Origin of the sequence: Halomonas sp. AOP25-F1-15 (genome assembly GCF_052378675.1) — a bacterium.
Classification (GTDB): Bacteria; Pseudomonadota; Gammaproteobacteria; order Pseudomonadales; family Halomonadaceae; genus Vreelandella; species Vreelandella casei.
The window spans coordinates 684,815-736,062 of record NZ_JBQSXV010000001.1; the positions used below are offsets into that span (position 1 = coordinate 684,815).

Consider the following 51,248-nt stretch of genomic DNA (forward strand, 5'->3'; position numbering starts at 1 on the left):
TGAAGAAGTGGCTTACCTGCTGCTAAAGGGAAAACTGCCCAAGCAAGCCGAGCTGAGTGAGTACATTAGCAAGCTGAAAAGCCTGCGTGGGCTACCCGATGCGCTTAAGACCGTGCTCGAGCAGATTCCCAAAGATGCGCATCCTATGGATGTGATGCGCACAGGTACCTCAATGCTGGGCAATCTGGAAACCGAGGAGAGCTTCGATCAGCAGCAGGATGTCTCAGACCGCCTGTTAGCGGTGCTGCCCTCTATCATTTGCTACTGGTATCGTTTCTCCCACGACGGCGTGCGCATCGATACTGAAACCGACGATAACTCCGTAGGCGGTCATTTTCTCAATATGCTGCGCGGTAAACCGGCCTCTGAGCTGCATGCGCGAGTAATGAACGTATCGCTGATTCTATATGCCGAGCATGAATTTAATGCCTCTACCTTTACGGCTCGTGTGTGTGCCTCAACGCTTTCTGATATGCATTCCTGCGTAACCGGGGCGATTGGTTCGCTGCGTGGCCCGCTGCATGGCGGTGCGAATGAAGCCGCCATGGCGATGATTGAGGATTGGCAGTCGCCGGAAGAGGCGGAAACTAAGATCCTGGGCATGCTTGAGCGCAAAGACAAGATCATGGGCTTTGGGCATGCGATTTATCGTGAGTCTGACCCTCGCAACGCGATTATCAAGCACTGGTCGAAAAAGCTCTCTGACGATGTGGGCGATGATGTCCTGTACGCCGTTTCCGAGCGTGTTGAAGCGGTGATGTGGCGCGAGAAGAAGCTGTTCTGTAATGCTGATTTTTTCCACGCTAGCGCTTATCACTTTATGGATATTCCCACCAAACTGTTCACGCCGATTTTTGTCATGTCGCGCGTCACCGGCTGGGCGGCCCACGTGTTTGAACAGCGCGCTAACAATCGCATAATCCGTCCGAGCGCTGATTATACGGGCCCTGAGAAGAGTGAGTGGGTGCCGATTGAAGCACGTCGCTAGTCGACTAAGCTCAGCTTACTGTTCATTCACCTAGCGACATTAACTAGCTATATCAGGCTAGCTGTCCGGCAGCTTTGGCTGCCGGCGTTGTTTTTTTCTCCCCTCGCTTGCTATGAGTGCGTCTGCTATGAATACCGATTACCGAAAACCGCTGCCTGGCACCGAGCTTGAGTTCTTTGATGCTCGCGAGGCGGTTGAAGATATCCAGCCCGGTGCCTATGCACAGCTGCCTTATACCTCCCGCGTGCTGGCTGAGCAGCTGGTACGCCGCTGCAATCCTGAACTACTGACCGATGCACTCAAGCAGTTGATTGAGCGCAAGAGTGACCTGGATTTTCCTTGGTACCCAGCCCGCGTGGTTTGCCATGACATCCTCGGCCAGACTGCCTTGGTCGATTTAGCCGGGCTGCGCGATGCCATTGCCGAGAGGGGCGGTGATCCCGCCAAGGTGAACCCCGTTGTACCGACACAGCTAATTGTTGACCACTCGTTGGCAGTGGAGCACGCAGGATCAGAAGAAGGCGCCTTTGAAAAAAATAGAGCGATTGAAGATCGTCGTAACGACGATCGCTTCCACTTTATTAACTGGACTAAGACAGCCTTTGAAAATGTCGATGTCATCCCGCCGGGTAATGGCATCATGCATCAGATTAATTTGGAAAAAATGTCGCCGGTGGTGCAGAACCGCGATGGCATTGCCTATCCAGATACCTGTGTGGGCACCGACAGCCACACGCCGATGGTGGATGCGCTGGGCGTGATCTCAGTGGGTGTAGGTGGGTTGGAGGCCGAAAGCGTCATGCTGGGTCGAGCATCCATGATGCGCCTACCGGATATTGTGGGCGTAGAGTTAACCGGTAAGCTGCAGCCGGGTATAACCGGCACGGATATGGTGCTGGCGATTACCGAATTTCTGCGCAAACAGCGGGTAGTGGGGGCCTACTTAGAATTTTATGGCGAAGGGGCTGATGCGCTGACCGTGGGCGATCGCGCCACAATTTCGAATATGACGCCTGAGTACGGTGCCACGGCGGCGATGTTCTATATCGACGGCCAAACCATCGATTATTTGAAGCTTACCGGGCGTGAAGATGATCAGGTGGCGCTGGTAGAAACCTATGCCAAACACACCGGCTTATGGGCAGACAGTCTAGCTGGCGTTACCTACGAGCGAGTGCTGACCTTTGATCTTTCTTCTGTACATCGCACCCTAGCGGGGCCGTCTAATCCTCACGCTCACCTACCCACCTCAGAGCTTGTTGAACGTGGTATTGCCGTAGGGCTTGATGCCGCACGTGAAGAAGAGAAAGCCGGCAAGATGCCTGATGGCGCGGTTATTATCGCCGCTATCACCAGCTGCACCAATACGTCTAACCCGCGTAACATGGTGGCGGCAGGGCTGATTGCTCGCAACGCCAATCGACTGGGCTTATTGCGCAAGCCGTGGGTAAAGTCATCGCTGGCGCCGGGCTCGAAAACCGTCAAGATGTACCTGGAAGAAGCTGGCTTAATGAGTGAGCTGGAAACTCTCGGCTTCGGCGTCGTTGCCTACGCTTGTACCACCTGCAACGGGATGTCCGGGGCGCTTGATCCGACTATTCAGCAGGAAATTATTGATCGCGACCTCTATGCGACTGCCGTTCTTTCCGGCAACCGCAATTTCGATGGTCGCATTCATCCTCATGCCCAGCAGGCTTTTTTAGCATCACCGCCGCTGGTCGTCGCCTACGCTATTGCGGGCACAATACGCTTTGATATCGAAAAGGATGTGCTGGGTATCGACCAAGCAGGTAATCCCGTTACCTTGAAAGACATATGGCCGGCCGATGAAGAGATCGACGCCATTGTCAAGGCCGCGGTGAAGCCCGAACAGTTCCGGCAGACCTATATTCCCATGTTTGACCTGGACAAAAGCGCCCGTACCCTGGTGAGCCCGCTTTACGACTGGCGCCCTGAGAGCACCTATATCCGCCGCCCGCCGTATTGGGAGGGCAACATGGCCAAAGAGCGCACGCTTAAGGGCATGCGCCCATTGGCAATCTTGCCTGACAATATCACCACCGATCACCTGTCGCCCTCTAACGCTATTCAGTTGAACAGCGCTGCGGGCGAGTATCTGGCCAAAATGGGCCTGCCTGAGGAAGACTTCAATTCCTACGCCACTCACCGCGGTGATCATCTAACCGCCCAGCGCGCCACTTTCGCTAATCCTAAGCTGTTTAATGAGATGGTGCGCGCGGCTGATGGCAGCGTAAAGCAGGGTTCGCTGGCGCGAGTTGAGCCCGAAGGTGAGGTGACCCGCATGTGGGAAGCCATCGAAACCTATATGGCGCGCAAACAGCCGTTAATTATTATTGCCGGCGCGGATTACGGGCAGGGGTCTTCGCGGGATTGGGCGGCCAAAGGCGTTGCGCTGGCGGGCGTCGAAGCGATTGCCGCCGAAGGCTTTGAGCGTATTCACCGCACTAATTTAATTGGTATGGGCGTAATGCCTCTGGAGTTTGAAGCGGGCACCACGCGTATGACGCTGGGTTTAGATGGCACTGAAATATTTGATGTCGAAGGAGCGGCAGCGCCCGGTGCGATGCTCACGCTGGTCATTCATCGAAAAAATGGTGAAAGCGAGCGTGTGGCGATGAAGTGTCGCCTAGATACCGCGGAAGAAGTATCGATTTACACCGCCGGCGGCGTCTTACAGCGCTTTGCCCAGGACTTTCTTGAATCAACTGCCGCTTAGCTTTTAGGAGATAGCATTATGGCCAGTACGCCACAAATAAAAATACCGGCGACCTACATGCGTGGAGGCACCAGTAAAGGCGTGTTTTTTAAGCTCAGCGATTTACCTAGCGTGGCGCAGAAAGCCGGGCCCGAGCGGGACCGGCTATTGCTGCGAGTGATTGGCAGTCCCGACCCTTATGAAAAGCAAATTGATGGAATGGGAGGCGCAACGTCGAGTACCAGCAAAACGGTGATTCTATCTAAAAGTGAGTCTTCCGAGCACGATGTGGACTACCTCTTTGGGCAAGTTTCAATCGATAAACCGGTGGTTGACTGGAGCGGCAACTGCGGCAATCTTTCGGCGGCAGTAGGTCCCTTCGCGATTGCCAATGGCCTGGTGGAGGCTGCCCGCATTCCAGAAAACGGTTTGGCTGAGGTGCGAATTTGGCAGGCCAATATTCAGAAAACTATCGTGTCTCAGGTGCCTATTGTGAATGGGCAGGTGCAGGAAACCGGTGACTTTGAACTCGATGGCGTGACTTTCCCTGCTGCTGAAATTGCGGTGGCCTTTATGGACCCCGCTGATGGTGAAGGGGCGATTTTTCCTACGGGCAATCTTATTGATGATCTGGATGTGCCAGGCGTGGGCAAGTTAAAAGCCACGCTGATCAATGCAGGCATTCCTACGGTGTTTATCAATGCGGCAGACGTTGGATATACCGGGGCAGAGCTGCAGGATGTGATTAATAGCGATAGCCGCGCGCTTAAAATGTTTGAAGCCATTCGTGCTTACGGCGCCGTACGTATGGGGCTGATCAACGATGTGAGTGAAGCTGCCCATCGACAGCACACGCCGAAAGTGGCGTTTATTGGGCCCCCTGTAGATTACGTCTCCTCTAGTGGGAAGCCTGTGCAGGCCGCCGATATTGACTTGCTGGTGAGGGCGTTCTCGATGGGTAAGCTGCACCATGCCATGATGGGTACCGCTGCGGTGGCCATTGCGGCGGCTGCCGCCATTGAGGGCACGCTGGTTAATCTGGCCGCTGGAGGTGATAAGCGTCAGGCGGTTACCTTTGGCCATCCTTCGGGCAGTTTGCGTGTTGGCGCTGAAGCCAATCTGGTTGACGGACGCTGGCAGATTGATCAGGCCATCATGAGCCGTAGCGCGCGGGTACTGATGGAGGGCGTCGTGAGAATTCCCGGTGACAGCTTTTAGGCCATACTGAATAGGCGGTTATCCATTAGGAGAGCACTATGTCCACTAGAGCACCCGCAACATCCGAAGCCAATGAGCGCCCGGACTATGATCCTGAGCTACAGGCTATTGCCGACTACGTATTGAATTATCAGGTAGCCTCTTCTGAGGCCCTGGAAACAGCGCGTTACTGCCTGATGGACACGCTAGGTTGTGGGCTGCTAGCGCTACGCTTTCCTGAATGCACGAAGCATCTGGGGTCCATTGTTGAAGGCACTATGGTGCCATTTGGATCTCGAGTGCCGGGCACCTCGCTACGCTTAGACCCGGTTAAGGCAGCGTGGGATATCGGCTGTATTATCCGCTGGTTGGACTACAACGACACTTGGCTAGCCGCCGAGTGGGGTCACCCTTCCGATAACCTTGGCGCAATACTCGCCGTTGCCGATCACCTTTCCCAGCGGCGGGTTGCTCAAGGCGAAGCGGCCCTGGTGATGCGCGATGTGCTCAATGCCATGGTCATGGCCCATGAGATACAGGGCGTGTTGGCGTTGGATAATAGCTTTAATCGCGTGGGGTTAGATCACGTGGTGTTAGTGAAGGTGGCGTCTACCGCGGTGGCCGCCAAGCTTTCCGGAGCCAATCGAGAGCAGATGCTTTCAGCGCTTTCTCATGCCTGGGCCGATGGCCAAAGTCTGCGAACGTATCGTCATGCGCCGAACGCGGGTTCACGTAAAAGCTGGGCGGCCGGCGATGCTACCTCGCGAGGCGTACGCTTGGCTGATATCGCCTTGCGGGGTGAAATGGGCATTCCCAGTGTGCTCTCGGCACCGCAATGGGGCTTCTACGATGTACTGTTTAGCCATGCCAATAAAGATCTAAGCCTGAAGCCAGCGGCTGAGCGGCGTTTTCAGTTTCAGCGCGAATTCGGCAGCTATGTGATGGAAAATATCTTATTCAAGATTTCTTTTCCCGCCGAGTTCCACGCGCAAACGGCTTGCGAGGCTGCCGTGGCGTTACACCCGCAGGTTAAAAATCGCTTGGCCGATATTGATAAAATTGTGCTTACCACGCACGACTCGGCGATTAGAATTATCTCCAAAACCGGCACGCTAGCTAATCCCGCGGATCGTGATCACTGCTTGCAATACATGACCGCAGTCCCGCTTATCTTCGGCGCACTTAGTGCTGAACACTATGAAGATAGTTTCCATGTGGCGAACCCGTTGATTGATGAATTGCGCAGTAAAATGCAGGTAAAAGAGAACCCTGAGTATTCGGCCGATTATTATGATCCGGAAAAACGTTCGATCGCTAACGCCGTGCAGGTTTTTTTCACCGATGGAAGCGCAACTGATAACGTTGCCGTGGAATACCCGGTTGGCCATCGGCGTCGGCGGGAAGAGGGGATGCCGCTACTGATCGATAAGTTTAAACATCACCTGGCGACGCGGTTTGCAAAAGATCGCTGCCATAAAATTGCGCAGTTATGCAGCGATCAGATAGCGCTGGAGCAGCTGCCGGTTCATAAGTTTATGGATGCGTGGATGATATAAGTGCCGCTATCAATAATGCCCGGCGCGTCTCGGCGCTACCGGGCAGCTATTTATCAGGGCTAGTTTATTAGAGCTGATTCATTAGAGTTAGCTCATCAGAACTAGGTTCATCAGGACTATTGTTTCAATCTTCAAAGGTTACTTGGTCGCGCATGCGATCAACGGTGGCTGATCCAATGCCGCTTACGCGAGTAAGGTCGTCCGCGCTATCAAACGCACCGCTGGCTTGACGTTCTTCAATGATGGCCTCTGCTCTGCTTGGGCCAACGCCCGGCAGCTCTGCCAGCAGCTCAGCGTCGGCAGTGTTAACATTGATGGGGGCCAGTTGCTGCGCTAGAACGTTGCTTGAAAGTCCTAAACTGACGCTTAGCAGTAGTGCTACTAACATTCCTTTAAGTGTCATGTTCATCTTGTGATCCTTTTAATAACGGTTGTTAATGAAATTTTTTAATAAATAGTGCCGGCGCCATGTAATAAAGAGCTTTACCGTTGTAAACAATAAATATCATCTCAATAAACGTCGCGCCATAGTTAACTTAGCGCTATATGTTGAGTGATTATGTCAGCGATGTGTGACAGCAGTTGTAAGTTTTTCGCTACGGGAATATGGCAAATGGCTTACAAACTCAGGGCGCGAGAAGAGGGGGGAGGCTGATATAATGGCTGAAAACGTATTTGGAGCAACGTTGTGGCCACTGATTCCCCGATTATTATTGCGCTAGACTATCCCTCGTTAGATGCTGCTTTGTGCATGGCTGACCAGTTAGATCCTGCCCGCTGCCGGGTGAAAGTCGGTAAAGAGCTGTTTACGCGCAGTGGGCCTGCGGTGCTTGATGCTCTACACGGGCGCGGTTTTGAAGTGTTTCTGGATCTTAAGTTTCACGATATCCCTAACACCGTGGCGAGTGCCGTACAGGCGGCTGCGGAGCAGGGCGTGTGGATGGTCAATGTGCACGCCAGCGGTGGCCGGCGGATGATGGAAGCGGCCGTCCAGCGTTTAGAGCAACAGCATTTAACGACTCACCTGATTGCCGTTACTGTATTAACCAGTATGCAGGCCGATGATTTGGCCGATATCGGTATCAATATCTCGGTCAAGGAGCACGTAGAGCGCTTAGCACTGCTGGCGCAACACAGCGGCCTTCAAGGTGTTGTGTGTTCGGCACAGGAGTCTGCTGACATTCAAACGCTGTGCGGCGATGCCTTCTTGAAAGTGACGCCTGGCATTCGACCTACGTTTGCATCGGTTGATGACCAGCAGCGGATCATGACGCCTAGCGCAGCTATTGAAGCAGGCAGCACGCACTTGGTTATCGGCCGTCCTATCACGCAAGCTGATGATCCTATGGCCGCGCTACATATGGTTGAAGAGGAGTTGGGTCAGCGCTAAGTCAAAGCAAGTGCACAGGTGGGTTAGGAGGTGGAAGTGGCTAATGGCGAGATGCTATTCACCTTCTACGCCAATAATGGGCTTTATCGTTCCCCAGTAACGACAGCTGGGGCACTGCCATTGAAGCGCATCACTAGCAAGGCCGCAGCGTTGACAGCGGTGGCGCGTGCGGTTTAGAAGCAGCGCATCAGTATGATGTTTAAGCAATAGCAGGCGCGTATCAGGGGCTTCTTTGCCACTTTGTCGCTGGCTTTCAATGTAAAGATCGATTAAGTAGTCCAGCCCGCCTAGGCTAGGCACGGCGCGCAAGCGCTCGCCGACCAACGTAATGGCTTTGTCGACCCCGTCACGTTGATGAACGAGCTCCCCCAGCGCAATGATAATACTGGTATAAGGTGCTTGCTCAAGCAGTCGAAACAAGTGTGCTTCATAGCCCGCTTCGTCATCTTGGCGTAAGTAGGCGCGTTTAAGCGCCGGCAACATAGTCGGTATGTGTGTGGTTTCTTGATGCACTATGCAATCCAGCCGCTCAATGGCGCGGCCATAATGGCCGTTATCCATCTCTAGGTCAGCCAGTAGCAGGGTAGCGCGAACGCAGTTTTCGTCCAGTTGAAGCGCTTTTTTGAGGTGCCTTTTCGCCAGTGCCCGGCTGGCTTCACTGATTTCTTCGAGCGCTAACTCGCATAGCCAATGGGCTGCGGGGCGTCGCATTGCCGGGCGCTGTTTGAGTATGGGCTGAATTACTTCTAACGCATCTCGCCATGCTTTTTCACGCTCTAATAAATCGATGAGCAGCTGTTTGGCAGCATAGCGGTGATTATCGTCGGTGCTATTTTCCAGCAGAGTATTAAGCAGGCGTTGAGCTCGGTCATGGACGCCGAGTGCCATGAAGTCGCGAGCAAGCTCTAGCTGGATCTGTTCGTTGGTATGCTGAGGGAGCTCTGGGCGGGCTAACAAGTTTTGGTGAATGCTTACCGCTTTATCAGCCTCGCCTCGGGCGCGAAATAATTTGCCCAGGGCAATGTGCGTATCTACGGTGTCGCTGTTCACCGCCAGCACGTTAATGAAGGTATTAATGGCTTCGTCAGGCTGCTCGTTAAGCAGGTAATTGAGCCCGACGAAGTAATCTCGCGATAAGACCTGCGAAGTCGGCGCGGACGATGGATGCTGCTGCCGGCGGCGCGTAGCCTGCCGGTAACCTAGCCCGTAGCCGATAGCAATAGCGGTGAGTAATACGCCTAGCAGCGCAGTATCCAGCATTTATGCCAGTTCCTTGAACTCCTGGGTACGCAGACTATCGAGTTCCTTACGCTGCTGCTTATTATGCCGCTGGCTGCGTGCTAGCGTTGCTTTCAGTCGCACGTAAACACCTAACATCGCGAGCATGCCCAGCAGAACGCCAAAGACTAATGTTGCTAGCAGCCAGACCGAAAGCGATACTGCCGGTAGCTCTAGCCAAATTAGATTCAAGGCAATCGTTTGCTGATTATTGACGGCAAACAGGATGCCTACCAGTACGACTGCCAGCAAAATAACGGCTAAAATCAGCCCTTTTATCCAACGCATGAGAGTTCCCTAGTCTGTGACATTCACGGTAGCTCTATTGTGTACGACTCAAGGCCCGACGTCATCCCAGATTCGGTCGGGTAGTGTAATAACTGATCGCTAGTAGCCAAGAGCGCGGCTAGCGTCGACCTGCTCACGCAGCTCTTTTCCCGGCTTAAAGTGCGGCACATACTTGCCTTCTAAATCAACGGCATCGCCCGTTTTGGGGTTGCGCCCAACCCGCGGCTCTCGGTAGTGCAGCGAAAAGCTGCCGAAGCCGCGGATCTCAACGCGACCGCCACTCGATAGTGCGTCGGTCATATCGTCTAGAATAATGCGCACCGCCGTTTCAACATCTTTGGCGGATAACTCCGGTTGACGCATCGCGATTTGTTCGATTAATTCAGATTTAGTCATCGGTTAGCTCCCTGCGAACATTGAAGGCCGTGACGCGCTCCCGACCTCACTAACATCAAATTCAGCATACTGCGCTATTGAATATAAAACAATTCAGATAAAACAAGGTTCTAGACCCATTAGCAGCATAGGCGAAGTGTGGCGCTGGCGCGACCCTGTAGCTTAGGTATACTGGCTTTTCATTTTTGTGATCTTGAGAGGCTGACGTTGAGCGACGACACATCCCCTGCAGCTGTACGGCGCAAGCGGCTTTATTGGCACTCCCGCCGAGGTATGTGGGAGCTTGATTTGCTGCTAATTCCGTTTCTTGAGCAACGCTTTGATCAGCTTAGTGATGCGGATAAGCTGGCCTATGAGCAATTAATTGAAGGTGAGGACCAGGATCTTTTTGTCTGGCTCATGCATCGGGAGTGGCCTGAAGAAGCCAGCCAGCGTCGCATTGTACAAATGATTGTTGAACATGCTGAAACCACCGATAATTCTGCCTATCGCACCCTCTAACTATTGGCTGTCAGCACAATGCTGCCTTTTTACTGGATTGGCGGCGCTGGGCTATTGGGTCGGCGGTGCGTTAGCGCTGATGCTGGTGAGTACGCTAGGGGCTATCGGCCTCTGGCGTGCTTACACTCAAGCACCTAAAGGCGTGCTTAGCCTTAGTTCAACGGCATCGTCATGCTATGGCCGCTGGCTGCTACCGTTTGATCCAGAGCAGTCGGCGGGTAGCCGCCCATCACTTGGCGATGAATATCAAGTGCGCTGCGACTACTTGGGGCCTTGGTTGATCGGTCTTTACGTGGGAAAGCAGAGGATTTGGCTTTGGCCGGACAGTGCGCCGCCAGAGCGCTTGCGTGAAGTAAGGCGGCTATTTCATCGTCCCGGGCGCTAGATGCATGCTTGAGAGCATTGAAGCGGTGGGTTTAGGCTGCTGATGAGGCCAATCGGTCGTGAAATGCAGGCCGCGTGACTCACGTCGCTGCTGGGCAGCCAGTACTGTCAATATGGCCAGCTGCAGTGCCTGAATTAGGCGACGGCCTTCTGGGGCTGCTTGGATGCCTTCAAGTCCTTCCGCGCTGTTTAACAGCGCCTTTAGCTGCTCCATGGCCGTTTTTAATCCCGCATTGCTGCGCACAATGCACACATGCTGGCTCATCACTTGACGCATGCGCTGGCGAATGTCCTTCAGTGCCGATTGAGAAATAGCGGACGCCGCAGGTTGGGCGGGAGGACGATATTCATCGCGGTGTAAGCCTTTGTCTTGTTTTTGCGCGCAGGCTAATAGTGCTTGTGCGCAGCTCCTAGCAAACACCAAACACTCAAGCAGCGAGTTGCTTGCCATTCGGTTAGCTCCATGCAGGCCTGTGCATGCCGTTTCACCAATGGCATAAAGGTTAATAACGCTGGTAGCGCCTTGCAGGTTGGTGGCGATGCCGCCGCAGCTATAGTGGGCGGCAGGCACCACAGGGATAGCTTGCTGGGTAATATCAATGCCCCGAGTGATGCAATGAGCTTGAATGGTAGGGAAGTGGTGGCGAATGGCCTCGGTGCCTAGATGACGAATATCCAGCCACACGTGGCCGAGCGTGCCGCGCTGTATCTCAGTATCAATAGCGCGGGCGACGATATCGCGAGGCGCCAGCTCGGCGCGTTGATCCAGCGCCAGCATAAAGCGCTGCCCGGTTTCATTTAGCAGGTGTCCACCTTCGCCCCGCACTGCCTCGCTGATCAAAAAGGCGGGGCCTTCAGGGTCAAATAAGCAGGTCGGATGAAACTGCTGAAACTCCAAATTCATTAGCTGGGCGCCCAGCTCGGCGGCCATCATCATGCCTTCGCCGCTGCTTGGGGTTGGCGTTGTGGTGTGTTGATAAAGCCCGCTGGCACCGCCGGTGGCGATAACGGTATGGCGTGCCGTAATCGAGTGCCACTGTTGGTTAAGATCACTGCCATAGGCGCCTCGACACCTACCGCTATCATCTTGTGATAAGCTAACGATTGTTAGGTCGTTGCGCTGCATAATCCGTGGATGCTGTGCGACCTTATCTAATAGCGTCTCTACCACGGCGCGCCCCGTGGCGTCATCTGCGTGGATGATGCGTCGGGCATTGTGGCCACCCTCACGAGTCAGATGATACGGGTAGCGTGCGTCAGGGTCGGTCTCAGGCGTAAAAGGAACGCCTTTATCGATCAGCCACTGAATGGCGGAGGGGCCGTTGGCGACGGTAAACCGAACGGCCTCTGTATCGCACAGGCCATCCCCCGCAACCAGCGTATCGTTAATATGTGCTTCGAGGTTGTCGTCAGGTGAAAGAACCGCGGCAATACCGCCCTGTGCCCAGCGGCTGGCCCCTTGGTCGTCTTGAGCAGGGCGCACGAGCATTACTGACAGGTGGTCAGCAATGTCCAGAGCAAGCGTTAACCCGGCAACGCCGCCGCCAATGATCAGTACGTCGGGTGTTGGCGTGCTCATGATGCCCGCTCCTTATTGTTGGTTCGCGTGCTTGCCGGATGTCAGTTCACGGTCAGTGTCTAGGCGAACGAAAGCCGAGCATCATAGCGTGACAATGACTAAATGACGATATTGCTGAACGCAAAATAGGCCCTGCAAGCGTTCGCCTGGGGCAATAAGAATAGCTAACTCAATAGAAAGGAGGGCAGCCAAAAGCTGAAGAGAAATGAAGAGTCAAACAAAAGAAATGGTGCCCGGAGCCGGACTTGAACCGGCACGGGGTTTCCCCCGAGAGATTTTAAGTCTCTTGCGTCTACCGATTTCGCCATCCGGGCAAATCATTGCAATGTTGTTTCAAATTTTTTTCAAAAAAACTTTGAAAAATGGTGCTTTGAAAAGCCATTGCTACACGAGAAATGTGGAGGCTGGAGTCGGAATCGAACCGGCGTACACGGAGTTGCAGTCCGCTGCATAACCACTCTGCCATCCAGCCTCAAGAGTCATTGGAGCGGGAAAGGAGATTCGAACTCCCGACCCTCGCCTTGGCAAGGCGATGCTCTACCACTGAGCTATTCCCGCTCGACTCGATGGCGAATTATACGGATCACCACCGAGTTGTCAATCAATCAATCTTAGATTGTTACTTATTTATTTATCAGCAGCTTACACGGAGCGACTAGTTACATCGAACGGCTGAGATGCGGCCAGGCGGCTTTTAGATACTGAATCATTGACCAGAGCGTTAGAGCAGCGGCGACATACACTACGACAACGCCTACCAGCGCAAGCGGGTGCGCTGGCGGGAAAGCCAGTAGAATGAGTAAGGAGACCATTTGTAGCGTTGTTTTGAGCTTGCCAACCCATGATACAGCCACCATGCCACGCTTGCCCATTTCCGCCATCCATTCTCGCAGAGCTGAAATAACAATTTCCCGGCCGATAATGACGAGGGCGGGAAGCGTTAGCACTAACGTGTCGTAGCGTTCAATTAATAGTGCCAGGGCCACCACGACCATGAGCTTGTCGGCCACAGGATCTAAAAAAGCGCCAAACGGCGTTGACTGATTCCAGCGGCGTGCTAAATAGCCGTCCAGCCAGTCAGTAATCGAGGCTAGGCCAAATAGCCCCGCTGCCACGGGCATGCTCCAGTTGAACGGGAGATAAAACAGCACCACGAGTAGCGGGATGAAGGCGATTCTCGCCAGGGTCAGTATGTTGGGTATATTCATCGCAGGAAGCGATCCTTGCTGGAAATCATAGGATTCGAAATGTTTGGAGTCATTCTATCCCCCTTAGCCGATAGCATCCATGCTAACAGGATGTTTATCCGTTTAACGCCCGGTAAATACTTTCGGCGAGTGCCGCATTGATACCCGGTACGCGTATAAGTTCATCGCGGCTGGCTTTTTGTACGCCTTGTAGGCCGCCAAAAAAGCGTAATAACTCTCGTCTACGTTTAGGGCCAACGCCAGGAATGTCTTGTAGGGTAGACGTGCGTCTTGCTTTGTCGCGCTGGGCGCGATGTCCGGCAATCGCAAAGCGGTGTGACTCATCCCGAATGTGCTGTATCAGGTGCAGCGCCGGCGAGGAGGGGTCTAGGTTGAGGGGGTTGTCCGCTGTTTCTAAGAATAGGCTTTCAAGCCCCGCCTTACGCGTTGTGCCCTTGGCAACCCCGAGTAGAATGATATTGGTAATATCGAATGCTTTAAACACGCCGCGAGCCATGTTGAGCTGACCTTTACCGCCATCGACAATCAAAATGTCGGGCGCCACCGCTTCGCCACTTTTTACCCGTTTTAGGCGGCGTGTCAACGCTTGCTGCATGGCTGCGTAATCATCGCCTGCGGCTACTCCTTCAATGCGAAAATGCCGATAGTCACTTTTACGCGGCCCCTGGTGATCAAAGACAACGCAGGAGGCAACGGTGGCTTCGCCATGGCTGTGGCTAATATCAAAGCACTCAAGGCGCTGGGGTATTTCGTCTAGCTCCAGTGCTTTCTGTAAGGCGCTAAAACGTTGGGTCAGCTGCGTTTGGTTGGCGAGATGTGACGCCAACTGCTGTTCTGCGTTAGTAATAGCGAGTTGCTGCCACTGGGCACGGTGACCGCGCACCTGGCTAGTCACCCGGATTCGTTTGCCCGCCTGCTGGGTCAGCGCTTCGGCAATCAGATCGCTGTCCTCTAACGGATGGCTGGTGATGACTTCGCTGGGCACGTTATGCGGTTGACCAAAATAATATTGGCTGACGACTTCCGTCAGCAGTATCTCAATCGGCAGGTCTAGATCGTTTTTCGGCGTGTGATGGCGCGCGCCCAGTAGTCGGCCATCGCGAACGCTTAGAACAGAAACACCCAGCGCACCGGGGCGCGTGGCAAGCGCGAAAATATCCGCATCGCCGCCGCCGGTGTCGACAAACTGGCGCTGTTGAAGCTGGCGCAACTGCTGTACTTGATCCCGAAGGCGTGCGGCTTCCTCAAAGTTTAGCGCTTTGCTGGCTGCCTCCATCGCGGCCACCAGCTCTTGGGTCACATTTTCACTTTTACCTTCTAAGCACATCACCGCATGTTCAAGGTCACGGCGGTAATCCTCTGCCGAAATATAGTCAACGCAAGGCGCGCTGCAGCGCTGGATTTGATACTGCAAGCATGGCCGCGAGCGATGCGCGAATACGCTGTCTTCGCAGTTGCGGATATGAAATATTTTTTGCATCAACGATAGGCTTTCGCGCACGGCTCCGCTGCTAGGGTAGGGGCCTAAATAGCGGCCATCGTCGCGCCGTTGACGTGCGCGCTTATACTCTAATGCTGGGTAAGCATGGCGGTCGGTGACAAACACGAAGGGATACGATTTGTCGTCACGCAACAAAATATTGTACGGCGGGCGCAGCTGTTTGATTAGCGTCTGCTCGAGTAGCAGCGCTTCTGTTTCCGTGCGTGTAACAGTGACTTGCACGTCGGCAATGCGGCCAACCATCGCCCGGGTTTTGGTGTTCAACTGGCCGCGGAAATAACTGGATAGGCGTGCTTTAAGGCGCTTGGCCTTACCGACATAAAGCGTATTGCTTTGTTCATCGAGCATGCGATAAACCCCGGGGGAGGTGCTCACGGAGCTCAAGAACTGTTTTGAATCAAAGGTCATATCAGCGTGTCGGTACCCGATTACAGCGGAAGGTGGGGTTATATTTGGGTCGTGTCAAACCCCTCGACCAGCCCATGCCGAAGCGCTAAATGCGTTAGCTCAACGTCAGTGGCAACCTGTAGTTTATCAAAGAGTCGATAGCGATAGGTGTTTACTGTTTTAGGACTTAAATGTAGACGGTCAGAAATATCTTGCACCCGCTGGCAATTAACAATCATGAGCGCGATTTGTAGCTCACGGTGGGAGAGGTGGCTAAAAGGATTGTCTTCATTGGTGAAATGAGAAAGTGCTAAGCGCTGAGCAATTTCCTGGCTGACGTAACGGCCGCCATGAAACACTTGTCGTATGGCCTCGGTCATTTCTAGCGCACCGGCGCCTTTGCTTAAAAAACCTGAAGCACCGGCTTCGAGCATACGTCTCAGTACGCTGTCCTCCATGTGTGCGGTCAAGATGAGGACCTTAATGTCTTCCATCGTGCGGCGAATGCGTCGCGTTGCTTCCAGCCCGCCAATCCCCGGCATACGAATATCCATCAGCACGATATCGGGCTTCAATTGACGGCACTGAGTTACCGCGCTTTCACCGTCGTCGACCTCGCCTACAATTTTAATGTCGGACTCTTCGTTTAGTAGGTGGGCGATACTCGTTCTAACGAGATGGTGGTCATCGGCGATAAGGACACTGATCAATGGACAGGCTCCTGCATGGAAACTTCTTGGGCTCAGGCGTTGGCCTTGTACGCTAATCTATTACATTAACTGCATATAGGGTGCCACAGCTAACAACAAAGGAGAATTAGATAAAAGCAGGTGATTCAAAAACTTGACTGAGATAAATGTTCATCGTAGTATCCGCCTCGCTGCAGGTACGAGCAGTAAGTGGGGCCTTAGCTCAGCTGGGAGAGCGCAACACTGGCAGTGTTGAGGTCAGCGGTTCGATCCCGCTAGGCTCCACCATTATATTCACTGTTATCGATCATCGATAAAAAAGCCTCGCGGTTTAAGCGAGGCTTTTTTTGTCTTAATGTCAGCGGCTACGCTGCAATTTTGCCTAGTAGCAAAAATTCGATAAGCGCTTTTTGTGCGTGTAAACGGTTGCCGGCTTCTTGCCAAACGACCGCACGAGGGTCGTCGAGCAGGGTGAGGCTAATCTCTTCGCCGCGATGAGCCGGCAGGCAGTGCAAGAACAGCGCGTCCTGGCGGGCGCCATCAAGCATCACTTCGGTGACTTGGAAGCCTGCGAAGTCTGCTTCGCGTTTAGCCTGTTCTTCTTCCTGTCCCATTGAAGCCCAAACATCGGTGGTGATTAAGTCAGCGTCTTTGACCGCTGCCTGAGGGTCATGCAGCATGCTAACGTGATCGCCGGCGGCCGCCATTATGTCAGCGCGCGGCTCGTAGCCTTTTGGGCAGCATACGCGCAGATGAAAGCCGAACTGGCGGGCAGCATTGATCCATGAATGGCACATGTTATTGCCATCGCCAATCCATACTGCAGTACGGCCCTTAACGCTGCCGCGTAGCTCGGTCCAGGTCATTACGTCAGCCAGTAGCTGGCAAGGGTGATAGTCATCACTTAACGCGTTAATGACCGGCACACTGCTAGCGCTGGCATAGGTTTCCAGCCCTGCATGTGAAAACGTGCGGATCATCACCGCATCGACCATCTCAGACAGTACGCGAGCAGTGTCTTCAATCGGTTCGCCGCGGCCTAGCTGCGTATCGCGGGGAGAGAGAAATAGTGCGTGGCCACCAAACTGCGCCATTCCTGTTTCAAACGACACCCGCGTGCGCGTTGATGATTTTTCAAAGATCATCGCCAGAGTGCGGTTGGATAATGGTGTATAAACAGGGCCTTGGGCCTTAAGATTGGTCTTAATCGTAATGGCGCGTTGGATTAAATAGTCCAGCTCATCCGGGGACAAATCTAGCAAGGTCAGGAAATGGCGTGTCGCCATAGGGGCTTCTCTCCGCGCAAAAACACTATCCTAGCGATGCGGCAGGGGATGCGCAACGCGTACGGCATGCGTAGAATGATGCCTACACGTTAAGCCTAGCGTTCCACTCGAGCATTAGTGAGTGGGCTCCGGCTATTTTTATGCGAGGAAAATTGTATGAGCACGACTGCCGAAAACATTCAGCGCCAAATTAGCGAAAACCCAATCCTCATCTACATGAAAGGGTCTCCGCAACTGCCACAGTGCGGTTTTTCTGCCCAGACAATTCAAGCGCTGATGAGCTGTGGCGAGCGTTTTGCGTTCGTTAATATCCTCGATAATCCGGATATTCGCGCCGAGCTGCCGAAAATTGCTAACTGGCCGACGTTCCCCCAGCTGTGGGTTGAAGGTGAGCTCGTAGGCGGCTGTGACATCGTGGTAGAAATGCATCAAAGCGGCGAATTGGAAAAGCTAGTAAAAGCCGCTGCTCAGCGCGCTGGTGCGGTAGAAGGCGGCGACAACGCTTAAGCATTACCCTCTCGAAGGAAAAACAGCTTCATGAGCTATCAGGTTCTGGCCCGCAAGTGGCGACCCCGCACATTCCACGAACTCGTGGGCCAGGCCCATGTTCAGCGCGCCTTGGTCAATGCTCTTGATCAGGGCCGCCTGCATCATGCTTATCTGTTTACCGGCACCCGTGGCGTGGGTAAAACCACGCTGGCACGCATTCTTGCCAAATGTTTGAACTGCACCGCCAACGGGCGTGGAGAGGAGGGCGTTACCTCTACTCCCTGCGGTCAGTGTGCGAGCTGCCAGGCTATCGATGAAGGCCGCTTTGTTGACTTGATCGAGGTTGATGCAGCCTCACGCACGAAGGTGGAGGATACCCGCGAGCTGCTAGATAACGTGCAGTATGCGCCCACCCAAGGGCGCTATAAGGTGTACCTGATTGATGAGGTACACATGCTTTCCACTAGCAGCTTTAATGCGCTGCTGAAAACATTAGAAGAGCCACCCCCGCACGTTAAGTTCTTGCTGGCGACCACCGACCCGCAAAAACTGCCGCCGACCGTGCTCTCACGCTGTCTACAGTTTACGCTCAAGCACATGCCGCCTGAGCGAGTGGTTGAGCACCTGACATATGTGTTGGGTGAAGAAGGTGTTGCGTTCGATGAAAGCGCACTGTGGCTGCTGGGTAAGGCCGCCGAAGGCTCAATGCGTGATGCCATGAGCTTAACGGATCAGGCCATCGCATTTGGTCAAGGCTCGGTGCGGCATGCCGATGTAGCCTCAATGCTGGGCACGCTAGATCATCGCCATATTCTGGGGCTGGCAGAAGCGCTAGCCGATGTCGACGTGCAGCGGTTGCTGGCAGAAGTGTCCCAGCTTGCAGAGCAGGGCCCTGATTTTGCCGCTGTATTGGACGAGCTTGCAAGTATGTTGCACCGCTTAGCGGTTGCGCAGATGGTGCCGGACGCCGTTGATAATAGCCACGGCGATCGTGACGTGATCTTACAGTTGGCGAGTCGTTTTACCGCTGAAGATATACAGCTTTATTATCAAATCGGTATTCAAGGCCGTGGCGACATGGTGCACGCGCCGGATTTACGCAGTGCATTAGAGATGACCCTGCTGCGAATGCTGGCCTTTAGACCCCAAGGTGTGCCGAAGCCGCCGCGTACGCCGCTACCGCTGAGAAGTGAGCCTTCCGGAATAACCGCCGGTGATATCAATGCTGCCGCCCAGGTTGCGAGCACATCCGCTGCCTTGCCCGCACCTTCGCCGCCTGTTGAGCCCTCGCCCAGTGAGAGTCACCGAGAGAGTGATCAGCGCGGCGAAGTAGCTCCTCAAACGGCCTTTTCAGCCCAGCCTTCTCAGGCGGAGTCTGAAGGGCCTGTGATTCAAGAGGAGCCGCCACTTCAAGAGCCACCACCTTGGTCAGTTGACACCGAAGTGACGGCCCCCGAGCCCGAGCCTGCGCCTGTTTCTGCCCCCGAACCTGTTGCTGAGCTGGAACCAGAACCAGCATCTTTTCCAGAGCCAGAGCCAGAGCCAGAGCCAGAGCCAGAGCCAGAGCCAGAGCCAGACATCGTGATGCCATCGAATGCTATGGCAGAAAATGGCTCAGATACTTTGGATAACGCGCTCTGGCTGCAGTCTTTTGATTCTCTCGGTCTGGGTGGTTTGACGCGCAACCTTGCTGGCAACTGTTTAGTAGAAAGCGATGATGGCAAGCTGTTAACGCTGCGCTTAGACCCAAGCCAAGCGGCTATGCAGGCGGAAGTTCATCAGACGCGTATCGAGCGTGCGCTTGGCGAGCAGGGAAAGCCGCGCCGAGTGGCATTTTACGTCGCAGAGCTGCCTAGCAATGTTGAAACTCCCCGTAAACGTGAGGAGCGCCTTAATAAAGAGCGGCACGCTCAGGCGGTTGATCTGCTCAACCATGACCCCCATGTACAAAAGTTACAGCAGGCGTTTGGCGCAAAGCTGATAGAATCCAGCGTGAAGCCTGCCGAGCAATTGCGCTAACAGCGCATCCTGTGAGTCACGTCCTTAGACTTTTTTTCAGCCATATTGGAGATCGGATCATGCTTAAAGGTGGAATGGGCAACTTGATGAAGCAGGCCCAAGAAATGCAGGAAAAGATGCAGCACGCCCAGGAAGAAGTCGCCAAGGTTGAGGTTCAGGGCGAAGCGGGCGCTGGTATGGTGAAAGTTACAATGAACGGTCGCCATGACGTTTCCAATGTGACCATCGATCCTAGCGTTATGGAAGAAGATAAGGAGCTGCTGGAAGATTTGCTGGCGGCGGCGGTTAATGATGCGGTACGCAAAGTAGAAGTTAGCTCTAAGGCGAAAATGGAAGAAGCGACGTCCGGGCTGAGTCTTCCTCCCGGCTTTAAGATGCCGTTCTAAGCAATGCGCTTTTCTCCCCTCGTTGAGCAGTTGATGGAGGCTTTTCGCGTTCTGCCCGGCGTTGGACCTAAAACGGCCCAACGCATGGCTATGCACCTCCTCGAGCGCGAGCGCCCAGGCGGGCAACGTCTTGCCGCGGTGATTCAGCAAGCGATTGAGGAAGTGGGTTACTGCCAGCGTTGCCGTACCCTTACAGAGGCTGAAATTTGTGCTCTGTGTGAGAGTGCGCGACGTAACGATGCATTGCTATGTGTCGTAGAGTCGCCTGCTGATCAGTTGGCCATTGAAGAAGCCGGTGGGTTTAAGGGGCGCTACTTTGTCTTGCATGGGCACCTTTCGCCACTGGACGGCATTGGCCCCGAGTCGATTGGTTTAGATTTGCTTGAAGCGCGCGTTGCAGAAGGGCTGGTCGAAGAAGTGGTGCTGGCCACTAACCCAACCATCGAAGGTGAGGCGACGGCTCATTATATTGCCTCGCAGCTTTCTGAATATGGCGTCAAGCTCTCTCGGCTAGCCTACGGAGTGCCAATGGGGGGTGAGCTGGAATACGTCGATGGTGGCACATTGAGTCGCGCGTTTAATGGGCGCCTGCCTTTTACCAGTGAATAAGCCTACTTACTCAGTAGTTCTCTAACCGCAAACGCTCTGGCGATTGTGTGTCAACTTGGAAGAATGCTTTTGTCCTCTCTTACTCCCGCTTTTCAATGGCTTGATACCCCCGATGCGCTCGATGCAGCGTGTGAGCAAGTAGCCGATGCCTCAGTGATTGCACTGGATACCGAATTTTTCCGAGAGAACACGTTTTTCCCTGTTCCTGCGCTATTGCAATTTACAGCGGGAGAGGAGGCTTATTTAATCGATCCAGTGGCGGTGCCATGTACCGAAAAATTCCGCGCTTTGCTGCAAAATAGCGCGATTAAGCTGCTGCATGCCTGCAGCGAGGATTTGGAAGTATTTCAATGCTGGGCAGGCGTTTTGCCTACGCCGTTAGTGGACACGCAGGTAGCGCAGGGTTTTTTAGGCGAAAATCCCAGCATGGGGTATCAAAAGCTGGTCGAATTTTGGTTCGATGAAACGCTTCCTAAAGAGGAAACACGCTCAAACTGGTTAGTGCGCCCATTAACGCCAGCGCAATGCCATTACGCTGCGCTAGACGTTATTTATTTATTGAAAGTATGGGGCCTCCAGGCTGAGAAGCTCGCTGTGTTGGGTCGCCGTGAATGGGTGGATGCTGAGTGCGCCATTTTACTTGAGCAGGCGGGTCGCAGTGTTGAAAACGATCAGCAGTGGTATACCCGGCAACGCCAGCTTTGGCGCTTAGCGCCTCGCCAAATGGAGGCGTATCGTCTAATGACCACGTGGCGCGAGGGTGAGACACGCCGGCGTGATTTACCTCGTAATTGGCTAATTAGTGATAAGTTACTGTTTGCGATCGCAGAAAAAATGCCCGGCAATCGCTTTGAGCTAGCCGAGGTGGAAGGCGTTAAGCCAGTGCTGATTAAAAAAGAGGGTGACACGCTGTTAGCAATGGTAAAGCAGGCACAGCACTGCGACGAGTCGGCCCTGCCAGTGCGCTGGCCTGACCCCATGCATCCTACTTTTAAAACGCGCTTTAAAGTGCTTAAAAAAGTGATCATTGCCAAAGCCGATGACTTAGGCATGGCGCCTGAAATGCTGATGCGTCGTCGAGATATTGAAACGCTCGTGATGCAGGATTTGGCCAGTGAGCCGCATTCATTACCCAGCGGTTGGCGTGGCGAGTGTTTGAATACTGCGCTAGTTCAAGCCCTTGAGGAGCTGCCTTCATGAGCGATAAGTTAATTTGTGATGTCTTCAAAAGCTCGCGTAAAGACGAGATGTATCTATACGTTGATAAGCGTCAGGGGATGACACAGGTGCCAGAATTACTCATGGAGACGTTTGGCAAACCGCTGCCTGTGTTTACCATGCTGCTGACGGCTGACAAAAAGCTTTCACGCGTCAGTGCGGCTGATGTGGTCGAAGGGATTAAGGACAAAGGTTATTATTTGCAGATGCCTCCTCCTAAAGAAGCCTATTTGCTTGATGTGCACCGTGCCCATGTTGCATCACGCTCAGACGCTGAATAGCCGGCATAATGAATTTTCTAGCCCATGCGTGGCTGGCGCGTGCCGGTAGCGATGATTTTCTATACGGCAATCTAATTGCTGACGGCGTTAAAGGTCGCGATTTAAGCGGCTGGTCGGATGCGACTGCCCTGGGTATTCGGCATCACCGCCGCGTGGATGCATGGGTTGATAGCCACCCCTGTGTTGCGGGGGCAAGGCGCCGCGCTCCAACCGCTCAGCGCCGCTATGCAGGAATCGCGTTAGATATGGTCTGGGATCATTTTCTAGCCAGGGATATGGCCGGCCGACAAGATCACGAGCAGTTGATTGAGCGCTGCTATCAGCTGCTTTCGACGCGCCCAGCCCCCAATCGCTTGGCTGGCATGATGCCGCTGCTGGTCAAGCATGACTGGCTAAGAGGCTACGCTGACTTTGAATTCACTTGCCGTGCCGTTGCTGGCATTGGGCGCCGCTTATCCGGCCCGAATCAGCTTGCGGCGCTTGTGCCGTGGCTGCATGACGATTATCCAAGGCTAGAGCAAGATTTTCAGTCGTTATGGCCGGTTTTATTTGAAGCGCTAAGTTTGAAGCATTAAGTTTGAAGCATTAAGTTTGAAACACTCAGTCGCCAAAACACAGCTTTATAGCGTGTGTTGCCGCGTGACAATGAAGGAGGAGGCGATGAAAGCCACCATGCGCGAACGTTTCTGGGAGCGCTTTACGCTTGAAGAACTCACGCCGCCAGAATGGGAGGCACTGTGCGATGGGTGCGGGCAGTGTTGCTTGCTAAAGTTGCACGATGAAGAAACCCAAGAGCTAGCGGTGCTTAACGTTGCCTGCCGTTTGCTGGATATTCAGTCGTGCCAATGCAGTGACTACCCGAATCGTTTTGACAGCGTACCTGACTGTACCCAGCTCACGCCTGCACTGGTCAAAGAGTTCACCTGGTTGCCACAAAGCTGCGGCTATCGGCGAGTCTCGGAAGGGCGCAAGTTGGCCGGCTGGCACCCGCTATTGAGTAACGATGCAGAGCGGGTTCATCGCAAGGGGATCAGTGTGCGCAGTTTTGCCGTATCGCAAGATGATGTGCCAGAAAAACAGCTAGAATCCCACATCATCGCGATTCTGCCGATGTAACCTTCGCTTATTTAAGCGTTGGATTTAGGCGAATCCCAAATAGACAGAAACACGTCCTTAAATGCTGAGCGCTCTTGTTTAGCAGGCGCTGCGTTTGCTGGCTTTTTGCTTGCAGCTTTTTTCTGGCGTGGCGCATCCCAAATAGTGGGAAAATGGTCTTGGTATTTCATAATATCTCCAGATAGCCTTGATTAGACGTTAGTGCATGCGACTAATGTCTAGTATGGCGTATTTTTATTGGTCTGTGAATATTTTATGGAAAGTATTTTCATAAAGGTTGATGCGCGCTGTTGACGAGGGTTACTCAGCAGTGGTGTTTATTGACAGCCAATAAAAAAGCAGCGCTTGAAGCGCTGCTTTTAAGTGACTCTTGCGTAGGCTAGTAATGTGGGGGTTAGCTGGGCGTTGGCTGCTCCGCGAGCCCCATCGCCCACAGAATAAAGGCATCTTGCCTTGCGGTGTCCTGCCACGCTTTAAAACGCCCTGACGCGCCGCCGTGGCCGCTACTCATATCAGTGCGCATTAGAATAGGCGCTGAGCCTTGCTGCTGTTGAGATACCTGGGCATAGAATTTGGCAGGCTCCCAGTAACTCACACGCGTGTCGAACCAGCTGCCTTCAATCCAGAGTGCAGGATATGCCTGAGATTTGATGTTATCGATCGGCGAATAGCCGCTAATTCGCTCGGCCACTTCGACTTCTTCGGGATTGCCCCATTCGCTGTACTCCGCGGTGGTCAGGGGAAGCTCAGGATTCTGCATGGTGCGTAATACGTCAAGGAAGGGCACGTCTAGCAGTGCTGCGCAAAACGCCTCGGGTGCTCGGTTGATGCAGGTGCCGACCAATAATCCACCCGCACTCGCGCCACAGGCCACTATGCGCTGAGGGTCACTGACAGCTTGTTCAACAAGCGCCTCACGCGCGGCCAGAAAGTCATTAAAGCTGTTTTCTTTGTGGGCCATCTTGCCGTTTAAGTACCAGGGTTCGCCGCGTTCGCCGCCTCCTCGCACGTGTGCAACGGCAAAGGCTGCACCGCGTTCAAGTAGCTCTAAACGTGCGATAGAGAACCATGGATCAAGCGCTTCGCCGTAGGCGCCATAGCCGTACAGCAGTGTGGGCAGAGGTTGATCTGCCAGGTCTGCACGCATGACGATTGAGACAGGCACCTGCTCGCCATCCTGGCTTGTCGCCCATAGGCGGCGGCTGACCAGTTGTTCGGGCAAAAGATTGCCGTAAACGGGCACGCGTTTTAGCAGCGTGCGCTGGCCGTTCGTAAGATCGAGCGCGAACCAGCTGGGCGGCTGGATAAAGGACTCTTCGCGCAGTTGAAGCACCTGGCTATCGAAATGAGGTGCATCTTCTAATAGCTGTGAGCAGGGCTGCTCGGGTAGTGCCAGATACTCATCCAAGGTGCAGCTATGCTGATCATCTAAGACAAGCCGCCGTAGGCGCACCTGTGCCTGGGCATGGTCACGCTCCGCGAGCATTAGTCCCCAAGAAAATGCATCAATGCCTTCAAGCGTTGCGTCTTCGCGGTGGCCGATGAGTGTCTGCCACTTAGGCTGGGGCTGACCAAGCTGGTTTTCCGGCAGGTGATCAAGTTGAAAGTGAGCGCCGGATTGATTGTGTAAGCGGTAAAACGACCCAGGACGGTGGTCGATGCTGTACTCAACGCCTGCTTGGCGTGTTTGAATACATATCGGCGTAGTGGCAGGAGAGTGCGCCGGTACCAGATGAATTTCGCTAGTATCTTTTGAGCCGCTTTCAAGCTGTAGCCACGCTTTCGACCGGGTTTTGCCGATACCGAGCCAAAATTCAGGATCATCTTCGCGTAACACAAGGATGGGGGCCGTTGCGGCATGTGGCTCTGTCAGCGCCAGCGGTAGACGCCATACGCTATCTGGGCGCTGGGTGTCGTCAAAGCGCGTGAACAGCAGCGTTGCCGTCTTTGCTGTTTGATCTTCTGCCCAGCAAAGGCCTGCGCCAATATCGCTTAATAATTGCAGGGGCTGGCCGTTAGGCAGTGCTTTTAGCCACAGCGTAAAGCGCTCGTCGCCCTGAGTGTCTTCCGTCCAGGCTAGCCACTGCTCGTCCGGGGAGAGTGCCATATCGCCCATGTCATAAAAGTCATATTCTGCGGCGCGGGCACCGACATCAAAAAAACACTCCTGCTGTTCGTGTCTAGCGTTAGGATGACGCCACCAGCAGGGGTAATCATCTTTAGCGCCGGTTTCGCTCCAGAACGTGAAGTGGTCAAGCGCTGTCTTAAGGCTAGTCACTGCAAGCTCGCGGCGTGCCAAATGGCTTTGATATAATGCTTCTTCTAGCGGTGCTAGCGGGGTGAACCAAGCAGCCTGCTGCTCATTGGCAGCCTCTAAAAAGGCAGTAACCTCTGAATCATCGCGCTTTTCTAACCAGTGCCATTGAGGGTCATTAGCGCGATAATAGCGCGCAGCGGGTAAGTTTGAGTGGATGCTTGGCTGTGCTTTCATAAATTCATAGGTACCATAACGAGAAATCAACGTCGGGTGAGTTCACCCACATGAGGGGTATTATGTTAATTGCAAATTCAACGTCAATGTTGTGGTTAAGTTACTACGGCGTAGCGCTGTTAGTGATTGTCGCTGTTTACTTTGCGCTATCTCTGCTGCCCCGTTTGCCACGGCTGGTGCTGACATGGTGTGTCGCTGGCGCCGTGCTGATGCCCGCTAGTTTTCGGCTGCCGTTGATAGAGGAGGGTGAATTCTATACCGGTTGGGCACCGTCGGCGATGGTGTCAGCGGTGGGTTTTTTAGAACATAACGGTGCAGCGCTGCGTGGAGGCCTGATGTGGCTGATATTTGGCGTCGCCGTGGGTGCGCTTATTGGTGTCGCTCTGTGGTGGTGGCGTCGCCCTGATGAATACGACTATGTCGAGCAGGACGAAGAGCGCGACGGTGTTGCGCAGCCTTCACGCCGTCGTGAACCGGTGATTGGTTAATGATTTTATGCGCCTGGGTGATTGCCCTTGTGAGAGGCCCTGCGTGCCAGATTATGTTGAGATCTTTACGGGTGGCTAGGCATGTGTGAGTTATTGGGCATGAGCGCTAATGTACCCACTGATATTTGTTTTAGCTTCTCGGGCTTTTTACACCGTGGGGGCGGGACGGGCCCTCACCGTGATGGCTGGGGTATCGCTTTCTATGAGGAAGGCGGCTATCGCGATTTTCGAGATCCGTATCCTTCGGTCAATTCGCCTATTGCTCGATTGATTTGCGACTATCCCATTAAGTCCAATGTGGTGATTAGCCATATCCGGCAAGCCAATGTGGGCGGAGTGCGGTTGTCCAATACGCATCCGTTTATGCGCGAAATGTGGGGGCGCCCTTGGTGTTATGCGCACAACGGTCAGTTAAGCAGCTGGGAAAATCTACCGTTAGGCAGTTATACCCCGGTGGGCAGTACGGATAGTGAGCATGCCTACTGTTGGCTGCTAGGCGAGCTACGACGAGCCTTTCCGACACCGCCCGATACACTTGAAAGCCTGTGGGAGCGTTTACACCAACTGTGTGAGCAGTTAAGAGCGCTAGGCGTATTCAATATGCTGCTCTCCGACGGCCATTATTTATATACCTTTTGCGCTACTAAGCTTGCGCACATAACGCGCTGCGCGCCGTTTGGCGATGCTGAACTATCTGATGCTGAAATGACGGTCAACTTCGCTGAGCATACCACCCCCGATGATATTGTTTCGGTTATTGCCACTGAGCCACTTACCCATAATGAAGCCTGGGAGAAAATGGTGCCTGGTGAGCTATTAGTCTGGCGCGATGGAGAAATTCAGGCGCGATACTGTCCATAAATGAATGAGTTGCTAAAGTAGCAGGTGAGAGTGAGCAATGATTAAGACGTATTTGGCGCTAGGCTAAGGTTGAAACGTAGGTTTTAATCGATCGTTTTACAGCCCTTTACGCGTCGTATATCGTTGGTGCTCTCAACCTCGCGACAATAACAAGGTCGGTGATCTCGCCGACACGGATAGCGGAGATTGCCCATGAGCGAACACGCCAACGCCGCCGTTTTAAGTGGCCCAGCGCTTGAAGGGTTGGATCAATATGATTCAGTCACAGATGTTTTTCATTCCGCAGTAGAGCGTTTTAAAGAAAAGCCTGCCTTTTCCTGTATGGGGAAAACGCTGACCTTTGCCGACCTTGACCGCTTATCGGGGTGCTTCGCCGCCTGGCTACAGCACGAAACTGACCTGGTGCCCGGTGACCGAATAGCCATTCAGCTGCCCAACGTATTGCAATTTCCCGTGGCAGTCTTTGGCGCGCTGCGTGCAGGCCTCGTGTTGGTCAATACCAACCCGCTCTATACCGAACGGGAAATGGCGAATCAGTTCAAAGATTCTGGCGCGAAAGCGATTGTTATTCTGGCCAATATGGCGGACAAACTTGAGAAAGTGCTCGATAAAACGGATATCAAGCACGTTGTGGTAACTCAGCTCGGGGATTTACACGATATACCCAAGCGCTGGTTAATCAACGCAGTGGTTAAACACGTCAAAAAGCTGGTGCCCGCCTATTCGCTACCCAGCGCGACTGACTTTAGAGAGGCTTTGAAAAAAGGCGCTTCGTTAAGCCATACCGAGGTCAAGCAGACGCACGATGACTTGGCGGCCCTTCAGTATACCGGCGGCACGACCGGGACGCCCAAAGGGTCCATGCTGACGCACCGCAACCTGGTCGCCAACATGCTGCAAGCACGTGAAGCGATTGGCGCCCGCTTGCGTAATGGCGAAGAACTCGTTATTGCGCCGCTGCCGGTTTACCACATTTATACGTTTACCGTTAACTGCCTATTTTTGATGGAGACCGGCAACCACTCTTTGTTGATTACCAATCCTCGTGACCTGGATGGTTTTATTAAAGAGCTCAAAGGGCTGCCTTTTACCGCCTTCATTGGCCTGAATACGCTGTTTAATGCCCTCTGTAACCGTGACGATTTCAAACAGCTAGATTTTTCTAACTTAAAGCTGACGATTTCTGGCGGTATGGCTTTGACCAAAGCCGCAGCGCAGCGCTGGGAACAAACGACCGGCTGCCCGGTTGCTGAGGGCTACGGGCTGACTGAAACATCGCCTATCGTCAGCTTTAATCCTGCTGATGCCATTCAACTGGGCTCGATTGGTAAGCCCGTGGCGGGTACTGCGGTCAAAGTTGTTGATGCCGACGGCAACGACGTCGCCATGGGCGAGCCAGGTGAGCTGTGCGTACAAGGGCCACAAGTGATGAAAGGCTACTGGCAGCGCGAGGATGACACCCGCGCGGCCATTGATGAGGGTGGGTGGTTTCACTCCGGCGATATCGCCATACTTCAAGATGATGGTTACATCCGCATTGTTGATCGGAAAAAAGACATGATTCTGGTCTCTGGTTTTAATGTCTATCCCAATGAAATTGAGGATGTAGTGGCTTCTCATCCCGATGTGCTTGAGTCGGCTGCGGTAGGTATTCCGGATGAAAACTCCGGTGAGGCGATCAAGCTATTTGTCGTAAGCAAAAATAGCCAGCTTGATGAAAAAACACTCCGTGATTGGTGTAAAAAAGAGCTCACCGGCTATAAGGTGCCTAAAGTTATCGAATTTCGTGATGAACTGCCTAAAACGAACGTGGGCAAAGTTCTGCGCCGCCAGCTGCGTGACGAAGAAGCGCCTAAAGGGTAACCGTTTAACGCGTACCCAGCGCCGTGCTAGGCGTCAAGCAAATGAAAGCGTTACACTACGAGGCTGTGCTTACGACCCGCTCAATTGAGCGGGTTGATTTTTTGTGCCACTCAAGCGAATGGAAGCCTACTCAATCGTGACCACTGACATCCCTACAGCCCCCACCGATAGCCAACGCCTTGCATCGCTGACACAGGCAGCGGGGGAGGTGATGCTGCGCGATACAGAGAGGCTGGAGAAGCGCCTGAGTGGTTTGAACCGTCGCCTGCGCGATAACAAGCCTATCAGCCGTGGTTTGGATGAGGTGCAGTGCGAGATCAGCCGTGCTCAGCAGCTGCTTAGCCTACGTCAGGCGCAGCAGGTCGCGCTTAATTATCCGCCTGAACTACCGGTTGTTGAGCGGCGAGAAGATATTCTTAACGCCATCCGTGATCATCAAGTCGTCGTGGTGGCGGGGGAGACCGGCTCAGGCAAAACCACTCAACTTCCAAAAATGTGCTTAGAGCTGGGGCGTGGCCGTCGTGGCTTGATTGGCCACACCCAGCCACGGCGCTTGGCGGCTCGAAGCGTTGCCGGGCGTTTGGCGGAAGAGTTGAACGTCTCTTTGGGCGAGCAGGTAGGCTATCAGGTACGCTTTCATGATCAGAGTACGCCGAGCACGTTAGTCAAGCTAATGACGGACGGTATCTTGCTGGCTGAGACTCAGCACGACCCGCTGTTGCTGCGCTATGACACTATCATCATCGATGAGGCTCACGAGCGAAGCCTGAATATCGATTTTCTGCTGGGCTATCTAAAGCGTTTGTTACCCAAGCGGCCCGATCTCAAAGTTATTATTACCTCGGCTACCATTGACGTGGCGCGCTTTGCTGAGCATTTCGGTACCGCTAAGACGCCTGCACCGGTCGTGGAAGTGACCGGGCGGACCTATCCCGTTGAGGTGCACTATCGGCCGCTGGTACGTGACGAAGACGATGAAGACGATCGCACGCTGCAAGAGGGTATTCTGCACGCGGTAGAAGAACTCGAGACCATTGAACGTGATAAAGGCTGGTTGCATGGCCCTCGCGATGTGCTGGTGTTTTTACCCGGAGAGCGTGAGATTCGTGAAACCGCCGATACGCTGCGCCGCGCGGAGTTAAAAGGCACTGACATTCTGCCTCTCTACGCCCGCCTTTCCAACGAAGAGCAAAACCGTGTCTTCGCCTCACACCGCGGGCGCCGAATTGTGCTGGCGACCAACGTTGCAGAAACCTCGCTGACGGTGCCCGGCATTCGCTATGTGATTGATCCAGGCCTTGTGCGTATCAGCCGTTATAGCTATCGGTCAAAAATACAGCGTCTGCCGGTGGAGGCCGTCAGTCAAGCCAGCGCGAATCAGCGTAAAGGGCGCTGTGGGCGGGTTGCAGAAGGGGTCTGCATTCGCCTTTACAGCGAAGAAGATTTCTTATCTCGGCCAGGCTTTACCGACCCTGAAATCCAGCGCACCAATTTAGCCTCGGTGATTCTCTCAATGCTGGGCCTCAAGCTTGGCGATATAGAAGCCTTTCCTTTTGTTGATCCGCCGGATAGCCGCTTTGTTAAAGACGGCTTTCGTCTGCTGTTCGAGCTGGGCGCCGTGGATGAGCAGCAGCGCCTCTCTACGCTGGGTCGTAAGCTTGCGCGGCTGCCGATTGACCCTCGCTTAGCGCGCATGGTGTTGGCAGGCGTGGACATGGGTAGTTTGCGCGATGTGCTGATTGTGGTGTCGGCATTGGCTATTCAAGACCCCCGCGACCGGCCGGCAGATAAGCGCCAAGCGGCTGATCAAGCGCACCAGCGCTGGCACGACCCGGATTCAGACTTTGTTGCATTGCTGAACCTTTGGCACGGCATCGAAAACGCCCGCGAGGCGCTGTCCGGAAACCAGTTGCGGCGCTGGTGTCGCGAGCACTACATCAACTACCTGCGCATGCGAGAATGGCACGACACCTTCCGACAGCTGCGCCAGCTGCTGCGAGATATGGATATTGATGTACCTGCACCCTTGCCACGCAACGAAGAAGAGAGTGAAGAGCAGGCTCGACAGATGCGGCGCAAAACCTCGGGCAAGCTGCATCAGGCGCTGTTATCAGGGCTGCTTTCTAATTTGGGCACGCTGCTTGAGAACCGTGAATATCTGGGCGCCCGCAACCGAAAGTTTATGATTCACCCCGGCTCTGGGCTGGCTAAAAAATCACCCAAGTGGATGATGGCGTTTGAGATGATCGAGACGTCAAAGCTATTTGCCCGCACGGTGGCCAAAATTGACCCAGACTGGATTGAGCCTCAGGCGCAGCATTTGATAAAGCGCACTTACAGCGAATCGCATTGGGAAATGAAGCGGGCACAGGTGGTGGCATTTGAGCAGGTTACGCTGTTTGGTCTGCCGATTGTCGCGAGGCGCCGCGTTCATTACGGGCCAATAGCGCCTAAGGAGTCTCGGGAGCTGTTTATTCGTCGCGCGCTGGTGGAGGGTGAGTTTCAGACTAAAGGTGCTTTCTTCGCCCACAACCGAGCGTTGGTCAGCGAAGTCGAGGCGCTAGAAGATCGCGCTCGACGGCGCGATATTTTGGTCGATGAAGACACGCTTTTTGATTTTTACGATGCGCGTATCCCCGCCGAAACGGTTAACGGCAAAGGGTTTGAACACTGGCGCAAGCAAGCTGAGCAGCGTGATTCAGAGCTACTGCATTTCGATCTTGAGTCGTTAAAAGCGCGCGATGCTGACGATGTCACCCAGACGCAGTATCCCGATTATGTAACCTTGGCTGGCGTTGCATATCCGGTTAGCTATCATTTTGACCCTGACGCTGAAGACGACGGCATCACGCTGACCGTTCCCGCGGCCATGCTGCCGCAGGTGCCAGTGCATGCTTTAGAGTGGCTGGTACCCGGGCTATTGCGTGAGAAATGCATTGCGCTATTGAAGTCGCTGCCGAAAAGTATTCGCCGTCAGGTTGTGCCAATTCCCGATTGGGTCGATGCTGCGCTGGAAACCCTGGTGCCTGATCAGCGCCCATTGACCGAGGCTCTTGGGGAGTTTATTCGCCGTCGCACAGCGACGCGCGTGCAGCTCGAAGATTGGCGCTTAGATTTGCTTGAGCCGCACCTGATTATGAATATTCGCGTGGTGGATCACGCGGGTGAAACCTTAGGCCAGGGGCGCGATCTGCGCGCCTTAGAACGGCGCTATGAAGCGGCGGCCAGCGCAGGTGCTCAAGCACTGGCCGAACAGGTCAGCATTGAGCCTGCCGTTGCCGGTCTGCCTGAGGCCCCGTTACCGGCTTCCCGCGTCACCACCCAGGCCGGCATTCGCGTTGAGGCGTATCCGGCTCTAGTGGCGCAAGCGAGCGAGTTTAAAGTTGCGCTATTCGATCACCCTGCCAAAGCCGATGCCGCCCATCAGGAGGGCATTGCCCGGCTAGCTATTGCCAAATTGCCGGAGCAGGTCAAAGCAATTAAGCAGTTACCTGGCGTTGAGAAGTGCGCACTGCTGTTTGCTAAAGTGGGGAGTAAGCAAGCTCTGGTCGATGATCTGCTGTTGGCTGTATTTACTCAGGTGGTGGCTCGGCATCCGCTGCCGCGCTCGGCGGGGGAGTTGAGCCAACGACTCAACGATACCCAGCATCAGCTTGTTAACGCAGCGAGTGCTTTACTATTACGGGTAGAGGCCGCGCTAAAAGGGCACTTAGCGGTTAGTAAGCTGCTCAAAGGTAAGCTCAATTTTTCCCTTGCGCTGGTGTATAGCGATGTCAGTGCACAAATGCAGCGCTTGGTTTATACCGGCTTTATTCGCAATGCCGGCGATTGGCTTGAGGAATACCCGCGTTACGCCGAAGCGGCACTGATACGTCTTGAAAAGGCCGCCCGTGAGCGCGGCCGCGATCAAATGATGATGCACGATGTTCAAGCGTTGGAGGCGCGTTTTGATGCGCGGCGTAAGAGTGAGCGGCGTGGCCAAGTGGAAGACCCCGAACTGGTTGCTTTCGGCTGGTGGCTGCAGGAGCTCAGGGTGTCACTGTTCGCTCAGCAGCAGGGTACTAAGATGGCGGTTTCGGTAAAACGGTTAGAAAAGCGCTGGCAAGAAATTATTAGTGCCTAGTGTGTTGACCAAAATCGGTGTCGAAAAAAAGTTGCTGGAAAAAGCGCTATTTTACGCACACAGTAACATTATGGTTACGCCGAAAGTTACCTCGGCAAGCCGCTAAAAGGAGATTGGCATGACACATGTGGTGATCACCGGGACTGGCCTCTATACGCCGGAACACGCCGTTGATAATGCCGCTTTAGTGGCGGCATTTAATACTTGGGTAGACGCTGAAAATCACCAGCATGCTGACGCCATTGGCCGGGGAGAGCGTGAGCCACTCGCCCATTCGAGCAGTGAGTTTATTGAAAAAGCATCAGGTATTAAGAATCGTTACGTCCTCGATGCGCAAGGTATCCTTGACCCACAGCGTATGCGGCCTAAACTGCCACAGCGGAATAATGATGAACCCTCACTTCAGTGTGAAATGGCCACCGCCGCAGCGCGCCATGCTTTGGCCGCAGCGCGCGTTGACCCTGCCGACATTGAGCTGGTGATCGTTGCCTGTTCGAATTTAGAGCGTGCTTATCCCGCCGTGGCAGTCGAAGTGCAGCAAGCTCTGGGTACCAGCGGCTATGGATTTGATATGAATGTCGCCTGCAGCTCAGCGACGTTTGCTTTGGAAACAGCGGCCAATGCGATAGCGTCTGGAAGCATTAAGCGCGCGCTGGTGGTCAATCCGGAAATTTGCTCGGCGCATCTCAATTTCAGAGACCGTGACAGCCACTTTATTTTCGGTGATGCTTGCACCGCCATCGTCCTGGAAAATAGTGCAATTGCTGCTGCCGATGAACAGTTTGAGATTCTGGGTACGCGCCTAGTTACCAAGTTTTCCAATGCAATTCGTAATAATGCGGGTTTTCTCAGCCGTGTAACGGACAGTGACCCGCTGGCCCTTGATAAGCTGTTTGTGCAAGAAGGGCGGCGGGTGTTTAAAGAGGTCTGTCCAATGGTCGCTAAATTGATCACCGATCATTTGGCATCTTTGGAGTTGAATGGCAGTGATTTGAAGCGTATGTGGCTGCATCAAGCCAATCAGCATATGAATGACTTGATTGCCCGTAAAGTGCTTGGTTACGACCCGAGTGCCGCTCAGGCGCCGATTATTTTGGATCGCTACGCGAACACTAGCTCCGCTGGGTCGATTATTGCGTTCCACCTTCATCGCGAAGAGCTGGTAGAAGGCGACATTGGCGTGATTTGCTCCTTCGGGGCGGGTTACAGTGCTGGAAGTGTTGTAGTTCGCCGCCGGTAACGTGGCGTTGAAATGGATAAAGGAAAATGTCATGCAGCCGTTTTTAAATAAAGAAAAGCCAGCGCTTACGTGGCGTACACAAGGATTGCCTCTTCTATTGGTGGCGTTATTGGCCACCGGCGGCTGTGCCAGCACGCAGGTGGCGCAAGACACTAACCCTGATGATCCTTGGGAAGGCTTTAACCGCAAAGTGTTTGCGTTTAACGACGTATTAGATCGCTATGCGCTAAAGCCAGTCGCTCAGGGCTACCGAACGGTTACGCCTGACCCGGTACAAACAGGAGTAGGTAACTTTTTCTCCAATTTGGGCGAAGTGCGAACGGCGCTTAATAGCCTTCTGCAGGGTAAGCCAGCAAACGCGGGCCTGGCCACATCACGGTTTTTAATTAACTCCACAGTGGGCGTCGGCGGGTTATTGGACTATGCCACCTTAATGGAAATTACCGCTGATAAAGAAGATTTTGGCCAAACACTAGCAGTGTGGGGATGGGATGATTCGCGCTATCTTGTACTGCCTTTATTAGGCCCAAGCACGCTGCGAGATACTACCGGCTTACCTGCCGACCTGGCTGCGTATCCGGTCACCTATGTCGATGATGATACCGCTCGTATAAGCCTTACTGCACTGCGGCTAATCGATGTTCGTGCAGGCTTGCTTGATCAGGAGGCGTTGATCCGCGGTGATCGTTATAGCTTTATCCGTGATGCTTTCTTACAGAGTCGCCAATTTGAGGTGAGTGATGGAAAACTGGGCGATGACCCATTTGCCGCTGATGCCTTTGATTTTGATGATAGCGACTTTGATGAGAGCGACTTTGGTGATGACGGCGTTGATGGCGATAATAGCGCCGATTGAGGCTAATGATGGATCATTCTAAGCAGTTGATCGCGGTCATCGACGAACCGGGTCGTGAGCGCGATGCGCTGGCTGAAGCTATTACCTGTGATGGCATGTGGGTGTTTGCATCAGAGAATATTGAGCATCTCCCCGCTGACACAGTGCTTATTGTCGCGCATGCTAGAGCGGTTCCTAGGCAGCAGTGGTCGCAGCTAACCCGGCGCCTACCGACGCTGGTGGTCAGCGACTCGCGCCAAGATGCGGATCTTATTAAGGCGATTGATGTTGGCCTAGTGGACTATATCGTTCATCCTTTGCGCCATGCCGAGCTGTTACGACGGATGATTCGCAAAGCGATAGAGCTTAATGATCTTGCCCTGGAGCGTGAGCGCGACCACGAGCGTCTAGCTGAGCTGAATGAAAGCCTAGAGACGCATTTAGCGCTGCTGCGTATGGACCAGCAAAGTGGGGGCCATATCCAGCGGCGCTTACTGCCGATTCATCCTAAAGTCATCAACGGGGTGTATTTCGATTACTGGTTTGCCCCCTCGCTGTATTTATCCGGGGATTTTCTAGACTATCAGCGCTATAACGACCGCTATAGCGCTTTTTATTTTGCGGATGTTTCGGGGCATGGCGCCTCATCGGCATTTGTGACGGTGTTACTAAAGTATTTATGTAACCGCTGGCTCAGTGAGTGGGATGGGCAGAAGCCTGAGGACTTACCGCCGGACTGGTTAACGGCAATGAACCGTGAGCTGCAGGGCACTGACATTGGCAAGCACGCGACGTTATTTGTCGGTGTTATTGACCATGAGGCAAAGACTCTTCACTATTCGCTCGGCGCTCAGCTGCCGATGCCCCTGTTAGTGGCAGAAGGAAAGCTAAGTCGCTTAGAGGGCGAAGGAATGCCGGTAGGCCTTTTCCCCGATGTAGAGTATCCTTCGCTGAGCTGTTCCTTGCCGCCTGAGTTTCGTTTGTGGCTATGTTCAGACGGTGTATTGGAATGCTTGCCGGGTAAAACGCTCGACACGCGGCTCAAGGAGCTTGAGCAATTAGTAAGCGAGAGTGTAACGCTTGAGCAGTTGCGCGATAGGTTAGTGGGAACTAATGCACTCCTTGCTAAAGGAGATGCACAGTTTGACGCTAATCAGGAGCGCGATGCTTTACCCGATGATCTTACAATCATGATGGTGAGCGGATTTGGTCATGCTGATTGAAGAAGGTCGCATAAAAGCGGCTTTCGATACTGGTGTTTTTGTTTTAAAGCTGTGCGGCGATGTGCGCTTGACGCTATGCGCCACGCTGGACTCTCAAGCTCAACGTCTTGCCGAGACGCCAGGGCTGCGCGCCGTATTGATTGACCTGCGAGAAGCCACCAATGTGGACTCCACCGCCCTGGGCTTTCTCGCTAAGGTTGCGATGGCCGTCAAAGGGCGCTTGGAGCAGCCGCCAACCATTATTGTCGATAATCCTGACGTTCGCAAAATGCTCGATGTAATGGGCTTCGCGCGCTTCTTTACTCTTATGGAAGCGCCTTTACCTTTGCAGCAACCTGTCGCGCTCAATGATGCACTTGAAGAATTGCCTGAAGAGCCCGCAGACGAAGAAGGCCTGCGTGAGCGAATTCTCGAGGCCCATCGCATTTTAATGCATATGAATGAGCACAACCGTGAGCAGTTTCAGCCGCTGGTTGAGATGCTTGAGTCGCAGTGTGCTGCAACTCATTGCTAGTACGTCTGTGAACTGACCTTGCGGCTAGAGCGCATATGCTAACGGGGTATTGCGCAATACGCTGAATCGTCGTGTTTCTGCCTTTTATGATCGTTCTCGTATGCGTGCCTGCTTATCTGTTGTTATTTAAATTGCTCGCCTGATTATCTAGCTCTTTTAGTCCTATAGGGATTAACGAGGCAGTGGTAATGGCGTGTAAATACCGACAAATGTAATCAAATCGTCTATGCTTAGCGGCCTATCTATCCCTGTGCGCACCTGTTGTGCCTCCTATGGAGCCTCATGCACCTTAATCCTCGTCGGGTGGCACTGCTGGTTGCTGCCAATACTGCTCTTGCTCCCTTTGCTATTGATGCGTATTTGCCCGCTATAGGCATCATCGCTGACAGTATTGATGCCAGCATTCATCGGACTGAGCTTTCTATTAGCGTCTTTTTGTTTGGCTTTGCATTAGGCCAGCTTTGTTTTGGTCCGCTATCTGATCGAATGGGACGCAAGCCGGTACTGCTGGGTGGTTTAGTCGTTTTTATGCTGGCAAGCTTAGCGATTACCACGGTGGATAGTTTGTCTACGCTGCTCTTCTGGCGTTTTATACAAGCGCTTGGCGGAGGTGCCTGCGTGGTCAATTCGGCCGCGATTGTGCGCGACTGTTTTAGTGGCCGAGAGGCTGCCAAAGTCATGTCTACCATGGCGATGATTATGATGCTGGCGCCGCTAGTAGCGCCGGCAGTCGGCAGTTTGTTGCTTCATATTGCCGGATGGTGGCTAATTTTTGTATTTTTAGCGGTCTATGCCGGCTTCTTATTATGGCTTTTAGGCACGCGTCTGCCTGAAACGCGGGATATGTCATTACCGGCAGCGTCACCACGACAAGTTATCCGTAACTATGCCAGCGTGCTTAAGCACCGGGAAGGTATGGGCTATATTTGCGCCGTTGCTTCTTCGTTTGCCGGGTTATTTGCGTTTGTAACCGCGTCGCCATTTCTGTATCTAGATTATTTTGGCTTGTCTCCAGTTACTTACCCTCTGGTGTTTGGGGTGAACGTATTGGTTATTGCGCTCTCAAATCGCGTCAATATTCATCTGTTGCGTAAGCGTTCACCGCAACAAAATTTACGTTTAGGACTACTAGTGCAGTTAGTCGCCGCGCTGGGGCTGGTGCTTGTTACCGCTTTAAATATAGCCTCACTGTTCGTTGTGGTGCCTCTCATTATGCTATTTACCGGCATGATTGGGCTGATTACGCCTAACGCTATTTCCGCACTGTTGGATCACTTTGGGCATATCAGCGCAACGGCAACGGCGTTGCTTGGCGGTATCCAATTCACCTGCGGAGCGCTTGCCGGTGTCATGGTTGGGCTGTTTGAAGTAGAGCATCTGTGGCCAATGGTTCTCACCATGCTGAGTGCGACGTTGCTAGGCAATATTGGGGTACGCAAGCTAACCAAGAAACCTGCGGTGGATGAGCTACGGGGATGAACAGCACACATGAATAGTCTGCTTGCCTGGATCAACCTGCCATTAGATACCTGGCTTGCCTGTGCCGCGGTTTTGATGCTTGGTGCTTTTGTTCAGCGAGCGACCGGCTTCGGGTTGGCGGTAGTGGGGGCACCGCTACTGTTGATGTTGGAGCCTCGCCTAGTGCCGGTCACGCTGGTGTTATTTGGGCTGACTGTCTCGCTTATGATGGTGCGCCACTATTGGCACGAGGTGCGGCTGGATGCTATTGGAATGGCGTTAGTAGGCCGCCTGCCTGGTAATGCGCTGGGTGTTTGGCTGCTACTTGTGGCCCCTATGGTGATCTTAGAAAAGCTGATTGCCGTTATCGTATTGTTCACGGTATTAGTCACTGTATGCCGTTTTCAGCTGCCGGTGAACCGTATAACGCTGTTTGGAGCGGGTGTTCTGTCCGGTATTTTCGGTACCGTTGCGGCTATTGGCGGCCCGCCTATCGTATTGTTGATGCACGGCTTGCCGGTTGATCGAATGCGCGGCAATCTGGCCGCTTTCTTTATTTTAACCTCTACGCTAACGCTGATAACTCTCGCGTTGGCGAATCAAATTCAGCTATGGCATTTTCAAATGGCGCTGACTTTTTTGCCTGCGGTGCTTATCGGTAATGCGCTGGCAGGTGCGCTAGCGCATCGCTTAGACAGACGCCTGTTGCAGCGTGCTTCACTAACGCTGTGTACGCTAGCAGCGATAGGGCTTTTAGTGTGACGTTAAAAAAATAGCAATAATTGATCACTGTCATATTTCTGCAATCGATCGTGTGCAGACTCCTCTTTGCGCAAGGCCATTGGGCCAGCTCTTCCGGAAGCTAAGTGCTAACCGGATATTAAACCAGAGGGGAACACGACGATGAATGTAGCTAAGAAGACATTAGGTGTTGCAGTAGTAGCGGCCCTGGCCACTGGCGTTTCCGCTACTGCAATGGCGCGCGATACCGTGCAGATTGCGGGTTCCTCTACGGTACTTCCGTTTGCCAGTATCGTTGCTGAAGAGTTTGGGAATACTTTTTCTCAGTTCGGTACACCGGTCGTTGGCTCTGGTGGCTCTGGTGGTGGCTTGCGTCAGTTCTGCCAAGGCGTTGGCGAAAACACCATCGATATTGCTAATGCCTCACGCGCCATCCGTAGCGCTGAAGTAGCGAGCTGTAATGAGGCCGGGGTCAATGAAATACTTGAGGTCAAATTCGGTTACGACGGTATTGTTTTTGCCTCGCGCCTAGACCGCGAAGCCTTTGAACTGACCCCAGACCATGTCTTCAAAGCCGCCGCAGCCCAAGTTACCCAAGACGGCGAACTGGTGGATAACCCCTATACCCGTTGGTCAGAAATCGATGCTGACCTGCCAGACCAGGAAATTGTGCTGGTCATCCCCGCTTCAAACCACGGCACCCGTGAAGTGTTCGAAGAGAAAGTCATCCACCCTGGCTGTGAAAGCGACGCCCAGGTTGAGGGTGATGCCTGCGTCAATATGCGCGGCGATGGCCGTATTGTTGAAATTGCTGGCGACTACACCGAAACGCTCGCGCGTTTAGATGCTCAAGCAGACGCTGTTGGCGTATTTGGCCTTAGCTTTTACGAACAGAACCGAGACCGCTTGCAAGTGGCCACCATTAACGGCGTAACGCCAAGTCTGGAAACCATTGGCTCAGGTGAATACCCAATTTCTCGTCCGCTGTTCTTCTACGTGAAAGGTGAGCACCTTGACGTAATTCCGGGTCTGGCCGAATACACCGAATACTTCCTGAACGACATGGTGTCAGGCTACGGCAGCCCGCTGGAAGATGCTGGTCTTATTCCGCTGGATGAAGAGGAGCGTGCAACCGCGCTTGAGCAGTTCCAAGCCCGCACTGTGGTTAGCCCAGAGTAAATCCGGGCCTACTTGCCATCGATTAACACTTAACTCGCTTGGCAGTCGCGCCGGCATCAATGATCTGATGCCGGCGCTTAAATGTAGAAAATCACAGGCGGAGAGATAATGAGCAACATTGCCTTGATAGCCACACTGCTCGTGATCATGGCCCTGGCTTACCACTTAGGGCTGACACGAAGCCGTGCGGTTGCGGCAGAAAATGATGTCAGGATGCACTCGCGGCCGGGCTATTACGGTGTGCTCGTTGCATTGTGGTGCGGGCTGCCAGCCTTAGTGCTGTTTTTACTGTGGTCTTTCTTAGCGCCCCAGCTTATTGAGATGCTCGTTACTCATCAGTTGCCCCATGAGTTGGTGGCTAGCATGAGCGGACGGGAGCTTGAAACAACGTTACGTCGTATTTCCGTACTAGCCGAAGGGCGTGGTGTTGCCGGCGGTGGAAGTGCCCAAGAACTGGCGGCTGCCAACCATATGGCGCGCCTGCATACCTATGAAAATCTAAGCCTCGTCGCGCTAATGGCTGTGTTAGTGGTCGCCGGTTTGACATATGCCAAGCGGCATATTTCACCCCAGTGGCGCGCTAGAAACCAAGTTGAGCGGGTGATTACCTTTGCCTTAGCAGCCTGTTCGGCAGTAGCGATTTTTACCACGGTGGGTATTGTGCTCTCCATGCTGGGAGAGGCTTTAAAGTTTTTCAGCTTTATTAGCCCCGCTGAATTTTTCTTGGGAACCACTTGGAATCCTCGTTTCAATACCGCCGGGTCGAGTGCTCAGGGCGAATTTGGGCTCCTGCCGTTGCTATGGGGCACCATGATGGTGAGCGCCATTGCCCTCTTAGTGGCCATCCCCATTGGTCTCATGACAGCCATTTATATGGCCGAATACGCGCCTCGCTGGCTGCGTAATATCGCTAAGCCGGTAATTGAGGTGTTAGCGGGTATTCCAACGATTGTTTATGGTTTTTTCGCGCTGATTGTCATTGGTCCTTTCTTGTCGAGTATCGGTGATGTCATCGGTATCAATATCCGTACCACCAGCGCACTGACCGCCGGCCTGGTGATGGGGATTATGATTATTCCTTTTGTCTCATCGCTTTCCGACGACATTATTACCCAGGTGCCTAAATCGCTGCGCGATGGTGCGCTGGGGCTAGGTGCAACGAAGTCTGAAACGATCCGCCAAGTGGTTTTACCGGCAGCACTGCCGGGTATCGTCGGGGCTTTTTTGTTGGCTGCCAGTCGGGCGATTGGTGAAACCATGATTGTAGTATTGGCCGCGGGCAATAACCCCGTTCTGCACGGTAACCCCTTCGAAGCGGTTTCAACCATCACAGTCACCATCGTTAATCAGCTGACAGGAGACATGGATTTTGCTAGCCCGCAATCGCTGGTGGCGTTTGCGCTTGGTTTGACGCTGTTTGTGATTACCCTAGGTCTGAACGTTATCGCACTGGTTGTGGTGCGTAAATATCGCCAGCAATACGAGTAAGCGACTATGTCTATAACGATTGAGCAGCGTCGTCAGCACCGTCTGATGACGATCGAAAAATCGCTGGCGAAACGACACCGCAAAGAGACGCGCTTTCGCCGCGTGGGGCTAGCCGCTGTGACAACGGGCATGGCTCTGGTAATCATTTTATTCGCGAGCATTCTTGCGCGTGGCGTACCTGCTTTTTGGCAGTCGACGGTTTACACCGATGTGTATTTTGACCCTGAGGTTATTCAACTGGATGAAAAGCCTCGGCGCGAAGATGGCGAGACCCAACTTGCATTTGATGAACGCTATGGCGCGTGGCTAACGCAGGCCAGTTTAGTCAACTGGCAGTCACTTATTGATAGTGCAATGGAAGACGCATTAGGTGTGGATGTTGAGTCTCGCCAATTGCGCGACTTGCGGGCATTATTGGCCTCTGGCGAGCGCTTTGCATTACGCGACCAGTTTATTGAAAAGCCTTCTTTGCTTGGCCAAACTGTCGAGGTCAAGCTGCTTGCCAGCGCCAATGTGGATGTATGGATCAAAGGCAATATAGATCGTAGCTTACCGGATGCGCGTCAGCAGCTTAGCCCGCAAACGCGAGAATGGGCTGACCGGCTCAGTGATGAAGGCATCATTGAGAATGCTTTCAGCACATCGCTGTTTCTCAATACGGATTCGCGTAGTTCTCCGGCGTCAGCAGGTTTAGCAGGTGCCTTTATGGGCTCTCTGTTTATGATGATGGTGGTCATTTTGCTGTCAGTGCCTATCGGTGTCGCGAGCGCTGTTTATCTTGAAGAGTTTGCGCCTCAAAACCGTCTCACCGATCTGATCGAAATCAACATCAACAATTTGGCCGCGGTGCCATCCATTGTCTTTGGCCTGTTGGGGGCATCCATCTTTATTGGCTACATTGGCTTGCCGCTATCGGCACCGATCGTCGGCGGTTTGGTGCTAACGTTAATGACATTGCCGACGATCATTATTACCACGCGCGCATCGCTGCGTTCGATCCCTCCTTCCATACGCCAAGCGGCGCTGGGTATTGGGGCATCGAAAGTACAAACCGTTTTTCACCATGTGCTGCCGCTGGCGCTGCCCGGTATATTGACCGGCTCTATTCTAGGTATTGCACAAGCGTTAGGTGAAACGGCGCCGTTACTGCTGATTGGAATGAATGCCTTTGTGGCCAACGTGCCGGGTACGCCGCTGGAACAATCAACGGCGTTGCCTGTACAGATTTATCTCTGGCAGGGCAATGAGCTGCGCAATTTCTTTGAAGCGCGCACATCAGCAGCCATCATCGTGTTGCTAGGGCTGATGCTTAGCTTGAATGCATTGGCGATTTGGTTGCGTAAAAAATTCGAGACGAGGTGGTAAGTGAATACTTCTACACAGCCTAATATACCTTCGCCTATGGTGAGTGTGGGTAACGGTGAGAGCCGCACCAGTAAGGCAAAAGATAAAGTGAAAATGAGCGCTGAAAACGTCGAAGTGTTTTACGGCAATGCTCAGGCGATTAATGGGATTGATCTCGATATTTACGAGAATGAAGTAATGGCCTTTATCGGCCCTTCGGGCTGCGGTAAATCAACGTTTTTACGCTGCCTGAATCGGATGAACGACACTATTGATATTTGTCGTGTCGAAGGCAGAATAACGTTAGATAATAACGATATTTATGCTCCGGATCGCGATGTCGTACTACTGCGGGCTCAGGTCGGCATTGTGTTTCAAAAGCCTAACCCGTTTCCTAAATCGATCTACGAAAATATCGCCTATGGGCCGCGTCTTCACGGACTGGCAAAGCGTAAGGCAGAGTTAGACGATATCGTTGAAAGCAGCCTGCGTCGTGCGGGCTTGTGGGACGAGGTTAAGGATCGCCTTGATCAGCCCGGCACGGGTCTATCCGGCGGGCAGCAGCAGCGTCTATGTATTGCCAGAACCGTGGCCGTTAGCCCTGATGTCATTTTGATGGACGAGCCCTGTTCGGCGCTCGACCCAATCGCAACAGCGAAAATTGAGCAGTTGATAGATGAGCTGAGCGAGAGTTATACCATTGTGATGGTAACGCACAATATGCAACAGGCTGCTCGCGTCGCTGACCGTACCGCCTTTTTCCACATGGGAGACCTTGTGGAGGTGGACAGTACCGATACTATTTTCACTAACCCACGGGATCAGCGCACGCACGACTATATTACCGGACGCTTCGGTTAAGTACCTTAATTGGCTAAGTTTTAATGGCTCAGTTTTAATGGCTCAGTTTTAATGACTAAGCTTTAATGGCTCAGTTTTAATGACTAAGCTTTAATGACTAAGCTTTAAGCCAACGTCTTTTTTATTAAAAAGAGACGCTGGCTCTTGTCACAACGAGCTATGTGCCATTGATTAGTCGATTAACTCAACGGCGACGGCTGTCGCTTCACCTCCGCCGATACACAGGCTTGCGATGCCGCGTCGGCCACCTTTTGTTCGCAGGGCATGAATCAGCGTGGCAATAATGCGCGAGCCAGTCGAGCCAATTGGGTGGCCTTGGGCGCAGGCGCCGCCAAAAACGTTGACCTTGCTATGGGGCAGCCCTAGATCATCCATGGCCATCAGGGTGACGACGGCAAAGGCTTCGTTGATTTCAAATAAATCCACATCGTTAACGCCCCAGCCTAGCTTTTTCATCAATTTTTCAATCGCACCGACAGGCGCAATGGTGAACTCACTTGGGTGGCGGGCATGGGTTGAATGACCCACCATCCGCGCGAGTGGTTTAATGCCGTGCTGCTCGGCCGCTGCTTGGCTGGCCAAGATGAGTGCGGAGGCGCCGTCGGAAATGGAGCTGGCGTTGGCCGCGGTAATGGTGCCGTCTTTGGCAAAAGCAGGGCGGAGCTGGCGGATTTTGTCTAGTTTGGCTAAAAAGGGCTGCTCGTCATGTTCAACAACGGTGTCTCCGTGGCGAGACGTAACGGTGACGGGGGCCATCTCGTTGGTCAAGTGGCCTGCATTCGTCGCGGCCATCGCGCGCTCAAGAGACGCGATGGCGAAGTCGTCAAGCTGTTCGCGAGTGTAGCCGCGCTGAGTGGCGACGTCTTGGGCAAAGACGCCCATCAGTTTTCCCGTTTCAGCATCTTCCAGTCCGTCTAAAAACATGTGGTCTTTTAGTTCGCCATGTCCCAATCGATAGCCGCCGCGTGCCTTCGTCAGAATGTGAGGTGCGTTAGACATGGACTCCATGCCGCCAGCCAGCACAATATCGCCACTGCCTGCTTTGATAAGATCGTGGGCAAGCATGGTGGCCTTCATTCCAGAGCCGCACAGCTTATTAATGGTGGTGGCACCATTGGCATCGGGTATGCCGGCTTGGCGCATGGCTTGGCGAGCAGGCCCCTGTTTAACGCCCGCGGGCAGTACACAGCCCATAATTCCTTCGGCTATCGCAGCGGGGTCGATACCTGACGCTTCAATCGCCGCCTTAATGGCGGTTGCGCCAAGCTGTGGCGCCGTCATCGTGGCAAGGCTGCCCATCATGCCGCCCATCGGCGTACGTTTAGCGGCTAGAAATACAACATCGGTGGGGCTGCTCATGTTCAATCTCCTTCCAGTTTATTGTGATTATCATGCCGAGTGGTGGGTGATACGTTGACCCGTTGGCAGCGCTGTGGTTCTCTCCAGAGTAACCAAGCAAGCGCTAGTGTAAATGACATGAATGTAATGAATGCATCACCACGCCGCAAGGAATTGACGCGTCTCGCCGCTCAGCTGTTCGTCCAAGAAGGCTTCGATCGCACCACGGTGCGCATGCTGGCGCAGGAAATGGGCATTAAATCCGGCAGCCTGTTTCATCATTTTAAAGATAAGCAGGAAATTCTGGCGGCGGTGATTGAAGAGGGCACCCAAAATGCCTTGTTGATTGCACGTAAAGCCCTGAATGAGTGCGCCACCGAGCCGGAAATTCGCTTACGCACCATGGCGCGTGCCCACCTTGAAACCTTATTTACCGACCGCAATGCCCATGTAGTGGCGCTCTTTGAGTGGCGTAGGCTTGATCCTGTGGCGAGCGCTCATCTCAGTCATTTACGCGATGCTTATGAGGCTTTGTGGGTCTCGGTGATTGACGAGGCGCTGGACTCAGGATTAATCCATGGTGATCGTTTTCTTGTGTCGCGCTTTGTGCTGGGGGCTTTGAATTGGACCGTTCGTTGGTACGACCCCAACGGCTCTCGCTCACCCGATGACCTCGCTGACGAGCTTGTCGCTATGATAATGCCCACCGCTGATTGATAACCCGCTGTATACCATTGGCTAGCCCCGACCAACGTCTAGTGCCTTAAACCATCAGAATGCTTGCTCTCCAAGGCGATTGCTTTTAGCGTTGTTTTTATCTCAAAAGTTCCGTTAACGTCAACGGATGTTTTATAGGCGTTGCCTGTTCCCATATTGCTTGCTACGTGCTCATTACCAACAACAATTACCGACGACATCAGAGAGCCATCATGACCACGACACCGCACACACTGCCCGACTACCAGCACTACCTGGATAGCTTTTCTATCGATAGCGTCATTGCCCGCTTAGATGACCACCAAGACGGCTTCCTTAATGCTTTTGAGGCCTGCTGTGGGCGTCATGTGCGTGCAGGACGTGGTGACTTACTGGCGTTGGTTCAGGAAGATTCCCAAGGCGCTATTAATACGCTGACTTACGCCGAGCTTGATAAGCAAAGCGCTATGCTTGCCGGTTGGTTTCAAGCTCAAGGGCTACGCCAGGGCGATCGCATCGCCTGCATGTTGCCACGATCCCCGCAGCTGTTGATTGCCGTTCTAGCAACATGGCGTATCGGTGCCGTTTACCAGCCGCTGTTTACCGCGTTTGGTCCTGATGCCGTGGACTATCGGTTAGGGCGTGCCGATACCAAACTTGTGATAACTGATCACGCCAATCGCTATAAGTTTGATGGTTTGAGCCAGTGTCCGTCGGTGTTAGCCGTCGGTGGTGAAACCAGCGAGCATGCCGATGATCACGACTGGCAAGCTGCATTGACGCATACGTCAATGAGCGAAAGTCCGCCAAGGCTCTCGCCTGATGAGCCATTTCTGCAAATGTTTACCTCTGGCACGGTGGGCAAGCCAAAAGGGGTGGCGGTTCCGCTGGCGGGCATGACGGCATTTGCGATCTATATGGAGCTCGCCATTGACCTACGCGACGATGACCGCTTCTGGAATATGGCTGATCCAGGCTGGGCCTATGGCCTTTACTATGCGATCACCGGGCCGCTGCTGCTGGGCGTAACCACGCATTTCTGTGAGGCGGGCTTTAGTGCCGAAGGGGCGCTGGCGTTTATGAAGCGCCACCACATTACCAATTTTGCCGCCGCGCCCACTGCTTATCGCTTGATGAAGGCCTCAGGCCTATTTGATGACGCGCATGAAACGTTAGAGCTGCGAGCGGCAAGTTCAGCAGGAGAGCCTTTAAATACCGAAGTGGTTACCTGGGTAGAAAGGTCGCTCGGCTGTTCGGTGATGGATCACTACGGTCAAACCGAAACGGGGATGACCTGTAATAACCATCATGCGCTTGATCATTTAAAGCACGTAGGCGCCATGGGCGTGCCGATGCCGGGCTACCGTCTCGTCATTTTGGATGCGGAGTATCGCGAACTCCCCGCAGGGGAGCCTGGTGTTCTGGCGGTGGATATCAAGAACTCGCCAGCGCACTTCTTTCCAGGATATACCTGGCAGGAAAAAAATCCCTTTGTGGAAGGTTATTACCTAACCGGAGACGTGGTGATTCGCAATGAAGATGGCACCTTTCAGTTTGCCGGCCGTGATGATGACATTATTACCACGGCAGGTTATCGCGTTGGGCCAACGGATGTTGAGAACAGCGTGATGACGCATCCTGCGGTCGCTGAATCGGCAGCCGTAGGGCAGCCAGATGAAATTCGAGGCGAGGTAATTAAGTCGTATGTGGTGCTGCGCGAAGGCTTTGAGCCCAGTGATGTCCTCGCCGATGAAATCAAGCAGCGAGTACGCGAGCGGCTTTCGACGCATGCGTTCCCACGCATCATAGAGTTTGTCGATGAGCTACCCAAAACTCCCAGCGGAAAGATCCAGCGCTTTAAGCTACGCGCTCAAGCGGTAGAAGAATCCAAGTCAAGGCAGTCATTGTAACCACCATAGGGAATCCAGTTATGCAGGTTAAGGACAGTACGTTTTTGATTACCGGCGCCGCCTCAGGGCTGGGCGCAGCAACCGCTGAGCGTTTAGTCGCCTCGGGTGCACGGGTCGTTCTGTGCGACTTGAACGACAGCGTGAATGCGCATGCCCAGCAGTTGGGGGCAGGCGCACAGGCTGTCCTTGCTGATATCACCTCTGCTGAACAGATGCAGAAAGCGGTGGACGCAGCCGTTGCGCTAGGCGGTGAGCGCGGGCTGTCGGGCGTGGTTCATTGTGCGGGCGTGGTAAGTGTGGCAAAGCTGGTTGATCGAGACGGTATTCCGGCGGATCTAGAAAGCTATAAGAAAACGATCAATATCAATCTGGTGGGCACGTTTAACGTTATGCGCCTTGCCGCCGCAGCGATGGCGAAAAATGTGCCTAGTGAAAGCGGTGAGCGTGGGGTGATTATCAATACTGCGTCTATTGCGGCTTTCGATGGGCAGGTGGGGCAGTGTGCCTACAGTGCCTCTAAAGCGGGGGTTGTGGGGATGAGCCTTCCCGCCGCGCGTGAGCTGTCTCGGCATGCTATCCGCGTGATGGCAATCGCCCCAGGGGTATTTGAAACGCCGATGATGAGCGAGATTCCTGATGAAGCCGCTCAGGCGCTAGCCGCTGCGGTGCCATTCCCTAAGCGATTAGGCAAGCCAGACGAGTTCGCTCAATTAGCGGAGCAAATTATTACCAACGCTATGCTGAATGGTGAGTTGATTCGCTTGGATGGCGGCATTCGCATGCAGTAGTCGTTTTTCCCAGTAAGTTATGGCAGCTCGTCAGCGAATCACTGGCGAGTTTTTTTATGTTTAGAGGCTATAGCATGTTGAGTTGGCGGCCAAAGTTGTAATGCGCTTCTAGGCTAAATTAAAACGCTCGCTTGACTCTATAGAGCGCTCGCGCTAGTTTTCAAACATGTGTTTGAAAGTTGTTTGTCTAAAAGCAATTTATCGGCTTTCAATACCCCCTTCTTTTGGAGAAGTGTGATGCCCAGCTACCAAGCCCCTATTCGTGATATGCGTTTCGTGATGGACGAGATGCTTGATTACCCCGCTCACTACGCACAGCTTCCAAGTGGCGATGATGCATCGCCTGATGTGATCAGCGCTATTTTGGAAGAGGGAGCTCGGTTTGCCCGCGAGGTGTTACTACCGATTAATCAAAGTGGAGATGAAGAGGGGTGTTTGCTAGAAGGAGGGGAGGTTAAAGCCCCTCGCGGTTTTAAAGAAGCTTATCAGCAGTACGTAGAAGGTGGGTGGCCAAGTTTGGCTGCTGACCCTGAGCATGGTGGGCAGGGGTTGCCGCCCTCGCTAGCCATGCTGCTTTCGGAAATGATCTGTGCCACTAACTTGGCGTGGGGTATGTATCCAGGTCTGTCGCATGGCGCTGCTGATGCTCTGCGTCACCATGGCACTGATGAGCAGAAGGCGACGTATCTCACTAAGTTGGTGGAGGGTGTGTGGACCGGCACTATGTGCTTAACCGAGTCCCATTGCGGTACCGACCTCGGCCTAATCAAAACGCGGGCAGTGCCTGCTGATGGTGATGCTTATGCAATTACGGGCACCAAGATTTTTATCTCTGCCGGTGAGCATAATTTGGCAGAGAACATTGTCCACTTAGTGCTGGCAAAACTGCCTGATGCGCCAGAAGGCTCTAAAGGTATCTCACTGTTTGTAGTGCCTAAGTTCTTACCCGATTCTCAGGGTAATGTGGGGGAGCGGAATGGCGTCACCTGTGGTTCGCTCGAGCACAAAATGGGCATTCATGGTAATGCTACCTGTGTGATGAACTTCGATGGCGCAATAGGCTACTTAGTAGGGCCGCCCAATAAAGGGCTGGCGTGCATGTTTACTATGATGAACGCTGCGCGTCTCGGCGTAGGTATTCAAGGGCTTGGGTTGATTGAGGCGAGTTTCCAGAATTCACTGAGCTACGCGCGGGATCGACTACAGATGCGTGGGCTGTCGGGTAAGCAGGCGCCTGATAAGCCAGCTGATCCGATTATCGTTCACCCGGACGTGCGCCGTATGCTGCTAACGCAAAAGGCGTTTGCGGAAGGCGGGCGCATGCTGGTGCTGTACGCTGCCCAAATGCTCGACGTGGTGGAACAAGGTGAGCCAGGTGAAGAGCGAGATCATGCTGAAACTCTCCTTGGTCTGCTAACACCTATCGTTAAGGCTTTCCTGACCGAAGTTGGTTTTGAATGTACTAACGAAGGCGTACAGATCTACGGTGGTCATGGCTTTATTAAAGAGTGGGGGATGGAGCAGCTAGTGCGTGATGCACGCATTACTCGCCTCTATGAAGGTACTACCGGTATTCAAGCGCTTGATCTATTGGGCCGTAAAGTGCTTATGAGCCAGGGTGAGTCGCTAAAAGTATTCACCAAAGAGATCCATAGATTTTGTAAAGCCGAGGCTGATAATCCCGCCCTTAACGAATTCATCGAGCCGCTTGCCAAGTTGAATGCAGAGTGGGGTGAGCTGACCATGGGCGTGGGTATGAAAGCTATGCAAGACCGCGAAGAAGTCGGTGCGGCTAGCGTTGACTACCTTATGTACTCAGGTTACGTCACGTTAGCGTATCTATTTGCCCGTGCGGCCAAACAGGCATCGAGCTCCTTGGGCGAGTCTGATAAAGCGTTTTATGCCGCGAAATTAAACACTGCGCGCTTCTACTATCAGCGGCTCCTGCCGCGCACTCGTGCGCACGCACAAATGATAAGTGCGGGTGCCGCGAGCTTAATGGCCATCTCTAGTGAGGACTTTGGCTTAGGTTTTGAAATTTAATAACAGGTCTTAATTTTTAGGCGCTAGCATTGGCCCAGCAACGCAAGCGCTAATGAGTGCTCTCTAATGATGTTGTTCTGCGCGTTGTTCTAAACGTGGTTTGCGGCAGAAGGGAGGTCTTCCGCCGTTTTTTTATGCTCTCCGCTTCTTTTGCTTGCAATCTCATCTGGGAAGCCATAAAGTACGCATCCGCTGCCGGGGACGCCTAGCGTTACCAGCGGTGGATGAAGGTGAAAACCTTCGGTTTGTCAGCAGGTTAGCGTTTTCAGGTCATCGAATAATGTTTTCCGAATCGGCCTCAG

General features: G+C 53.4%; 44 protein-coding genes and 4 tRNA genes (1 of these 48 cut by a window edge). 34 read left to right on the plus strand and 14 right to left on the minus strand.

Features of this window, described 5'->3' with window-relative positions:
- The 4 genes from prpC to ACT3TF_RS03090 form a co-directional block, all read left to right on the plus strand.
- On the plus strand, positions 1 to 988 hold the 3' portion of the coding sequence (prpC, locus tag ACT3TF_RS03075) for a bifunctional 2-methylcitrate synthase/citrate synthase (RefSeq protein ID WP_444671546.1). 140 nt of this gene lie to the left of the window's left edge; the window shows 988 of its 1,128 coding nt (coding positions 141-1,128); the start codon falls outside the window, past its left edge; its stop codon occupies positions 986 to 988.
- A gap of 127 nt (positions 989 to 1,115) precedes the next feature.
- The gene (gene acnD, locus ACT3TF_RS03080; protein ID WP_444671548.1) at positions 1,116 to 3,725 is read left to right on the plus strand and encodes a Fe/S-dependent 2-methylisocitrate dehydratase AcnD; all 2,610 of its coding nucleotides are present in this window, start codon (positions 1,116 to 1,118) and stop codon (positions 3,723 to 3,725) included.
- Between the two features lie 18 nt (positions 3,726 to 3,743).
- Positions 3,744 to 4,922, plus strand: coding sequence for a 2-methylaconitate cis-trans isomerase PrpF (gene prpF, locus ACT3TF_RS03085; RefSeq protein WP_444671549.1), 1,179 nt, complete (start codon positions 3,744 to 3,746; stop codon positions 4,920 to 4,922).
- 38 nt (positions 4,923 to 4,960) lie between these two features.
- Positions 4,961 to 6,457: a bifunctional 2-methylcitrate dehydratase/aconitate hydratase gene (locus ACT3TF_RS03090; protein ID WP_444671550.1), complete on the plus strand. Its 1,497-nt coding sequence runs from the start codon at positions 4,961 to 4,963 to the stop codon at positions 6,455 to 6,457.
- Between the two features lie 124 nt (positions 6,458 to 6,581).
- Here the strand turns inward: ACT3TF_RS03090 and ACT3TF_RS03095 are convergent, their stop codons facing one another.
- Positions 6,582 to 6,866 carry a ComEA family DNA-binding protein gene (locus ACT3TF_RS03095; RefSeq protein WP_096279154.1) on the minus strand — a complete coding sequence of 95 codons (285 nt, stop codon included), beginning with the start codon at positions 6,864 to 6,866 and terminating at the stop codon, positions 6,582 to 6,584.
- Between the two features lie 279 nt (positions 6,867 to 7,145).
- Between ACT3TF_RS03095 and pyrF the strand changes: the two genes are divergently transcribed.
- Entirely contained in the window at positions 7,146 to 7,847 is a 702-nt protein-coding gene (gene pyrF, locus ACT3TF_RS03100) for an orotidine-5'-phosphate decarboxylase (RefSeq protein ID WP_096279156.1), read from the plus strand.
- Between the two features lie 54 nt (positions 7,848 to 7,901).
- Here pyrF and lapB read toward each other — a convergent pair whose 3' ends face one another.
- The 3 genes from lapB to ACT3TF_RS03115 form a co-directional block, all read right to left on the minus strand.
- A complete protein-coding gene (gene lapB / locus ACT3TF_RS03105) occupies positions 7,902 to 9,107 on the minus strand; it encodes a lipopolysaccharide assembly protein LapB (RefSeq protein ID WP_096279158.1) in 1,206 nt (401 codons plus the stop codon).
- Positions 9,108 to 9,413, minus strand: coding sequence for a LapA family protein (locus tag ACT3TF_RS03110; protein ID WP_096279160.1), 306 nt, complete (start codon positions 9,411 to 9,413; stop codon positions 9,108 to 9,110).
- Positions 9,414 to 9,512: 99 nt separating this feature from the next.
- The gene (locus tag ACT3TF_RS03115; RefSeq protein ID WP_096279162.1) at positions 9,513 to 9,809 is read right to left on the minus strand and encodes an integration host factor subunit beta; all 297 of its coding nucleotides are present in this window, start codon (positions 9,807 to 9,809) and stop codon (positions 9,513 to 9,515) included.
- A gap of 207 nt (positions 9,810 to 10,016) precedes the next feature.
- Between ACT3TF_RS03115 and ACT3TF_RS03120 the strand changes: the two genes are divergently transcribed.
- Both ACT3TF_RS03120 and ACT3TF_RS03125 read left to right on the plus strand, forming a co-directional pair.
- Positions 10,017 to 10,310 (plus strand): FAD assembly factor SdhE, encoded by a 294-nt coding sequence (locus ACT3TF_RS03120; RefSeq protein ID WP_096282327.1) that lies wholly within the window; start codon positions 10,017 to 10,019, stop codon positions 10,308 to 10,310.
- Positions 10,270 to 10,695 (plus strand): hypothetical protein, encoded by a 426-nt coding sequence (locus ACT3TF_RS03125; protein WP_444625378.1) that lies wholly within the window; start codon positions 10,270 to 10,272, stop codon positions 10,693 to 10,695. The genes ACT3TF_RS03120 and ACT3TF_RS03125 overlap by 41 nt, the downstream gene beginning before the upstream one ends.
- Here ACT3TF_RS03125 and nadB read toward each other — a convergent pair.
- The 7 genes from nadB to uvrY form a co-directional block, all read right to left on the minus strand.
- Complete coding sequence (nadB, locus tag ACT3TF_RS03130) at positions 10,672 to 12,273, minus strand: L-aspartate oxidase (protein ID WP_096279164.1); 1,602 nt, start codon at positions 12,271 to 12,273, stop codon at positions 10,672 to 10,674. The genes ACT3TF_RS03125 and nadB overlap by 24 nt on opposite strands.
- A 227-nt stretch (positions 12,274 to 12,500) precedes the next feature.
- Positions 12,501 to 12,587, minus strand: a tRNA-Leu gene (locus ACT3TF_RS03135).
- A gap of 84 nt (positions 12,588 to 12,671) precedes the next feature.
- Positions 12,672 to 12,745 (minus strand) — tRNA-Cys (locus ACT3TF_RS03140).
- A gap of 11 nt (positions 12,746 to 12,756) precedes the next feature.
- Positions 12,757 to 12,831, minus strand: a tRNA-Gly gene (locus ACT3TF_RS03145).
- Positions 12,832 to 12,932: 101 nt separating this feature from the next.
- Complete coding sequence (gene pgsA, locus ACT3TF_RS03150; protein WP_096279166.1) at positions 12,933 to 13,481, minus strand: CDP-diacylglycerol--glycerol-3-phosphate 3-phosphatidyltransferase; 549 nt, start codon at positions 13,479 to 13,481, stop codon at positions 12,933 to 12,935.
- A gap of 94 nt (positions 13,482 to 13,575) precedes the next feature.
- On the minus strand, positions 13,576 to 15,390 hold the full coding sequence (gene uvrC / locus ACT3TF_RS03155; protein ID WP_444671551.1) for an excinuclease ABC subunit UvrC: 1,815 nt from the start codon (positions 15,388 to 15,390) through the stop codon (positions 13,576 to 13,578).
- A 38-nt stretch (positions 15,391 to 15,428) separates the two neighbouring features.
- Positions 15,429 to 16,079 (minus strand): UvrY/SirA/GacA family response regulator transcription factor, encoded by a 651-nt coding sequence (gene uvrY, locus ACT3TF_RS03160; protein WP_096279170.1) that lies wholly within the window; start codon positions 16,077 to 16,079, stop codon positions 15,429 to 15,431.
- Between the two features lie 191 nt (positions 16,080 to 16,270).
- Between uvrY and ACT3TF_RS03165 the strand changes: the two genes are divergently transcribed.
- Positions 16,271 to 16,346: transfer RNA gene (locus tag ACT3TF_RS03165), tRNA-Ala, on the plus strand.
- Positions 16,347 to 16,423: 77 nt separating this feature from the next.
- Here the strand turns inward: ACT3TF_RS03165 and argF are convergent.
- Positions 16,424 to 17,344: an ornithine carbamoyltransferase gene (gene argF, locus ACT3TF_RS03170; RefSeq protein WP_096279172.1), complete on the minus strand. Its 921-nt coding sequence runs from the start codon at positions 17,342 to 17,344 to the stop codon at positions 16,424 to 16,426.
- A 156-nt stretch (positions 17,345 to 17,500) separates the two neighbouring features.
- Here argF and grxD point away from each other — a divergent pair, with 156 nt between their 5' ends.
- The 8 genes from grxD to ACT3TF_RS03210 all read left to right on the plus strand — a co-directional run bounded on the left by grxD (position 17,501) and on the right by ACT3TF_RS03210 (position 23,462).
- Positions 17,501 to 17,851 (plus strand): Grx4 family monothiol glutaredoxin, encoded by a 351-nt coding sequence (gene grxD / locus ACT3TF_RS03175; RefSeq protein WP_096279174.1) that lies wholly within the window; start codon positions 17,501 to 17,503, stop codon positions 17,849 to 17,851.
- Between the two features lie 30 nt (positions 17,852 to 17,881).
- The gene (gene dnaX / locus ACT3TF_RS03180) at positions 17,882 to 19,852 is read left to right on the plus strand and encodes a DNA polymerase III subunit gamma/tau (protein WP_444671552.1); all 1,971 of its coding nucleotides are present in this window, start codon (positions 17,882 to 17,884) and stop codon (positions 19,850 to 19,852) included.
- 59 nt (positions 19,853 to 19,911) lie between these two features.
- Positions 19,912 to 20,238, plus strand: coding sequence for a YbaB/EbfC family nucleoid-associated protein (locus ACT3TF_RS03185; RefSeq protein ID WP_096279178.1), 327 nt, complete (start codon positions 19,912 to 19,914; stop codon positions 20,236 to 20,238).
- Positions 20,239 to 20,241: 3 nt separating this feature from the next.
- On the plus strand, positions 20,242 to 20,847 hold the full coding sequence (recR, locus tag ACT3TF_RS03190; protein WP_096279181.1) for a recombination mediator RecR: 606 nt from the start codon (positions 20,242 to 20,244) through the stop codon (positions 20,845 to 20,847).
- Between the two features lie 63 nt (positions 20,848 to 20,910).
- Positions 20,911 to 22,047, plus strand: a complete 1,137-nt coding sequence (rnd, locus tag ACT3TF_RS03195; RefSeq protein ID WP_444671553.1) for a ribonuclease D — start codon at positions 20,911 to 20,913, stop codon at positions 22,045 to 22,047.
- Positions 22,044 to 22,346 (plus strand): YcgL domain-containing protein, encoded by a 303-nt coding sequence (locus tag ACT3TF_RS03200; protein WP_096279185.1) that lies wholly within the window; start codon positions 22,044 to 22,046, stop codon positions 22,344 to 22,346. Before rnd ends, ACT3TF_RS03200 begins: the two co-directional genes overlap by 4 nt.
- A gap of 8 nt (positions 22,347 to 22,354) precedes the next feature.
- Positions 22,355 to 22,921 (plus strand): ACP phosphodiesterase, encoded by a 567-nt coding sequence (locus ACT3TF_RS03205; RefSeq protein ID WP_441684207.1) that lies wholly within the window; start codon positions 22,355 to 22,357, stop codon positions 22,919 to 22,921.
- An 85-nt stretch (positions 22,922 to 23,006) separates the two neighbouring features.
- The gene (locus tag ACT3TF_RS03210) at positions 23,007 to 23,462 is read left to right on the plus strand and encodes a YcgN family cysteine cluster protein (protein ID WP_096282329.1); all 456 of its coding nucleotides are present in this window, start codon (positions 23,007 to 23,009) and stop codon (positions 23,460 to 23,462) included.
- 394 nt (positions 23,463 to 23,856) lie between these two features.
- On the opposite strand, the gene ACT3TF_RS03215 is transcribed toward ACT3TF_RS03210, so the two are convergent.
- Positions 23,857 to 25,953 carry a S9 family peptidase gene (locus ACT3TF_RS03215; RefSeq protein WP_444671554.1) on the minus strand — a complete coding sequence of 699 codons (2,097 nt, stop codon included), beginning with the start codon at positions 25,951 to 25,953 and terminating at the stop codon, positions 23,857 to 23,859.
- 62 nt (positions 25,954 to 26,015) lie between these two features.
- Here ACT3TF_RS03215 and ACT3TF_RS03220 point away from each other — a divergent pair, with 62 nt between their 5' ends.
- The 14 genes from ACT3TF_RS03220 to pstB all read left to right on the plus strand — a co-directional run bounded on the left by ACT3TF_RS03220 (position 26,016) and on the right by pstB (position 44,171).
- Positions 26,016 to 26,441 carry a hypothetical protein gene (locus ACT3TF_RS03220; RefSeq protein ID WP_096279189.1) on the plus strand — a complete coding sequence of 142 codons (426 nt, stop codon included), beginning with the start codon at positions 26,016 to 26,018 and terminating at the stop codon, positions 26,439 to 26,441.
- An 81-nt stretch (positions 26,442 to 26,522) separates the two neighbouring features.
- Positions 26,523 to 27,302 carry a class II glutamine amidotransferase gene (locus tag ACT3TF_RS03225; protein WP_096279191.1) on the plus strand — a complete coding sequence of 260 codons (780 nt, stop codon included), beginning with the start codon at positions 26,523 to 26,525 and terminating at the stop codon, positions 27,300 to 27,302.
- Between the two features lie 192 nt (positions 27,303 to 27,494).
- Positions 27,495 to 29,165, plus strand: a complete 1,671-nt coding sequence (locus ACT3TF_RS03230; RefSeq protein ID WP_444671555.1) for an AMP-binding protein — start codon at positions 27,495 to 27,497, stop codon at positions 29,163 to 29,165.
- 118 nt (positions 29,166 to 29,283) lie between these two features.
- On the plus strand, positions 29,284 to 33,288 hold the full coding sequence (hrpA, locus tag ACT3TF_RS03235; protein WP_444671574.1) for an ATP-dependent RNA helicase HrpA: 4,005 nt from the start codon (positions 29,284 to 29,286) through the stop codon (positions 33,286 to 33,288).
- Between the two features lie 118 nt (positions 33,289 to 33,406).
- Positions 33,407 to 34,528: a beta-ketoacyl-ACP synthase III gene (locus ACT3TF_RS03240; RefSeq protein ID WP_444671556.1), complete on the plus strand. Its 1,122-nt coding sequence runs from the start codon at positions 33,407 to 33,409 to the stop codon at positions 34,526 to 34,528.
- Between the two features lie 31 nt (positions 34,529 to 34,559).
- Positions 34,560 to 35,384: an MlaA family lipoprotein gene (locus ACT3TF_RS03245; protein ID WP_444671557.1), complete on the plus strand. Its 825-nt coding sequence runs from the start codon at positions 34,560 to 34,562 to the stop codon at positions 35,382 to 35,384.
- A gap of 8 nt (positions 35,385 to 35,392) precedes the next feature.
- Positions 35,393 to 36,586: a PP2C family protein-serine/threonine phosphatase gene (locus ACT3TF_RS03250; RefSeq protein ID WP_441684243.1), complete on the plus strand. Its 1,194-nt coding sequence runs from the start codon at positions 35,393 to 35,395 to the stop codon at positions 36,584 to 36,586.
- Positions 36,576 to 37,100 carry an STAS domain-containing protein gene (locus ACT3TF_RS03255; RefSeq protein WP_441684202.1) on the plus strand — a complete coding sequence of 175 codons (525 nt, stop codon included), beginning with the start codon at positions 36,576 to 36,578 and terminating at the stop codon, positions 37,098 to 37,100. The genes ACT3TF_RS03250 and ACT3TF_RS03255 overlap by 11 nt, the downstream gene beginning before the upstream one ends.
- Before the next feature lie 282 nt (positions 37,101 to 37,382).
- On the plus strand, positions 37,383 to 38,579 hold the full coding sequence (locus tag ACT3TF_RS03260; RefSeq protein ID WP_441684201.1) for a multidrug effflux MFS transporter: 1,197 nt from the start codon (positions 37,383 to 37,385) through the stop codon (positions 38,577 to 38,579).
- A 9-nt stretch (positions 38,580 to 38,588) separates the two neighbouring features.
- Positions 38,589 to 39,320, plus strand: coding sequence for a sulfite exporter TauE/SafE family protein (locus tag ACT3TF_RS03265; RefSeq protein WP_096279207.1), 732 nt, complete (start codon positions 38,589 to 38,591; stop codon positions 39,318 to 39,320).
- A gap of 141 nt (positions 39,321 to 39,461) precedes the next feature.
- Positions 39,462 to 40,478 (plus strand): substrate-binding domain-containing protein, encoded by a 1,017-nt coding sequence (locus tag ACT3TF_RS03270; protein ID WP_444671558.1) that lies wholly within the window; start codon positions 39,462 to 39,464, stop codon positions 40,476 to 40,478.
- A gap of 108 nt (positions 40,479 to 40,586) precedes the next feature.
- Positions 40,587 to 41,966: a phosphate ABC transporter permease subunit PstC gene (gene pstC, locus ACT3TF_RS03275; protein ID WP_444671560.1), complete on the plus strand. Its 1,380-nt coding sequence runs from the start codon at positions 40,587 to 40,589 to the stop codon at positions 41,964 to 41,966.
- A 6-nt stretch (positions 41,967 to 41,972) separates the two neighbouring features.
- Complete coding sequence (pstA, locus tag ACT3TF_RS03280) at positions 41,973 to 43,331, plus strand: phosphate ABC transporter permease PstA (protein WP_444671561.1); 1,359 nt, start codon at positions 41,973 to 41,975, stop codon at positions 43,329 to 43,331.
- A gap of 36 nt (positions 43,332 to 43,367) precedes the next feature.
- Positions 43,368 to 44,171, plus strand: coding sequence for a phosphate ABC transporter ATP-binding protein PstB (gene pstB / locus ACT3TF_RS03285; protein WP_096279215.1), 804 nt, complete (start codon positions 43,368 to 43,370; stop codon positions 44,169 to 44,171).
- Positions 44,172 to 44,342: 171 nt separating this feature from the next.
- On the opposite strand, the gene ACT3TF_RS03290 is transcribed toward pstB, so the two are convergent.
- On the minus strand, positions 44,343 to 45,530 hold the full coding sequence (locus tag ACT3TF_RS03290; protein ID WP_444671562.1) for an acetyl-CoA C-acyltransferase: 1,188 nt from the start codon (positions 45,528 to 45,530) through the stop codon (positions 44,343 to 44,345).
- 126 nt (positions 45,531 to 45,656) lie between these two features.
- Between ACT3TF_RS03290 and ACT3TF_RS03295 the strand changes: the two genes are divergently transcribed.
- The 4 genes from ACT3TF_RS03295 (at position 45,657) to ACT3TF_RS03310 (ending at position 50,946) form a co-directional block, all read left to right on the plus strand.
- Positions 45,657 to 46,226 carry a TetR/AcrR family transcriptional regulator gene (locus ACT3TF_RS03295; protein WP_096279219.1) on the plus strand — a complete coding sequence of 190 codons (570 nt, stop codon included), beginning with the start codon at positions 45,657 to 45,659 and terminating at the stop codon, positions 46,224 to 46,226.
- A gap of 212 nt (positions 46,227 to 46,438) precedes the next feature.
- Positions 46,439 to 48,115, plus strand: coding sequence for an AMP-binding protein (locus ACT3TF_RS03300; protein ID WP_441684197.1), 1,677 nt, complete (start codon positions 46,439 to 46,441; stop codon positions 48,113 to 48,115).
- 20 nt (positions 48,116 to 48,135) lie between these two features.
- Positions 48,136 to 48,903 carry an SDR family NAD(P)-dependent oxidoreductase gene (locus ACT3TF_RS03305; RefSeq protein ID WP_096279223.1) on the plus strand — a complete coding sequence of 256 codons (768 nt, stop codon included), beginning with the start codon at positions 48,136 to 48,138 and terminating at the stop codon, positions 48,901 to 48,903.
- Positions 48,904 to 49,140: 237 nt separating this feature from the next.
- Entirely contained in the window at positions 49,141 to 50,946 is a 1,806-nt protein-coding gene (locus ACT3TF_RS03310) for an acyl-CoA dehydrogenase C-terminal domain-containing protein (RefSeq protein WP_444625388.1), read from the plus strand.
- Positions 50,947 to 51,248: the final 302 nt, after the last annotated feature.

Bases quoted from the DNA above. Each gene is read 5' to 3' on its own strand.
- acnD (WP_444671548.1), top strand. From the start codon at position 1,116: ATGAATACCGATTACCGAAAACCGCTGCCTGGCACCGAGCTTGAGTTC.
- prpF (WP_444671549.1), top strand. From the start codon at position 3,744: ATGGCCAGTACGCCACAAATAAAAATACCGGCGACCTACATGCGTGGA.
- ACT3TF_RS03090 (WP_444671550.1), top strand. From the start codon at position 4,961: ATGTCCACTAGAGCACCCGCAACATCCGAAGCCAATGAGCGCCCGGAC.
- ACT3TF_RS03095 (WP_096279154.1), bottom strand. From the start codon at position 6,866: ATGAACATGACACTTAAAGGAATGTTAGTAGCACTACTGCTAAGCGTC.
- lapB (WP_096279158.1), bottom strand. From the start codon at position 9,107: ATGCTGGATACTGCGCTGCTAGGCGTATTACTCACCGCTATTGCTATC.
- ACT3TF_RS03110 (WP_096279160.1), bottom strand. From the start codon at position 9,413: ATGCGTTGGATAAAAGGGCTGATTTTAGCCGTTATTTTGCTGGCAGTC.
- ACT3TF_RS03115 (WP_096279162.1), bottom strand. From the start codon at position 9,809: ATGACTAAATCTGAATTAATCGAACAAATCGCGATGCGTCAACCGGAG.
- ACT3TF_RS03125 (WP_444625378.1), top strand. From the start codon at position 10,270: ATGCTGAAACCACCGATAATTCTGCCTATCGCACCCTCTAACTATTGG.
- nadB (WP_096279164.1), bottom strand. From the start codon at position 12,273: ATGAGCACGCCAACACCCGACGTACTGATCATTGGCGGCGGCGTTGCC.
- pgsA (WP_096279166.1), bottom strand. From the start codon at position 13,481: ATGAATATACCCAACATACTGACCCTGGCGAGAATCGCCTTCATCCCG.
- uvrC (WP_444671551.1), bottom strand. From the start codon at position 15,390: ATGACCTTTGATTCAAAACAGTTCTTGAGCTCCGTGAGCACCTCCCCC.
- argF (WP_096279172.1), bottom strand. From the start codon at position 17,344: ATGGCGACACGCCATTTCCTGACCTTGCTAGATTTGTCCCCGGATGAG.
- grxD (WP_096279174.1), top strand. From the start codon at position 17,501: ATGAGCACGACTGCCGAAAACATTCAGCGCCAAATTAGCGAAAACCCA.
- dnaX (WP_444671552.1), top strand. From the start codon at position 17,882: ATGAGCTATCAGGTTCTGGCCCGCAAGTGGCGACCCCGCACATTCCAC.
- ACT3TF_RS03185 (WP_096279178.1), top strand. From the start codon at position 19,912: ATGCTTAAAGGTGGAATGGGCAACTTGATGAAGCAGGCCCAAGAAATG.
- recR (WP_096279181.1), top strand. From the start codon at position 20,242: ATGCGCTTTTCTCCCCTCGTTGAGCAGTTGATGGAGGCTTTTCGCGTT.
- rnd (WP_444671553.1), top strand. From the start codon at position 20,911: ATGCTTTTGTCCTCTCTTACTCCCGCTTTTCAATGGCTTGATACCCCC.
- ACT3TF_RS03200 (WP_096279185.1), top strand. From the start codon at position 22,044: ATGAGCGATAAGTTAATTTGTGATGTCTTCAAAAGCTCGCGTAAAGAC.
- ACT3TF_RS03205 (WP_441684207.1), top strand. From the start codon at position 22,355: ATGAATTTTCTAGCCCATGCGTGGCTGGCGCGTGCCGGTAGCGATGAT.
- ACT3TF_RS03210 (WP_096282329.1), top strand. From the start codon at position 23,007: ATGAAAGCCACCATGCGCGAACGTTTCTGGGAGCGCTTTACGCTTGAA.
- ACT3TF_RS03215 (WP_444671554.1), bottom strand. From the start codon at position 25,953: ATGAAAGCACAGCCAAGCATCCACTCAAACTTACCCGCTGCGCGCTAT.
- ACT3TF_RS03220 (WP_096279189.1), top strand. From the start codon at position 26,016: ATGTTAATTGCAAATTCAACGTCAATGTTGTGGTTAAGTTACTACGGC.
- ACT3TF_RS03225 (WP_096279191.1), top strand. From the start codon at position 26,523: ATGTGTGAGTTATTGGGCATGAGCGCTAATGTACCCACTGATATTTGT.
- ACT3TF_RS03230 (WP_444671555.1), top strand. From the start codon at position 27,495: ATGAGCGAACACGCCAACGCCGCCGTTTTAAGTGGCCCAGCGCTTGAA.
- hrpA (WP_444671574.1), top strand. From the start codon at position 29,284: ATGGAAGCCTACTCAATCGTGACCACTGACATCCCTACAGCCCCCACC.
- ACT3TF_RS03240 (WP_444671556.1), top strand. From the start codon at position 33,407: ATGACACATGTGGTGATCACCGGGACTGGCCTCTATACGCCGGAACAC.
- ACT3TF_RS03245 (WP_444671557.1), top strand. From the start codon at position 34,560: ATGCAGCCGTTTTTAAATAAAGAAAAGCCAGCGCTTACGTGGCGTACA.
- ACT3TF_RS03250 (WP_441684243.1), top strand. From the start codon at position 35,393: ATGGATCATTCTAAGCAGTTGATCGCGGTCATCGACGAACCGGGTCGT.
- ACT3TF_RS03255 (WP_441684202.1), top strand. From the start codon at position 36,576: ATGCTGATTGAAGAAGGTCGCATAAAAGCGGCTTTCGATACTGGTGTT.
- ACT3TF_RS03260 (WP_441684201.1), top strand. From the start codon at position 37,383: ATGCACCTTAATCCTCGTCGGGTGGCACTGCTGGTTGCTGCCAATACT.
- ACT3TF_RS03265 (WP_096279207.1), top strand. From the start codon at position 38,589: ATGAATAGTCTGCTTGCCTGGATCAACCTGCCATTAGATACCTGGCTT.
- ACT3TF_RS03270 (WP_444671558.1), top strand. From the start codon at position 39,462: ATGAATGTAGCTAAGAAGACATTAGGTGTTGCAGTAGTAGCGGCCCTG.
- pstC (WP_444671560.1), top strand. From the start codon at position 40,587: ATGAGCAACATTGCCTTGATAGCCACACTGCTCGTGATCATGGCCCTG.
- pstA (WP_444671561.1), top strand. From the start codon at position 41,973: ATGTCTATAACGATTGAGCAGCGTCGTCAGCACCGTCTGATGACGATC.
- pstB (WP_096279215.1), top strand. From the start codon at position 43,368: ATGGTGAGTGTGGGTAACGGTGAGAGCCGCACCAGTAAGGCAAAAGAT.
- ACT3TF_RS03290 (WP_444671562.1), bottom strand. From the start codon at position 45,530: ATGAGCAGCCCCACCGATGTTGTATTTCTAGCCGCTAAACGTACGCCG.
- ACT3TF_RS03295 (WP_096279219.1), top strand. From the start codon at position 45,657: ATGAATGCATCACCACGCCGCAAGGAATTGACGCGTCTCGCCGCTCAG.
- ACT3TF_RS03300 (WP_441684197.1), top strand. From the start codon at position 46,439: ATGACCACGACACCGCACACACTGCCCGACTACCAGCACTACCTGGAT.
- ACT3TF_RS03305 (WP_096279223.1), top strand. From the start codon at position 48,136: ATGCAGGTTAAGGACAGTACGTTTTTGATTACCGGCGCCGCCTCAGGG.
- ACT3TF_RS03310 (WP_444625388.1), top strand. From the start codon at position 49,141: ATGCCCAGCTACCAAGCCCCTATTCGTGATATGCGTTTCGTGATGGAC.